The following is a 56,294-nucleotide window of genomic DNA, read 5'->3' as shown; positions in this document are numbered from 1 at the left end:
CGTCGGCCCGCGGCCGTCATTGAGTGGCTGTGACCAGTCGGCTCAATGCGGGGAGCGCACCGCGCAGGTCGTCGTCGTCCACCGTGACGGTCGCCGCCGCCCGTGCTCCTGCCGAGGCGTTGAATGCCACGCTCACGCCGACGGATGCGAACAGCGGCAGGTCGGAGCGGCTGTCTCCGACGGCTCCGCACGAGCGGGGAGCCAACCCCAGTTCACGGGCCTGTGCTAGGGCGAAATCTCGCTTGTCGTACTCGTCGAAGTGGCGGGCGACGCGTCCCGTGAACCGGTTGCCGGCGGTCTCCAGTCGGGGTCCACAGAACGCGTGGAAGCCGAAGCGGTCGGTGAGATGGCTGCCGACCGGCGACCAGGCGAGAGTTGCCAGGACGGGCACCAACCCGTTTCGCCGGCACCAGCTCACGGTTTCCGTGATGCCCGAGACCAAGGGAAGGTCGTCGAGCCGGCGAGCGACCTGTTCTTCGGGCACGCCCGCCCAGCCCTTGGCGTCCAGCTCGGAGACGTGCCGGTTGTCCAGTTCACCCGAGGCATAGGAGTCCTCGGCCTTGACCAGGCCGTCCCGATGGCCAAGGAACCCAGCCAGAAAGACCGACGAACTCGTGCCTGGAACGAGAGTGCCATCGACATCGAAGAACACGGCGCCCACATGATCGGAGGAGAACACGGGCCAAGGATGTCACCGGATCGGGAGACACGGGATCGGGGGCTCACGTGATCCCGATACGCGCACCGGCGGCTTTCCGCCACCTCAGGTGAAGAGAGCGCCGTTCAGCGGTTGCCGAAGGCGGAGGGCGGCGATGACAGCGTCCCGGTGGCTCGCCGACGCTCCACATCGTCGAGCCACCGCTCACTTACAGGACGGTCAGCCCGCCTGCCGCTGTTCGCTTGCGGCACGCCGGGTGAGGGGCTCGCGCAGGCTGAGGTGCTCGCGCAGCGTCGTGCCGGTGTACTCGGTGCGATAGACGCCGCGTTCTTGGAGCTCCGGGATGAGCAGGTCGACGATGTCGTCGAGGCCGTTCGGGATCAGGTACGGGGTGACGTTGAAGCCGTCGACGGCGCCGTGCCGGACGAAGCGAGTGAACTTGTCGGCCAGGCCGGACGGCGTGCCGACGTGGCCGCGCTGCGGACCGAGATGGATGACGGCCTCGCGCAGCGACCAACCGTTGGCCTCGGCCTTGGCGCGCCATTCGGCCACGACCGCCCGTGGATCGGCGATCCGCCGGGAGCCGAAGGAGCCGTCGTTCTCGTTGACGACCGGGTCCTCCTTGGGCAGTGGTCCGTCGGCATCGCGGTCGGACAGGTCGATGCCCCAGAGCGCTCCGACGATGCCCAACGCCGTTGCCGGAGTGACCTGTTGCCGTCGAATCCAGCGCTTCTTCTCCAGCGCCTCGGCTTCGGTGTCGCCGATGATGATCTCGGTGCCGGGCAGAATGCGTACGTCGTCGTCGGGCCGCCCCACGGCGCGCAGTCGGCGGCGGATGTCCTCGGCGAAGGCCAGTGCGTCGTCGAAGTCGGAGCCGTGGGCGGAGAAGATGACGTCGGCGTTGCGGGCGGCGAAGTCGCGTCCCTCACCCGAGTCGCCGGCCTGGAAGATGACGGGGTGTCCCTGGCTGCTGCGCGGCAGGGTCGGTGCGAGTTCGACGTCGAACTGCGCTCCTTGGTGGCGTACGCGGTGCACGGCGGGGGGCGCCGACCAGGCGGGTGCACCGCTGGAACCGGCGACAGCTTCGTCCTCCCAGCCGTCCCAGAGCGCGCGGGCCACGGTCAGGAACTCCTCGGCGCGCCGGTACCGGTCGGCGTGGTCGAGGTAGCCGCCGCGACGGAAGTTGGCACCGGTCCAGGCGTTGTCGGTGGTCACCACGTTCCAGCCGGCGCGGCCTTCGGAGAGCAGGTCGAGGCCGGACAGGCGGCGGGCGAGATCGGCGGGTTCGTTGAAGGTGGAGTTGGAGGTGCTCACCAGGCCGATTCGCCGGGTCACGGCGGCAAGGGCGGCGAGTTGGGTGATCGCATCCGGCCGTCCGGCCACGTCGAGGTCGTGGATGAGGCCGTCGACCTCACGCAGTCGCAGTCCCTCACCGAGGAAGAACGCGTCGAACAGGCCCCGTTCCGCGGTCTGGGCGACTTGGCGGAAGGAGGCGGGGTCGATCTGGGAGCCGCTGTCGGGCGCTGACCAGATGGTCCAGTGATTGACGCCTTGGAAGAAGACCCCGAAGTGGAGCTGGGCATCCGGGCGGGGGACGTCGAGCGGATCGGTGCGGGTCATCGGGCTTCCTCCTGGACGGCCGCGGCGGCGAAGCGGTTGGCGGGACGTTCCAGGCCCAGGGTCGAGCGCAGGGACGCACCGGGCAGGGGCCGGGTGTTGAGGCGCCGGGCGCTGAGTGCGGGCAGGACGAGCTGGGAGAGGACGGGCAGGTCCTCGTCGATCACCAGCGGGTGTAGCCGTACGCCGTCGACGACAGCGCTCAGCTCGACCAGCAGTGAAACCAGGTGATCGGCCGTCCCGGTAAGCCGCAGGCGCCCATGGTCGGTCCACGGGCCGTACCGCTCCAGATCGGCGACACGCTCTGCGCCGGTGGCGTTCGGTGTGTCGAGCGCCACCTCGACGTCGGCGAGGACAAGGGGGGTGCCGGCGGAAGCTGCGGCGCTGCCGATGGACGCGAGGTCGCGGCCGGTCACGAGCGCGACGTCGAGTTGTGCGGCGGGAACCGAGTCCGGTCGGCCGAAAACGACGAGTTGCCCCTGCGGCGGCCGTGGCACGATGGCCGGCCCTTTTACCGCGTACGACTCCCCGGTGAAGTCGATGTAATGGAGCCGCTCGCGGTCGAGGTAGCGGCTGGTGGCCACGGACCGGATGACCGCGTCGTCCTCCCATGAGTCCCACAGGGCGCGGGCGACCTCCACTCCGTCGCGGGATTCCCGGGCGCGTGCGGCCGGACCGGACACCTCCGGCCGCCCCCAGGCACGGGCCGCCTCGGGGCGGTCCTCCTCCGCCACCACCCAGCCGGCCCGGCCCACGGAGATGTGGTCCAGGGACGCCAACTGGCTGGACACGTGGAAGGGCTCGGCGTAGGTGACCGCTACGACTGGTGCGACACCGATCGTGGTCGTGGACGCCGCGACGAAGGCGGCCCGCTCCACCGCGCCGACGCGGCCCACCGGGTTGGGTGAGACCCCGGGCGGCAGAGTGGCGTCGTCCAGGGTGATCAGTGTGAACCCGGCATTCTCGGCCACGGCGGCGACGCCGGCCACACGCCGTGGGCTGAGGAGGTGATCGGGGGAGTGGGCGGCGCGGCGCCAGGCCGCGGGATGGGCGCCGTCGCCGTCGAGTTCGACGGCGAGGTGCAGGGCGGAGCCGGACATGGGTGATCCTTCCGAGTACACGTGAGCAGGCGGCCGCCAGGGCACGGCAGGGCGGCGGGGGGAGTCAGACGTGTACGGAAGGACAGACCGCGGAAGAGGTGCGGCAGTAGTCGACGTGCCGCCGGGTGATCAGACGCGTACCCGTGCGAGCACCGTGGGGCGCCGCGCAAGGTACGTGCATCGAGGGCCTCCACCCGTTCGGAACGTGCAGGCTCACCGTACGTCGTCCGCTGATACGGGTGTCAAGAGCACTGGTGGAAGGCTCGGGTGTATCCACCCCGCGGCGGCCGAGGACCCCGTGGCCAACGTGGCGAGGGCCCGGGCATACCTGGTCGAGGAGCCGCCCGCCCGGTCCGCGAACTGTGGGAGCCGGTTGTGTTCGCCGCCCGGTGATCAGTCGGCCTGGCGCAGTGACGGACGACCGCGCCCGGTCGGCGTCACACGATGTCGCGCAGATGGTCTCGTGCCCAGACCTCGAAACGCGTGAGCGGCAGACCGAGGTCACGCGCGAACTCGGGGCGTGCCGGCTGGGAATGTTCGTTGATGTGGGCCTGTCCGAAGCCCATGTCGGGCATCCCGGCAGCGGTCGCCTCCTCCGCGGTCATGTCAGGTGCCGTCAGTTCGATGCCCAGGGTTTGGGAGAGGACCGCGGCGATATCCGTCATCGTCAGGCAGTCGCCCGCGAGTTCGAGCTCGACGCGGTCGAACCGCTCGGGCGCCGCGATGGCCGCGGCGGCTGCCGTGCCGATGTCGTCGACGGCGATCAGTGACAGCCGGGTCGCGGGTTTCAGCAGACTCACCAGACCGCCCTCGACCCCGCGAGGGAACATGATCTGCGCCGAGGGGCGGAAGTTCTCCATGAAGAAGCCAGGTTTGATGAGTGTCCACTGTGCGAAACCCGCTTCACGGACCCGGTCCTGGATCCCGGCCTTGGCCGTGTAGTACGGCTCCATCCAGGCCCAAGGCCCCTTGACCCAGCTGACGTGCTGCCCCGCGCCGGACACGGAGGTGTGCACGAACTGCGGGACACCCGCGTCCCGCGCACCCGTGATCAGGTTGACCGCCTGTGCGACCTCGCCCTCGAACCCGCGGCCGCCCATGTCGGGCATCTGGACGGAGAACACGGAACGCACTCCCGTCGCCGCCCGGCTCACCGACGCGCGATCGTCGAGGTCGCCGGTGAACAGTTCGGCGCCGAGTGCCTCGACGGCCTTTGCCCGGGCTGTCGAGGGGTTGCGGACCAACGCCCGGACGGGAATGCCGGCCGCGAGGAGCGCGCGGGCGGTGGCTCCGCCCTGCTGGCCAGTGGCACCGACGACCAGGGCGGGGGCGGACTCTGTGGTCATGCTGCTCCTCGGGGTGTTCGTCGCGGGGGTGATCTTCGTGCGCCTGGGCGTGAGCCGGACGGGCCGGCTGCGGCATCCGAGCGAAACGACGGGGCCCGCCGTTTCTGGCCATGTGTACGATACGGAGGGCCCCGCCACTTAGCAAGCTCGGAGGTAACGCCATGTCGGTCCGGCGCGCAGATGCCCGGCGCAACTACGCCCGGATCCTTGCCGTGGCCGAGGAAGAGGTCGCCACGCATGGTGCCGATGCCTCCCTGGAGCAGATCGCCCGCACGGCCGGAGTCGGATCGGCCACTGTGCGCCGCCATTTCCCGAGCCGGCGAGCCCTGCTGGAGGCGGTGTTCAGCGAGCGGATCCAGGCCCTGTGCACCCGGGCCGAGGACCTGTCCGGTGCCGACGACGCCCGAGCGGCACTGCTCGACTGGCTGAACGCGCTCACCGCGTACGCCACCTCGGCGCGCGGCATGGCCGACGCGCTGCTCCAGGACGGGACGGCAGACGCGGACCACGTGAATGCCTGCTCGGCGCGGCTCGGTGGCGCGGTCGACCCTCTCCTGCATCGAGCCGCCCAGGCCGGCGCTGTGGCGCCCGACGTCACCACCGCCGACCTGATCTCCCTGGTCACAGGCATCGCCCTCGCCACGGAACGCCATCCGGATCCTGCCGCCGAGGCGAGTCGGCTACTGGCCTTGACGGTGCGGGGAGTCAGTCCTCAGACGTGAGGGAGCCGGGGCGCGGCGAGCCCGGCATGCGAGACGGTCCACGCCCCGTAGCCGGCTACGGCTTGGAGGCGGCAGTGGCGCGGCTGGCCGAGGGTGGACGACGGTCGTGGCGTACTGGGGCTCAGACGTTCGCAGGCCGGTGGTCGCACGATCCCGCGTCCTCCACCGGTGGGTGGCTTGGGTGAGTCGTGCCCGGGAGATGTCCGGCCGGATTTCACCGTGACCGGACCGAGGAGACCTCCTCGGCCGCGGCGTCAGGATCGGCCGTACGCACGTGCCCGTCGCGCCGCCCTCCCAAGATGAGGCACCACCCCAGGAATGCGCCCACGACGTACCAGAACAGATCGGGTGCGTTGAAAGTCGAACCGAAGAGCGGGTGCAGAGCGGTCGGGATCCCTGCGATCTGCCACAGCTCCACGGCCCAGCTGAACCCCAGCGCCGCGCCGGCCGCGACAGCCGGCCGCAGGCGAGGTGCCACCAAGACCACGACGGCGCACACCGGCACCGTGTAGAGAGCGTCTCCCGCGCACTTCGCGAAAGCCCCGCCCGTCTGCGACCTGATGCCGAGACCCGCCACGACGGTCGCCACCGCTAGACCGACAGCCCGCCATCGCCTGCTCATCACCGGCACCTCCCAGATTCGGCCCAAGTCCGCAAAGGTAGCGGAACCAGGTCGCGATCCGGTGCCTCACCGGATTCGCTCGACCCAAGTGCGTTTGCCGGAGCTGACGTTCGCGGGAGGGAGAAGCTCACCAGCTGCCCTCGGTCACGTCGTGTGTCGGGCCGTTGCGTACGGGTCGCGGCCCGTTGCCGCGATGAGGCGGACCAGGGGAGGGGCGTCTGCGGGGACTTCTACCGCGGTACCGAACATCCCCATGGAGCGAGCCGAATCCCCCAACTCAGCTACAGTCGGGTCCAGTTGGGCGACGACAAGTGTGAGATCCGCGTCGCCCGGGTACTGCTGTCCGGTGGCCTGTGCCAAGTCCCAGGCGTGGACCGTCATATCGAGCAACGCCATCGAGCCGACGAGCCGGGCGGGCATGTTCATCGCGCCGGTCAGGCCGTCCTCGGCGCCCGGCCGCGACCACGCCGCCGCCAGGGCACGAGCCTCGGTCGCGAAACGCTCACGCCAGTCGGGCCCCGAACCCACCCGGTCCGGCGTCTTCGTGCAGTCCGCCCCCTTCTTCGCCGTCAGCTTCTGAAACTCCACCACGACGTGGAGCAGATGGTTGAGCAGCCCCTTCACGTCGTACTGCGAACACGGGGTGGGACGGTCGAGGTCCGCGTCCGTGAGGGCGACGACCACCGGCACGGCCCGCGCCACCGCCATGTCGAGCAGCTCACCAATACTGTTGTTGTGCTTGTTCACGTCCATGCCCCGACCGTACGGACGACACGCCGGCGCCGTCTTGAACAAACGCGCCAGTCGCCACCTCGCCGGCCTCGCCCCCCCCGTACGATCCCGGCATGTCCGCCCATGACGAGCAGCCTCGGAACACCCGAGGAATCGTCGACCCCTCCGCGCTCCTCACCCGCGTACGGTTCCGCCGGCACGAGCCCGCCGCGGTCCTGCGCCCGTACGTGGAGACGTACTGGCTGATCGACTGGGACCTGCCGGTTCCGTATGCCTCGCACGTCCTCCCGCACCCATGCGTGAACCTCACCTTCCAGTGGGAGGAAGGCCAGGGGCCGCCCTACGGGGAACTGACCGGGGTCAGCGCCCCCGGCCTCTACACCCGCAAGCTGCACGGGCGCGGCCGGGTCTGTGGGGCGAAGTTCCGGCCCGGGGCCTTCCGGCCCTTCGCCCCGGACGTGCCGGTCGCCGACTGGACGGGTCAGGTGGTGGCGTACGAGGAGGCGTTCCCGGAGGCTGCCGACCCGGCCGCCATCCTCGGCCCCGCCGACGACCGCGACCGCGTTGCCGCACTGGACGCCTACCTGCTCACTCTGGCCCCGGCCGCCCCCGACCCTCGGGCCGAACTGGCCCGCCGGCTCGTCGCCCGCATCCGCGACCCGCGCCACGGCGTCCGCCGAGTCGCCGACCTCGCCCGCGAAGAGGGCCTGTCAGTGCGCTCGCTGCAGCGTCTGTTCACCGCATACGTCGGCGTCAGCCCCAAATGGTGCGTGCTGCGCTACCGCATCCACGAGGCCATGGAGACGGCCGGCCGCCGGGACGACGTCGACTGGCCCGCCCTCGCCGCCGACCTGGGCTACGCCGACCAGGCCCATCTCGTCAGGGACTTCCACGCAACCGTAGGGGTCCCCCCGACGGCGTACCCGAGCGGACCGGAGCGCTTCTAGGCATCACGGGCGAGCGTAACTCCACGAGCATCAAGTGGAGTCGGGCGGCGTCGTTGCTCACCGGCTCCGCCTCACCCTTCCCCCCTTGCTCTCGCTGATTACGGGTACGCGGGGCTTGCCAGGCGGATCTCGTAGCGGGGTTGGGAGCCGGCTGCTCCGCCGAACGGCGGCCACCTGGCCCGGCGAGTCCGCTGCCCACGCCCATGTCGTGGTCCAGGCTCGCCACGTAGACCCCGCAGCCCGGCCCCGCGCGCAACAGCCGTACCAAGCAAGGAGAACACCATGACCGCCGAGCACGATGTCGTCGCAGTGATCCTCAAGGACCACCGTCGCATGGAAGACCTCCTCCGCCGGATGCGGAGCGTGGAATCGGACCGCGCGAAGGCGCTCGAACAGTTCTCGGCCCTGCTCATCGCCCATGGGGAGGCCGAAGAGTCTCAGGTGTACGGCGCACTGAAGCGGTTCAAGGACGTCGACAACGAGGAGGTCGAGCACGGCGCCGAGGAGCATCACGAAGGGAACGCAGCTCTGCTGGCGCTCCTGGAGGTGTCCGAGGTCGGGTCCGACACCTGGGACACCCGCCTCGAGGCCCTGGCGAAAGCGGTTTCGCACCACCTCGACGAGGAAGAACGGACCATCCTCAACGACGCCCGCGAGAACGTTCCCGACGAGCGTCGTACGGAGCTGGGCGCTGCCTTCCTTCAGGAGCGCGAGAAGCACCTGGCAGCGGACTGCGGGAGTGTCGACTCTGTGCGGGCCATCGTGCGGGGGTGACCATCCCCGGATCTGGCTGGGACGTCAGCACGCCCGGGCCGATGGCCCCCTCGCGGATGCGGCAGCGGGAGCCCCGGTTGTTCAGAGTTTTCCGGCCCGACTGCGGTAGGCGATGAAGTGGTGGGCCGGAACCAGAGCGAACCATGTCAGCATCGCGATGTTGGTGTCGTAGAAGGCGACGGCGATCGACACCGTGAAGACGACCGTGCTGGAGACGAGTTGCGCGGTGAACGCGCGGCGTGCCGCGGACGCGGGAGCGTCGGGTGACGGATGCGTCTGTCGGCGGGTGAGCAGCAGGACCGTGACGTGCACGGCGTCCACCGCCGCGATGGTGCCGGCGTAGAGCGCGATGGTCTGCGGGTGTGACGCGTATTCGGCAAGCAGCGTGGTGGGGTAGGGCAGTACGGCGGCCAGGCCGAGCCCGAGAAGGGTGAGCCGCGTGACCAGAGGAGAGACGGCGGACAGCGGCGCGAGGATGCGTCGCTGGTCGCGCCAGAATCCGGCGAGTACGGCGAAGCTCAGGGCGGCAGAACCGAGGTTGGGCCACGTCGAACGCAGCGCCTCCTGGAACGCTTCGCCATCGAGGTGTTGAGGGATGCGCAGATCAAGGACGAGCAAGGTCATGGCGATGGCGTAGATGCCGTCGGACAGCGTCACCAACCGCTCCGTGTCGACCTGGGACGTTGCCTCTGCGCTCGCATCCGTCATGGGCTCACGGTACGACCAGGACGGATCGTTCCCGCCGCGCCGCTCCCGGAGGGAGCGGAGCCCACCCCAGCGCAGTTGGGCGGGACGGCGTCGAGCGCGGGTCGTCTGCCGGGTGCGGTGGGCGCCCGTGTTCGGACGCCGGATGCGGCCTGCCTGTGCCCTGGGTGGTGGGGGTGATCGATGTCTGGCCGGGTGGTTGGTGATGCGCCGTGTATTCGTCAGGCGGTGGCTCGGCGGTGGCTCGGCGGTGGCGCTGGTAGTGGCGGGCGGAACGGGCGCGGTTGCCGCAGCCCGCAGAGCACCACTCCCTGCGGGGATGGTTCTTGAGGAAGTACAGGACGCATCCTGGACCCAGGCAGGCGCGTAGCTGGTGCCGGGTGTCCTGACTGAAGAGGGTGATCGCTTCGTCGGCGATGGCGGAGATGGCTGCTGCCGCCGCCTCCCCCTCGGCCCGGAGGTGCCGGGAGGGCTGCCGGCCCGACGTCCAGGAGAGGGCGGACCAGTGGGGTGTGTCGCCGGCGGTTCGGTTGAGCTGAGCGACTGCTCCCTGCAAATCGCCGGCGCCAGTGGTGGCTGCCGTGCGTGTGTCCTCGGTGGCTTCCGCGGCCAGTCGACGCAGAGCGTCACGAAGATCGGTCAGCCGGCCGCCGAGTTGCTCAAGAGCGGACGACGGGAGCGCGGCGACATCGTCCGGCGTCATCAGATCCGTTCGGGGGGCGACGGCCTGCAGCCACGCTCTGGTGCCGGCGGCATCGATCAGCGCGTCGTACACCCCGTCCCGGTCGGCCCAGACGGTGTTCATCAACTCCACGGGGAGGGGCTCGCCCAGAAGGGGTGCGCTGGTGTCCATGGAATCGAGACTATCGCGGTTCTAATGGTTGCAGGAGGCCTCATCCGTTGACATGTCGAGGGTCGCGTGCCAGGATGGTTCTAATGGTTGGAGTGACCGACAAGCGTTAGATCGGCTCGGGGGTAAGAGCACGCTCTGAGGGGCTGGTCGGTCCTGCTTGGCGGACGTGCGCGGTCGCCGATCGAGCAGAGGTGCAGGCGCCTGCACAGTTCGTCGGCGTGAGCTGAAGCCGACTCGTCGAGACCGGTAGCCGGCGCGAGTGACGGTCCGCCGCGCACCCGTGCCCGTCTGCGGAAGGGAAGAAGGATGACCACCCCGGCGCGCAAGCCCGTGGCAAGGTTCCACGAAGGTGAACTGGCCGTGCAGCACCGGGCCGGCGTGACGCGGGACGCGTCCCGGCTCGCGGGCATGCTGGCCCCCGCACAGCTGGGCGGCGGAATTGTCCGGTTCCTGGAGGACAGGACCTTCGCGGCGATCACCGCACGCGACGAGCGCGGCACACTGTGGATCTCTCCGCTCACCGGCTCGGCCGGCTTCCTGGACGTCGCGTCGCCGACCGCTCTGGAAGTGCGAGCGCTGCCCGTCGAGGGCGATCCGCTTCGACACCTCCCGGCGCGACAGCCGGTCGGACTGATCGTGGTCGAGTTCGCCACCCGTCGGCGCCTGCGCATCAACGGGGAGCTGTCGGGCGCGGACACCGACGGACTGCGCATCGACGTGCAGCAGGCGTACGGCAACTGTCCCCAGTACATCCAGAGGCGGCACCTCCATGTCGCAGACCTCCCGGTCCACGGCGCGGAGCCCGTCCGGCACGCAAGCGCTCTGGCACCGGAGGACGCCCACCTGATCAGCCTGTCCGACACCCTCCTGGTCGGCACCACGCACCCCGCGCGCGGCAACGACGCTTCGCACCGCGGCGGGTCGCCGGGATTCGTCCGCGTCGAGGACGGGCACCTTTGGTGGCCCGACTACTCGGGCAATAACATGTTCAACACCCTCGGCAACATCGAAGCAGACCCCGAAACCGCCCTGCTCTTCTGTGACTTCGCCACCGGCCGCACCCTGCATCTGTCCGGCCGCGCCGCCGTGGAATGGACCGACCCCGGTGCTCCCGGCGACGACGACCACACCGGCCGCCGCGTCCGTTTCACCCCGCGGCACCTGGTGGCCGGGCACCTGCTCCCGGTGCAGGCGGACTCCGTCGCCGCGGCCCCCGACAATCCACCACTGACCGGCCGACCTGCCTCGCCGCGATGAACCGCTCGGTGCGGGCTCACATGCCTCCAGGGTCCTCTGCACCCAGGCGGTCAGAACAACCGCGGCTGATCGACGATCGGGGCTCGACCGCGGTCTGTGCTCCGGGCGGGCGGTGCGGCTCTCTCATCACCGAACAGCGGCGCCGTACCGCACTCATCGGGCACGGCCGGCACGGCGGCCACACCGGCGTCGTCCCGGCGTAGCGGCGCGTCCCGATCGAAGTCGTCCGGGGTCATGCGCGTCCAGTCGCGCGCGTGCTGCTCGCCCACTCGTAGCCTCCCACCGTCGTTTCCGGCATTTGCCCCCACGCCCTGTTCCCATTCCCGGCCGCCGCACGCGACTACCAAGGCCGTGGGCGTCGCGCTTCGCCTCACCGCGAGCGAGCAGTCCGCGGGCCCGCGCCGAATAGCCTGACCAACGCCGCGGAACAGATTGACCCCGGTCGGTCGCGTTCCTCGCGCATGATGGGCTCATGAGCCGAGATGCAGAGGCCGACGCCGTCGTTGAAGCAGGCTGGCAGAAAATACGTGACGACGGTCGCGTACGGGCGGAGCTGTTGGACGCGGCATACGCGGAACCCCGTCTGCGGCAGCTCTTCCCCTGGGTCAGCATGGGCGAACTGCACCTCAGCCGCTGCACCGAATCCAGATGGACGTGGGACATCCCCTACGTCATGCCCGATGCCGAGGGCTACTGGGTCTCCGGCCCCTTGCGCAACGAGACAGTGGGCCCAGCGGCGACAGCCAAAAATGCCGTCGCCATGGTGATCCAGCGTCTGCCGGCCGACTGTGGCCCCGCCTTCATCGGCACACCCGAAGAGCTCGCAGCCCACGAAGCCACCACTCAGCAGACGGGCAGAGGCTGAAGAAGAGGCTCGACGGGGGAGCACAGGCCGCATCGACGGCCCCTGGCGTACGTCGGTCATGGCACCGCCGCGCTCCCCGTCGCCCGTTCAACCAGGCATGGCGACAGCCCCTGAGCCACGTGTTACGGACGGGCATGCGGGATCTCTTCAGTCCACCCCTGCGATCCGGTTGCTCAGCGGGCAGATCCGTCCCCCTGAGCGAACTGAACCGAGGCCGCAGTCCAGAAGATGAGTACGGCAGCTCATGCCCCGGCCGTGACGAGAACCGACGATGAGGTTGACCGTCGTCGAGACCGGGAGCCCGCTCATGCTCAGCCGCGCCGCCCATGCCCTGGTACCCGCCGTCGGACGGCTGTCCGTGACCTGCGACCCCGGAGCGGAGTTCGCGCCGGGCAGCATCGTCGCCGCGAACCACAGCTCCCTCGCGGACCCCGCCATCGTGATGGCCGCCCTGCATCGCCTCGGCGTCACGCCGGTCATCATGGCCACCGCGGGGCTGTGGCACATCCCGGTCCTCGGCCGAGTTCTCACCCGCGAGGGGCACGTCCCCGTTCACCGGCGCGACCGGCGGGCTGCCGGTGCACTCGACCTCGCGGCCCAGGCCCTTCAGCGGGGCCGACTCGTCCTCATCTACGCCGAAGGCGGCCTGCCCCGCCGCAAGGACGCCGCGGAGGCGGCTCCCGGCGACTTCCGTACCGGTCTGGCGCGGCTCGCCGAGCTCACCGGCGCCCCTGTCGTGCCCGTCGGCCAGGCCGGTGCCCGCCGCGTCACGTCGGGCGGCACGATCAAGCAGATCGCCGGTCTCGTCACAGCGCCGCTGCGCCGGCCCGACCTGCATGTCCACGTCGGCGCCCCGATCGTGCTTGCCGGCGACAACAACACCGTACGCACGGCGCGGGCCCGCACCGCGGTGACCACCGCGTGGAGGACGGCGGCCGCGCACCTCGGTGATCCTGCCGCGCTGGCCGCATAGCTCAGCCCGGCATCAGACCGTGTGCCGATCGCCCGGGTCCTCGTCGCGCAGGTGGGAACATCAGCGCTTCCCAGGGCGCTGATTCCAGCAGTCGAGAAAGGCGGACATCGTGCACGGTGAGTACAAGGTTCCCGGCGGCAAGCTGGTCGTGGTGGATGTGGACGTCGACGGAGCGGCCGGCGTCCTGCAGAACACGCGAGTCGCCGGAGACTTCTTCCTCGAGCCGGACGAGGCACTCGACGCGGTGAACCACGCCCTTGACGGCGCACCCGTCGACACCGACGCGGCCGGTCTGACCGCGCGGATCGACGCGGCCCTTCCCGAGGGCACCGTCATGTACGGGCTCACTTCGGAGGGCGTCGCCATCGCGGTGCGACGAGCGCTGGCGCACGCCACCGACTGGACGGACTACGAATGGCAGCTGATCCACGAAGGGCCGCAGGCTCCCGCTCTGCACATGGCCCTGGACGAGGTCCTCACCGCCGAAGTCGCTGCGGGACGCCGGCCCCCGACACTCAGAGTGTGGGAGTGGGCGTCCCCGGCGGTGATCATCGGCAGCTTCCAGTCCCTGCGCAACGAGGTCGACTCCGAGGGTGCCCGGCGACACGGCATCGACGTGGTGCGCCGCATCTCGGGTGGCGGGGCGATGTTCGTGGAGCCGGGGAATACGATCACGTACTCGCTCTCGGTCCCGGACGCGCTCGTTCAGGGGCTGTCCTTCCAGGACAGCTACGCCTATCTCGACGACTGGGTGCTCGGAGCGCTCGGTGACATCGGCATCACTGCCTGGTACCAGCCGCTCAACGACATCGCCACCGACCAGGGCAAGATCGCGGGAGCCGCTCAGAAACGGATCGTAGGGCCGGACGGTGGCCCCGGTGCCGTACTGCACCACGTGACCATGGCCTACGACATCGACGCCGACAAGATGCTCGATGTGCTGCGCATCGGCCGGGAGAAGCTGTCCGACAAGGGCACGAAGAGCGCGAAGAAGCGCGTCGACCCGCTCCGTAGGCAGACCGGCCTTCCACGAGAGGCCGTCATCGAGCGGATGATCGACTCGTTCCGTCTCCGGAACGGACTTGCCGACGGGAAGGTGACCGACGAGGAACTGGCTCGCGCGCAGGAGCTGGCGCGTACGAAGTTCACCTCGCCTGAGTGGACCGCCCGCGTCTCCTGACGAAGGGCTGCGGTGGTGGTCGCTGCCGTGCTCCGACGCCGCCGCCGTTCTGGTCGCCGGTCAGGCTTCCGGGTCCGGAAGCGGTGTCACCTCGGTGAGTTGTTCGCGCAGGTAGTTCCAGATCACCGCGACGAGTGCCGCCGCGGGTACGGCGAGCAGGCTGCCGACCACACCCGCCAGAGCCCCGCCGAGGGTCACCGCCAGCAGCACCACCGCGGCGTGCAGGCCAAGTCCGCGGCTCTGGATCATCGGCTGGAAGACGTTCCCCTCCAGTTGCTGCACCACCAGGATGATCACCAGCATGATCAGTGCGTCGGTCAGGCCGTTCGACACCAGGGCGATGAGGACGGCGACGAAGCCGGCGAAGACCGCGCCCACGATCGGGACGAACGCGGTCACGAAAGTCAGCACAGCCAACGGAAGCACCAGCGGAACCCCGAGAATCCACAGGCCGGCGCCGATGAGCACGGCGTCCAGCAGGCCGACGAGCGCCTGGGAACGCACGAACGCGCTGAGAGTCTCCCAGCTCCGCTCAGCGACCGTCGGAATGTCCGTGGCCAGTCGCCCGGGGAGCTGACGGGTCAGCCAAGGAAGGAACCGGGGCCCGTCCTTGAGGAAGAAGAACATCAGGAACAGGGCGAGAACAGCGGTGACCAGACCGTTCAGAAGCGTGCTCACTCCCGTGACCAGTGCGGTGACAACGCTGCCCACGCTGTTCTGGATCCGGGTGATCGTGGCGTCCGAGGCCTTCGAGATCTGATCGTCACCGATGTTCAGAGGCGGACCTGCCGCCCACTCCCTCACCTTGTGAATGCCCTGCACCACTCCGTCGGTCAGCTCTCCGGTCTGCGAGGCCACTGGCACCGCGATCAGGGCGACTACCCCCAGGGCAACAATGAGGAACAGCACGGTCACGGCTGAGGCGGCAAGCGCCGGCGGCCAGCCGCGCCGACGCAGGAATCGAGCGAAGGGCCATGTCAACGTGGTGAGGAACAGCGCCACGATCAACGGCCAGACCACCGACCACATTTGCCCCACGACCCACAGAGCCACCCAAACCATCACGAGGATCAGCAGCAGCTCGACCGAAAGACGTGCGGACGTCCGCAGGGCGGCACGTGTTCTCGTGGAACTCAAGGGGGCAGTCATGACATCACCCTATGGGCGCACCGGGCACGGTCCATCAGCCCGGCCCCCGAAAGCCGTCCGGAGCGCACCTCCGCCGCTTCCCCTCGCGCGCATGACGGGCACCATGACCGCATACACCCGGACCTGAACAGTCGGCCCCATGCGCGCCGCGTTGCCGGGCCGGTGAGCAGCCAGGCCGACACCACCTGCAAGAATCGGCCCACGCAACCCATCTCACAACGCACGCTGACACTCCTGATGGATCGCGGAACCACTACGAAGGGCCATCAGCAGTGTCTGTTCGTCGAGTTGTAGTAGTCGGCGGGGGAGCCATGGGCTCCGCGGCGGCGTGGCGGCTCGCCGCACGCGGCGATGAAGTCACCCTGCTGGAGCGCTTCTGGCCCGGCCACGACCGCGGCAGTTCCTACGGCACCTCGCGCATCTTCCGCCTCGCATACGCCGACCCCTTCTATGCCGACCTCACCGTGAGGGCGCTGCCACTGTGGCAGCAGCTCGAGGAGGCCACCGGCCGCCGGATCCTCACGCTCACCGGCGCCGTCGACCACGGCCCGGCCGCCGTCATCGAGGCACTGCACGAAGGTCTGACCCGTCTGGGACGCCCGGCCGAACGGCTCGTCCCGGAACAGGTCGCCGAGCGCTGGCCCGGACTGCGCGCCGACACCAGCGCCCTGTACCACCCCGAGGCAGGGCGGCTGCACGCCGACGAATCGGTAGCGGGATTCCAACAGGCCGCGCGCGATCTCGGAGCCGACATCCGGCACGGAGCGCGCGTCAGTGAGCTGTCCGTCCAGGGTGAAGGCGTTCGAGTGCGCATCGAAGGCCAGGACGACATACGCGCGGACGCAGCGATCGTGGCCGTCGGGAGTTGGACGGCCAGCCTGCTCGCCAACGGGCCCGACGGCCCCGTTCGCAGTCTTCCGGCGCTGCGCGTCACCCAGGAGCAGCCCGCGCACTTCCCCGCCGTCGACCCGTTGTCCTGGCCCAGTTTCATCCACCATCCCGGCGCCGCACTGCCGGCAGTGGGCCCGACCGTGGACGGGGTCTACGGGCTCGGCAGCATCGACGGTGTGAAGGCCGGATTCCACGGCATCGGTCCGGTCGTCGACCCCGAGCGCCGCGACCGTACTCCCGACCCCGAGACACTGCGTGCCCTCGCCGCCTACGCGGAACGCTGGTTGCCCGGCGTGCAGCACACCGCGCCCGAACCCCTCACCTGCCTCTACACCACGACCAAGCAGCACGACTTCATCGCCGACCGGCAGGGCCCCGTCACCGTCTTGGGCGGCTGCTCCGGACACGCCTTCAAATTCGCCCCGCTTCTGGGCGAGTTGGCAGCCGCCCTCACCCACGGCCAGCCTGGCCCGGACCGCTTCACGCTCGACCGTCCCTGAACCGGCTGCCTACCGACAGCGTGCTGGAGTGTCTGTGAGCTAGGAGAGGCCTCCTCAGACCTCGGCCTGACCGTCCCCCAGCCGGCCCTCACCCGGGCGCCGCGCAGCCCTGACGTCGGTTCCACGCCCGCCAGTTGTGAGGCGCCGCACCGGCCGGGATGGGCAGGCCGCGGCGGTGCGAGGTCTTCCCGTCGCGCCCGAAGACCGGTGGACTGGCAGGACGTGACGAGCATGACCGCCATTGCGGACGGTGTTCGCCGACTGCCCGACCAAACCTCCGCGCCGACTCCTGTCCGGATTTCGACGTCGTGAAGCGTGGTGTGCCGTGACGCCGACGGACGGCCTCGGTAGGGGAGAGCCACCGCGACCGTCCGAACATGCCCGATGACCTGGTACGTCACGTCGGGCACCCTGCGACGCACCGGCGTCGCGCCACGAGGGCACGGCCTGCGCAAAGGGGGCCGAGTTCCGTCGTCACCCGGGCAAACATCGGGCGACCGTGATCATCGCATCGAGTTAATGTCGCCGACTTCTCTAGGCCCAAGGGGCATGGCGGCCTTTAGTGTTCTCACGAAATCCGGGCTCATTGCCGCCCGTATGCCGACATCAGCTCCTCGTGCTCGCCCGACCGCAATCAGGCATGGCGCCGTTCCCCGATCAAGGAGAGCTCCACCGATGACCGTTGACTCGACGCCGGAGACGCACCAGGAGGCGCCGCGCCAGACCAGCCTGGGCACGGCGGCTGCCCGCAACCTCTCGAGTACGACCAAGTCCGCGCCCCAGATGCAGGAGATCACCTCTCGCTGGCTCCTGCGAATGCTCCCCTGGGTGGAGACCACAGGTGGGACCTACCGGGTGAACCGCCGCCTGACCTACACCGTCGGCGACGGAAGAGTGGATTTCGTCCAGGACGGCTCCAGCGTACGAGTCATCCCCCGAGAGCTCGGTGAACTGGCGCTGCTGCGAGGCTTCGACGACGTCGAGGTGCTGACCGCGATCGCTGAGCGGTGTGTGCAACGGAACTTCCGGGCCGGCGAGACGCTGGTCGATCGCGAGGCTCCCGCGGATCAGCTCCACTTGATCGCCCACGGCCGTATCCGCCAGATCTCCGTCGGCGGATACGGCGACGAGGTCGCACTCGACGTACTCGCCGACGGCGACCGGTTCGGCGAGAACGCCCTGCTGGACGAAGAGGCCCGCTGGCAGCAGACAGCGGTGGCCGAGACGGCGGGCACACTGCTCACCCTGTCACGCGCCGACTTCGCCGCCGTGATGGCCGCAGCACCGGAGCTGCGGGACCACGTCGACAAGTTCCAGTCGCTCTCACGTCATCGGCAGACCCATCGTGGCGAGGCGGAGATCGCGATGTCGGCCGGCCATTCGGGCGAGCACGAGTTGCCCGGCGCGTTCGTCGACTACGAACCGAACCCGCGCGAGTACGAACTCTCGGTCGCCCAGACGATCCTGCGGGTCCACACGCGGGTCGCCGACCTCTACAACCAGCCGATGAACCAGACCAAGGAACAACTCCGGCTCACCATCGAGGCGTTGCGCGAGCGTCAGGAGCACGAACTCATCAACAACCGGGAGTTCGGCCTGCTTCACAACGCCGACTTCAAGCAGCGCATCCAGACACATTCCGGACCCCCGACGCCGGACGACATGGACGAACTGCTCTGCCGCCGCCGCGGGTCGAAGTTCTACCTCGCGCATCCCCGCACGATCGCGGCGATCGGGCGCGAGTTCAACGCGCGCGGACTCTATCCGGACCACGTCGACCTCGGCGGCCAGCAGGTGCCGGCCTGGCGCGGTGTCCCGATCCTGCCCTGCAACAAGATCCCCATCACGAAGGAGCGGACCAGCTCGATCCTCATCATGCGAACCGGCGAGGACAACCAGGGTGTCATCGGGCTGCGTCAGACGGGTCTGCCGGACGAGTACGAACCGGGACTTTCGGTCCGCTTCATGGGCGTCGACGAGAAGGCGATCACCTCCTACCTCGTCAGCACCTACTACTCCGCCGCCATTCTCCTGCCGGACGCGGTCGGCGTCCTGGAGAACGTGCAGATCTCGCGCTGGCCCAGGTAGCAGGACCGGCTCTGACACGTGGCGCGGCACCCGGCCTTCCGGGTCGCTCCCACGTGCCCGAAGGATTCCTGACAGCCGCCCACCCCCACCAAGGAGTCATCAAGGAGTCATGGATGCCATCGCCTGAGCAGACACCTCCTCAGTCAAGCCTGCCGGAAGCACTCTCCCGCTTCGGGGAGGACGTACTGGCCGGCGCCGCGGCCCGTGCCTGCGACATCAGCGCCGCAGTCGGCGGCTCACCCTCTACGCCCTCCGCGCACGCCGCACCCCCGGTGCCCGTGCCCGGCGCATCCGCCCTCGACGTCCCGGCGGCCCGAATCCCCGCCACGAGTGGCGCCCTGGAACGGATTCTGCGCGGCCCCAGCGGCATCGGTACAGCGGACCTGCGCCTGCGCCTACGCGATGAGGAGCCTTCGCGTCTCTGCGAAGGACTGCCAACTGCCCCCCAGGGGAAGCCGATTCCCGGCCTCTACCACCACCAAGTACCCGACCCCGACCCGGCGCGCGTCGAGGAGGTCAGCCGGAGGATCAAGGCTTGGGCGCTGGACGAGGTCTCCCTCTACCCCGATGACTGGGAGGAGGAGTTCGACGGCTTCTCCGTGGGCAGCTACATGGTCGGCTGCCACCCCGACGCCCCCACCATCGACCACTTGATGATCGCCACCCGGCTCATGGTGGCGGAGAACGCGGTGGACGACTGCTACTGCGAGGACCACGGGGGCTCACCCGTCGGCCTCGGCGAACGCCTGTTGCTGGCGCACACCGCTCTCGATCCCCTGCACACGACGCAGGAGTACCAGCCGGACTGGGCCACGTCACTCCACGCCGACGCGCCACGGCGTGCGTACCGCTCCGCCATGGAGTACTTCGTCCAGGCGAGCAGCGCGTCCCAGGCCGACCGGTTCCGGCACGACATGGCCCGGCTGCACATGGGCTATCTCGCCGAAGCGGCCTGGGCCCAGCTGGACCGGGTGCCGGAGGTGTGGGAGTACCTGGCGATGCGCCAGTTCAACAACTTCCGCCCCTGTCCCACCATCACCGACACCGTCGGCGGCTACGAACTGCCGGCGGACCTGCACGCCCAACCCGCCATGCAGAGGGTCATCGCCCTCGCGGGGAACGCGACAACGATCGTCAACGACCTGTACTCGTACACGAAGGAACTCGACGCTCCCGGAACGCACTTGAACCTGCCGGTCGTGGTCGCGGAACGAGAGGACCTCTCCGACCGGGACGCCTATCTGAAGTCGGTCGAGGTCCACAACGACCTCATGCACGACTTCGAGACCGAAGCCGCGGCCCTGGCCGCCGACTACCCCCTGCCGAGTGTTCAACGTTTCCTGCGCGGCGTCGCCGCGTGGGTCGACGGCAACCACCACTGGCACCAGAGCAACACCTACCGCTACAGCCTGCCCGATTTCTGGTAGAGAGAAATGGATCCATCTGTGACCAGCACCGAACTGACTGCTCCTGCCACCGGCCGCACTCCGTTCGTCCCCCACCCGGCCACGCCCTACCAGGGAGACATCGCCCGCTACTGGAACGCCGAGGCCCGGCCGGTCAACCTGCGGCTCGGCGATGTCGACGGTCTGTACCACCACCACTACGGCATCGGCGAGGTCGACCACGCCGCCATCGGCAACGTCGAGGACGCGGGAGGCGAACAGAAACTGGTCGCCGAACTCCACCGCCTGGAATCGGCGCAGGCGGACGTCCTGCTGGGGCACTTGGGCGACATCGGACGCGAAGACACTCTGGTGGACGCCGGCTGCGGCCGAGGCGGATCGATGGTGATGGCCCATCAGCGGTTCGGATGCAAGGTCGAAGGAGTCACCCTGTCGGCCAAACAGGCCGACTTCGCCAACGGACGGGCGGCCGAACTCGGCATCCAGGACCACGTCCGCGCGCGCGTCTGCAACATGCTCGACACGCCCTTCGAGACCGGTCAGGCGGCGGCCTCGTGGAACAACGAGTCGAGCATGTACGTCGACCTGCACGACCTCTTCGCCGAGCACTCCCGGATTCTCTCGGTCGGCGGTCGCTACGTGACCATCACCGGCTGCTGGAATCCGCGGTACGGCCAGCCCTCGAAGTGGGTGTCCCAGATCAACGCGCACTTCGAGTGCAACATCCACTCCCGTCGGGAGTATCTGCGCGCCATGGCCGACAACCGCCTCGTTCCCCAGGCCGTCATCGACCTCACCCCCGACACCCTGCCCTACTGGGAGCTGCGAGCCACCTCGTCCCTGGTCACGGGGATCGAGGAGGCGTTCATCAACTCGTACAGGGACGGCTCGTTCCAGTACCTCTTGATCGCGGCCGATCGCGTCTGACACCCTGCTGAACGGGAGGGCCCGGACGGACCGGGCCCTCCCCACGCACGTGCGCCCCAGTCGGTCCAAGCAGGGCGCGAGCGCAAGGCAGCGGAGCCGGCCCTCGATACCCTGGGTATTCGACGAGTGACAATTGCCGGCGACCAAGCAGGGGATCATGGGTAGCGAACGCACCTACGGGCCACCAGAACCTCCCGGGGAAACATCCGGCAGTGACCAACCTGCGACGCCCGCAGCCGAGTTGTCGGACATCTTGCTCGTCGTCGCGACGATGACAGCCACGCCGTTCCTGCAGGCGATCTCCACCTACTTCGGGAACGCTCTGGCCAAGGGGATGGGCTCGGGGACGCGCGAAATCATGCACCGGTTCATTGGTCGACAGGCACGAGCGAGCCTCGACGATCCTTCGGATGTCGTGGATCTCATCCACCTGCGTACCGAGGACGGCTGGCTGGTCGAGATGAAGGTGGCCGTCGAACCCGAGGCGCTTGCGCAGCTTCCGGAACTGTGCGCCGCGGATGCACCGCTCATCGAGTCCGATCGGCGTCCCGGCACGACCGCGACGATCCGTTGGGACCACGACGGCTACTGGATTGCCGCGACGGTACGTGAAGACGGATTTCGTGTCGCCTTCACGTGGGATCCCGAGGCGAAGCAATGGCGTGAACGTACCTACCGCCGCCCGATTCCCGTGACATGAGCGCGATCTGAGGGGCTGCGTCTCTCAGGGCGTCCGACAAGGCAACTGCCATCCACGCGGACTCGTCGGCCGACGCCTTGGGCTCATCTGGACTGCCGGGCAAGAGATGGGGTCCGGGCAGCGGTCGGCGCATCGGAGGCCCTCACCTGGGGAGCTGTCACGCTCATGATCCGCCGCCTCCCCCGGAGACCGGCACGGCGCTCAGGTCGGCCGCCGGCCGCGATGCCGGTTCGGGTCCTCCTGTACTGCGTTGGATCCCGTGATGGGGCGGATGGCGGCTGGGTGGTGACGTGCGGCAAGGGGGTGTCTGTCTGGTCAACGCACGACTGGGCGAGCAAGGAGCGCGTCTGGGCATGACTGTTGCCGGTAGCGTGATCATCTGCCGCATGGAATGTCCATGTGCCCGGCGGGTCCGTGCGAGGGATTCCGGTGGCGAGCGATGGGACCGTGATGAGCGAACTGACGAAGCCCAGAGTCGAGGTTCCGGAGGGTGACGCGCCCACCGAGCTGACGGTCCGGGACCTCGTGGTCGGGGACGGAGCCGAGGCGCAGCCGGGCAGGGTCGTCCAGGTGCACTATGTGGGGGTCACGTTCGCGTCCGGACGGGAGTTCGACTCCTCTTGGGAGCGGGAGCGGCCGTTCAAGTTCGCCGTGGGCGGTGGTAAGGCCATCAAGGGCTGGGACCGGGGAGTGAGGGGAATGAGGGTCGGCGGCCGGCGGGAGATCATCGTTCCGCCGCGTCTCGGTTACGGTAAGCAGTCGCCCTCCGCGTTGATCCCGGCGGGCTCGACGCTGATCTTCGTCGTGGACCTGCTCACGGTCGTGGGCGGGCCCGCCGGAGCGAGGCCCGGCATGAGCGGCTCGGCCTGAACCGATCTGCGCCGAAGTAGCCACCGTCCTGTGGTGCCGCTCAGTCCCGTAGCGCGAACGACCCGCGAACTCTGGTTCCCCGCGCCTGACGGCGGGGGGAGCCGGGCCGGACGTACCGGCGAGTTCGCGGGTCGGGTGACTGCGTTGGATTGGGCCGGTTGCATGCATGACACACATGCGGGTCCGGCGCCGAACCGAGTCCGACAACGGGCCTCTAGCCCGCAGCCACCTCGTCTGTCCGGATTTCCGTCATGAGCCGAACCACCTCCTCTCCTACGTGCCGTCCACTCTAGGAACACCTGAGGGGAGGCTCAACCCATTTATCGGCGCATGTCCAAAACAGGTCCCGCTGGTCGCGCCTTCAAAAGATCTTGAGTGGTGGATCATGGTTGGGTGATACGTCGCAAGGAACTGTCCGATGACGAGGGGGAGTTCGTTCGGCCGTTGCTGCGTGAGCCCTTGCGGGGGCGGAGACGGTTGGGTGACCGAACCGTGCTGAACTGGATCGTGTGGAAGTTCCGGACGGGCACGGCCTGGCGGGATGTGCCCGAGCGGTATGGCCCGTGAGTGACGTTGCACAACGGGTTCCGCCGGTGGGTTCTGGACGGCACCTTCGAACGGATGTCCCCGGCGGCCCAGGCCCGGGCTGACGCGGTCGGCGACGTCGACTGGCTGGTTCAGATCGACGCCGTCATCGGGTGGGCTTCTCTTGAGGGCCCTCATCACTCGCGGGCCACCGTCGCCTGCCACGCGCCCGGGCGCAGCCCTGTCGCCTTTTGGAAGAACACTGAGAAGTTGGACGCGTCGGGGAAGCCGAGCGTGCCGGCGCAGGCCGCCGAGGTGAGGCGGTCGTGCGCGAGGAGGCGTTTGGCTTCGAGGATGATCCGGTCGACGATGTAGGCCTTCGCGGTGCGGCCGGTGGCCTGCTGCACCGCTCGCGAGAGGGTGCGAGGCGCGTAGCCGAGAGTCCGAGCGTAGTAGCCGGCGTCGTGATGTTGCCTGAAGTGTGCTTCGACGCCGGACCGGAACAGGTGGAAAACCGGATGGGCCGACCGTGCTCCGCCGTGCGGTGGCCGGAGCCGGGCGATCAGCGCGGACAGCAGGATCTCGGGCAGTTCCGTGGAGAGGTCTCCGGGTGGGGCGGATGCCTCGAGGAGGAGATGGTTCCGCGCAGCGTCGACGAACGGCCAGTCGGCGTCGGGGATGTTCCAGTGCGCGGCCAGGTCCGGGGAAGCGACGAGTTCCCGGGTGGCGTGGGTGACCGGCGCGGTCGGCACGAACAGCACGACGTGCCCTGCCACGTGAGCGATGTCGTCCCATCTGTGCACCGCCGCGGGAGGGATCCATACCGCGGAACGCTCCCGCAGTGGGTGGCGGAGGAAGTCCACGGTGACGGATCCGGGCCCGGCGTCGACTACGGCGATGACGTGGAAGTCGGCACGCTGTGTCCCGCCGTCGTTCAACGGGCGGAGATGGTCGAACGTCAACATTTCGACGGCGGCCGCGCGGCGGTCGGCGGGCTGATAGGTCATCTGCCGGATCACGGTCACGTGTCCAGTTTCCACCATCGATCGACCGGTCACGCCGATTCCCGGGATCAGCTGGAGGGATTCAATGAACACACAGGCCGAATCGCCTCGTAGTACTGATCGAGAGAGGCACGATGAACACCACGCAGCAAGCGCTACTGCCCGCTTATGACCACAGGCAGGGGGCCGGGCCGACTCTGGTCTTCCTGCACTACTGGGGTGGCTCCGCCCGCACCTGGGACCTCGTCGTCGACCGCCTCGAGGGTCGCGACATGATCACTGTCGATTTCCGCGGGTGGAACCGCTCCAGCAACCTGGCGGGGCCCTACACCCTGCGCCAGCTCGCCGACGACACGCTCGCCGTGCTTGCCGACTCCGGCGTCACCGACTACGTACTCGTCGGACATTCCATGGGTGGCAAGGTCGCGCAGCTCGTCGCGGCGACCCGGCCCGCCGGGCTGCGCGGGATCGTCCTCGTCGGTTCCGGCCCAGCGAAACCCGCCGCGGCGGTCACTGCCGAGTACCGGCAAGCCCTGTCCCATGCCTATGACTCCGAGGAGTCCGTCGCCGGCGCACGGGATGACGTCCTGACCGCGACCGACCTGCCCGTGTCGATCAAGGCGCAGATCGTGGCCGATTCGCGGGCCGGTGCCGATGCCGCCCGCACCGAGTGGCCGCTGCGCGGCATCGCGGAGGATGTCTCCGAGCGCACGCGCACGATCAGCGTGCCCTCCCTCGTTGTCGCGGGAGGCAACGACCGCGTCGAGCCTGTCGACGTGCTCGTCAACAATCTGGTGCCCTACCTGTCCGGAGCTGAGTTCGTGGTGATCCCTCACACGGGTCACCTGATCCCACTGGAAGCTCCGACCGACCTCGCCGACGCGATCACGGCCTTCGCACCGGCAGTCTGACCACCTGGGCGGCCCCGAAGGCGCACGTTGTCCCCGATCGTCCGTCGGAGGCCGGCCCAGGTGGCACGGCCAGGTGGGGATCTGCCTGCGTTGACTCGCACCCCCACTCGTCACTGGCCGCGGTCGGCCCGGACGGCAGATTGGTCAGCTCCACCGACCGGTGGAGACACCTCAGCAGGCGGGTCAGTGCCGCACGTACATCAACAAGGAGTGGACATCATGACGGAGTTCAACGAGTTGCTGGAGCGCAACCGGAAGTTCGCTGCGAACATCGATCTCGGAAGTCTGGCCATGCCGCCCATGGACGCGATGCCTGACAGGTTGCTCCTGGTGCTGGCCTGTGTCGACCCGCGGGTCGAGCCGGCCGGCTTCCTCGGGATCGGCACGGGAGACGCGGGAGTGCTGCGCAACGCGGGCGGACGCGTTGACGACAGGGTCGCAGAGGACATCGCCTATCTCTCCACGCGCCTGGGTGTGCGGATGGATGTCGCCGTCATCCATCACACGCAATGCGGGACCGGGAAGCTGTCCGACCCCGCCTTCCGCCAGACCTTCGCTCACCACACCGGTCTGGACGAGGGCGCACTCGCAGACAAGGCGGTGACCGACCCGTCCGTGACCGTGCGCGAGGATGTCGCGAAACTGCTCGGACACCCGTTGCTGTCCAGCGACGTGCTCGCCTCGGTGTCCGGCCATGTGCTGCGGCTCGAAACCGGACTGGTCGACACGGTCGTCGAAGCGACCGCTCCGGTTCATCCCCACCGGTGACACGACCTCGCCGGCCGGCGGACCAACGAGTTGCTGCGTGACAGCGGGGGCTTCGCTGCCGCCAGGCTGTGGGCGGTGTACTCGGCGCCGAATGCGAGCGGTTCGCGCGCCGATTCAGCCAGGAGGCGCCGTGTTCAGTCGGCGCCGGCCTGGATGCGGAGGCTGATCGCTCTGCTGGAACGGACGAACGAACGGCGGGACAGGACCTCGACCGTGAGCCCCGCCGTGGGCGCCGGGCCACCTGGCCGCTCACCCCACCAGGGAGGCGCTCGCCGTCCCCTCAGGCAGACCGATCCGATCCACCTCGGACGGTTGTAGCGCCTCATACGGGTCGCTACAGTGCGTGTATGAAGCAAATCAACGTGCGAGTGGACGATGACACCGCTGCCACTATCGAGAAGCGGGCCGAGGCCGCAGGGCTGACCGTGCCCGAGTACGCCAAGCAGGTACTCGCTGATGAGGGCAACGACGTACGACACCGCTTCCTTGCCGCCGGCGCGCATTTCACGGACGCCTTTGCCGACGCCTTCGCCGAGGAATTCGGGGCCCCGAGCGCTGACCGTGGTCCGGCGGCCGCCGCGTGATCGTACGCATCGACCGCGCCTGGCTCCTCGACCTCGCGCACCGCCATCTTCCTGGAGACCCTGACGTCACCGACTTCGGAACGCTCGGAGCCGCAGCCGCCCGGCACGCTGACTCTGTCATGGGTACTCCCGTCTACACCGAGGTCCATCATCGGGCGGCCTCACTCATGCACCAGCTCATTCGCTGCCCGGCGCTGGCGCACTCCAACGAACTGTTCGGGGCGGTCGTCGCCGCCTCCTACCTGTCGGTGAGTGGCGTCATCGTGGACGTACAGCCCAAACAAGCCGCGGCTCTCGCTGCTCGCATCAGCCGCGACGCCCTGGCCGTGCGGGGTATCGCGGCCGAGATCAAGGGATGGGCCGCTCCCTGAACCCCACCCTCACGTTCTCTGACCTCGGCTACGCCCTCTTGTGCCGCAGTGGACCCAGCACCGCATCGGGATCATCCGGGACGGGATCCCGCCGAGGCCCGAGAGGCCCGCAAGCGCCGGCGTGCTGCTCCACCATCGACCTCACGCGACGGGACCCCGACGGCCGGACTCCGACCCCCGCCCGGGATCCGAATGCTGGTACGCGAGACTCCGACCGGACCGCCTCCCTCCATTCCCGACGACGAGCATCCGATGCGTCGCGCATCATCCGTCCGGTGATCGCTTCTCCGGTGAAGTCCGCCACCCACGGCTTCGGCGCCTGACCGTGCCGGTGGAGGGCTGGGGCGCCTCCGGCCATGCCATGACCGTCTGCCATGCTGCGCGGGCAATCATGCACGGACCGGCCGCGTGCAGCCGGGGGAGGCGGGGCGGACATGACGAAAATCCAGCCGGACAGAGTTCCGGGGCACGAGGAGATACGTTTCCGGCTCGGCACGTGGCAGCGCCTGGCGTCCATGCTCCCGATGGCCGTGCCGGCAGGGTTCGGCACCGTCGAGCATGTCGGCAGACCCGGGTTCGAGTCCTGGATCCAATTCCTCTTGATCATGCTGGTGTTGGGGGTGGCGGTGGTTTCACTGACTTCCCTCTTCGGGATCACGCTGACCCCGTCAGCCGCCCGGGTGCACAACCTCCGCCGCCGCACCATCCCATGGGCGTCCGTGCAGAGTGTCCGCGTCGAGCCGATCATGGGCGTTCGGGTCGTCGCGCTGTATGAAGCCGACGGCCGGCGCACTCGACTTCGGGCACCGACCACCGGATTTCTCCAGTGGGACCGCGGCTTCGAGGAAAAATTCCACGTCATCGGCCAGTGGTGGCTGGCGAATCGCGGTAGTGATTGGGTTCCCGTTCCACCGCCGGGGACCGGCATGCCGACCTGATGCTGACGATGCCGATCAGCAACCGCTGGTGCCGTGGCCGGGAAGGCTGACCGGGTCCCGGTGCCGGTCGTGTGGCCCGTGGCCTGGCCGGATGCCCGATGACATCTGCGTCCGGTGGCCCCTTGTGCCCGAGTTCGAGGCCGACTGGTTAGCGGTACACGGGCTGCCCGATGCCGCCTGGGTGCTTGGCGCAATGTACGAACGCGGGGCAACTGCGGGGGATTAGGCCAACGACGCCCGGGCCGGCGCGGGCACCCTGGGCCGGGATGGGAGCGGCTGCGCTGCGCGAGCCGGCCGCCCGTGTCGCAGACCAGGTCGTTCCGCAGGGGCCGCCGACGGCGAAGTCGAAGGCCTGGAGCGCGGGCTTCCGTCGTATCTCCAGCGCTTGTGGTCGGTGACGGTGTCCAGGGTGGTGCGCGCGATCCGGAGCCCCGAACCCGGCTGACCGGTTCTCGACCGGCCCGTCGCGCCGTCGTCAGGAGCGCGCGAGCCGGGCCGCGAGATAGGGCGCGGTCGCGCTGCGGCGGGCCCTCGCCACCTTGGCCGGCGGCCCGGCCGCGACCACCCGCCCGCCCGCGTCGCCGCCGCCCGGCCCGAGGTCGATGACCCAGTCGGCGGTGGCGATCGTGTCCAGATCGTGCTCGACCAGGACGACCGTGTTGCCCGCGTCGACGAGCCGGTGCAACTGTCGCAGCAGCAGCGCGATGTCGGAGGGGTGCAGCCCCGCCGTCGGCTCGTCGAGCAGGTAGAGCGCGTGCCCGCGGCGGGCACGCTGCAGTTCGGTGGCCAGCTTGATCCGTTGCGCCTCACCACCGCTGAGTTCCGTCGCGGGCTGGCCCAGCCGCAGGTACCCCAGTCCCACCTCGCGCAACGTCTCCAGACTGCGGGAGGCGGCCGGGACGGCGGACAGGAACTCGGCGGCGGCGTCGACGGACAGCGCCAGCACTTCCGCGATGTTCTTGCCCTGGTACGTGACTTCCAGCGTTTCGGCGTTGTACCGGGCGCCCTGGCAGGTCGGGCACGGCGCGTAGGTGCCGGGCAGGAACAACAGTTCCACCGCGACGAACCCTTCGCCCTGGCAAGTCTCGCACCGCCCCTCGGGCACGTTGAACGAGAACCGCCCGGCCGAGTAGCCGCGCGCCCTGGACTCGTCCGTCGCCGCGTACAGCTTGCGCACCGCGTCGAACATCCCCGTGTACGTGGCGAGGTTGGACCGGGGAGTTCGGCCGATGGGCCGTTGGTCGACCAGGACCAGCCGGTCGAACGACTCGACCCCCGACGCGTCCTGGACGTCGACCTCCAGCTGCGCCTCGTCCGGCTCCTCCGGTACGAGCCCGAGGTGACCGCGGACGACCTCGGCGAGCACCTGCGTCACCAGAGTGGACTTTCCGGAACCGGACACGCCCGTCACCGCCGTCAGTACGCAGAGAGGTACGTCGACGGACACGTCGTGCAGATTGTGGCGGGAGACGCCGCCCAGGCGCAGCCAGCCCTGCGGTGTGCGCGGGTGGTGATCCAGCGGCTGGGCGCGCCCGAACAGATAGTGGCTCGTGGCCGACTCCCCGACCCGCTCAAGACCGGCGACGGGGCCGCTGTACAGCACGCGTCCGCCGCCCTCACCCGCGCCGGGGCCGATGTCGACCACCCAGTCCGCCCGCCGTACGACGTCCATGTCGTGCTCCACGACGAACAGCGAGTTGCCTGCCGCCTTGAGGCGGTCCAGCACGTCCAGCAGCGGTTCCGCGTCAGCCGGGTGCAGGCCCGCGGAGGGTTCGTCGAGGACGTAGACGACGCCGAACAGCCCCGAGCGCAGCTGGGTGGCGATCCGCAGGCGCTGTGCCTCGCCGGGGGACAGGGTCGTCGAGCGGCGCCCAAGGCTGAGATATCCGAGGCCGAGGTCGAGCAGTACGTCGACCCGCGCGACCAGATCGCCGCAGATCCGGACGGCGACCTCGGTCGTCTCCCCGGATCGGGCGGTCGACGTGGTGGCGTCCGCCTTGGACCGCCCCGCGACGGGCCGCAGCAGCGTCACGACCTCGGTGAGCGGCATCGCGTTGATCTCGGCGATGGAACGTCCGGCGAAGGTCACGGCGAGCGCCTCGGGTCGCAGCCCGCTGCCGTGACACGCGGGGCAGGGCACGCTCCTGACGAACCGGAGCGCCCGCTCGCGCATCTTCTCGCTCTTGGAGTCTGCGAGGACGTGCATGACGTGCTTGCGGGCGCTCCAGAACTTGCCCTGGTAGCCGTAGTCGACGCGGTCCTCCTCCGGCTCGATGTAAACGGAGGGCTGCTCGTCCGTGTACAGCAGCCAGTCCCGGTCCTTCTTCCTGAGCCTGCGCCACGGTCGGTCGATGTCGATCCCCAGGCCGCTCACGACACTGCGCAGGTTGGCGCCCTGCCAGGCGCCCGGCCAGGCGGCGATCGCCCCCTCGCGGATGCTCAGCGAGGGGTCCGGGACGAGCAGGTCCTCGGCGACGTCGTGCACGACGCCCAGGCCGTGGCACTCCGGGCAGGCGCCGGCCGCGGTGTTGGGTGAGAACGACTCGGCTTCCAGCCGTGCCGCCCGGGGCGGATAGGTGCCGGCGCGGGAGTACAGCATGCGCAGCAGATTCGACAGGGTGGTGATGGTGCCGACCGTCGAGCGCGAGCTGGGCGACCCGCGTCGCTGCTGCAGGGCCACGGCAGGTGGCAGTCCGGTGATCTCCTGCACGTGCGGTGCGCCGACCTGGTGCAACAGCCTTCGGGCGTACGGTGCTACCGACTCGAAGTAGCGCCGCTGGGCCTCCGCGTAGAGAGTGCCGAACGCGAGCGAGGACTTGCCCGAACCGGAGACGCCGGTGAAGGCGACCATCGCGTCCCGCGGAACGTCGACGTCGATGTTCCGCAAGTTGTTCTCACTGGCGCCCCGGACATGTACGAAGGGGTCGCTCGCGTCCTTGTTCACCGTTCCTGACTACCTGATCGCGCCGGGAACCGCGCGACAGGCGCCGCCACCGGGCCCCATCTCACGCGGGCATTGCGGGTGGCTGTTCCGAAGGGGGCTCCAGGCGGAGGCCCCGGCTTCGGCGAGGGAGGGGACGGTCAGGTGGTTCCTCCGTGACCTGGTCACGTAACTCCCCGGCAGCCGGTGGCTGGGGCTCCGCGGCAGCGGAGCCCCAGCCAGAGTCCGACGTCAGATGCTCACGCAAATGCCGTCTTCGATGGTGCGGCCGTCGCGCTCCAGGCCGCCGCAGACGAGCCTGGCGCCCGCCTGCTCGTACCCGACGGCCCAGCGGTGGGAGGCGGCGGTGACCCGGCCCGACCGGAACTCACCCCAATAGGCCCGCAGCACACCGCGGTTGCCATCGCGGGTCTGGACGGTGATGTCCTGGACGAAGCGGTTGTGGTGGGCCGTCATGACACAGATGTACTGGCCGCACTGGCTGTGCACCTCGGCGCTGGCAGGCGACGCGGCGGCGAAGGCGAGGGCGAGGGCGGCGAGCAGGGTGGCGGTCTTCCGCATGACTGTTCCTTACGGCTCGGGTCGGCCGCACCTGCGTACTGGCGTGCGGCGGGCCCGACCAGTAATAGCGTCCCAGCGACGCCCGCAGGACATCCGGCGCGGCATTTCCCCTGATCAGGTGGCCTTTACTGTCTGATCATGCGACCGGTCCGGGCGCAGTGCCGTTTCTCCTCGACCGGCGCACGCCCCCGCCCGCGGTGCCGTCCAGGCCGACGCCCTGGCACGCGGGAGCGGAGAGCATCCGTGCCAGGTAGGCCGTCGAGCCGGGTTCTCCACCTGCCTCTCACCTACCGCCATGTCCAACGGCCTTGCCGGGACCTCTTAGGCCGGCAGGCGCGGCACGCTGTCGATCAGACGGCGGGTGTAGGGGTGCTCCGGAGCGCCCAGCACCTGGTGGGTGTCGCCCTGCTCGACCAGACGCCCTTGCTCCAGTACCGCCGTACGTTCGCACAGCGAGGCGACGACCGACAGGTCGTGGGAGACCATCACGAGGGTGAGCCGCCGCTCCTCCTTGAGCTCGGCGAGCAGGTCCACGACCTTGACCCGGGTCGTGACGTCGAGAGCGCTGACGGGTTCGTCGGCGAGCAGCACGCGCGGGTCGCAGACGATGGCGCGGGCGATGGCGATGCGCTGGCGCTGGCCGCCGGAGAACTCGTGCGGGTAGCGGGTGGCGGTGTCGGCGGGCAGGCCGACCCGCTCCAGCGCCGCGGCCACCCTCGGCGCGGCGGTCGCCCTGGTGTCGAGGCCGAGGGAGCGCAGCGGTTCCGCGACGATCGCGGCCACGCGCCGGCGCGGATCGAGGGAGGAGTACGGATCCTGGAACACGCACTGGACGCTGCGCCGGAACCTTCGCATCTGCTGCCGGTCGCGCGGGGACAGGGTCTCACCGTCGAAGCGGACGGTGCCGGCCGTGGGGCGGGCGAGTCCCAGCAGCAGGCGCAGCAGGGTGGTCTTGCCGGCACCCGACTCGCCGACGAGAGCCAGAGACTGGCCCTGCTCGACGGTGAGGGACACGTCCCGTACGACGTCGGAGGCGGCGCCTCGGTATCGGACGGCCACGTCCGACAGTTCCAGCACGGGTGTCATCGCGCGCTCCTCAGGTCCAGGGCGGACTCCAGCTTGCGGGCGCCCGCGACGAGCGCCTTCGTGTAGGCCGCCCGCGGTGCGCCGACGACGTCCAGGACGGGGCCCTCCTCGACGGCCCGGCCGTCCTTCATGACCAGGGCGCGGTCGGTGACCTTGGCGATGACGGCGAGGTCGTGGCTGACGAACAGTACGGCCATCTCCCGATCGCGTACGAGGGTGTCGAGGAGTTCCAGCATCTCGGCCTGCACGGACACGTCGAGCGCGGTGGTGGGCTCGTCGGCGATGAGCAGGCTCGGCTCGCAGGCGAGGGCCATGGCCAGGGCGACACGCTGGCGCTGGCCGCCGGAGATCTCGTGAGGGAAGGCGCGGGCGATGCGCGCGGGTTCGGGCAGGCGTACCCGAAGGAGCGCTTCGTCGACGGCGGCGCGCAGCTTCTTGCCCTTCAGGCCGGTGCGGCGGGCCAGGGGCTCGGCGATCTGGCGGCCCATCCGCATCAGCGGGTCGAGGGCGGTCAGGGGCTCCTGGAAGACCACGGCCGCGTCCCGTCCCCGGACCGCGATGAGCCTCTTCTCCGGGGCGCCGATGATCTGGGTACCGGCGAGTTCAACGCTGCCGGCCGCGGTCATGCCGTCGGGCAGCAGACCCAGTACGGCGAGCGTGGTCAGGGACTTTCCGGAACCGGACTCGCCGATCAGGCCGAGCCGTTCGCCACTGTCGATGGTGAAGGAGAGGTCGTCGACCAGGGTGCGCCCGTCGTCGGTGCGCACGGTCAGGCCGCGTACGTCGAGCAGGGTCATGTCTGCCTCCGGCGGGTCGCCGGGTCGAGTGTGTCGCGCAGTCCGTCGGCGATGAGGTTGACCCCGACGACGAGCAGGACCAGCAGGATGCCGGGAGCCAGCGCGCCGGCCGGGGCGGTGGTGAAGGTGGCCTGGGCCTCCTGGAGCATGCGGCCCCAGGAGGCGTTGGGCGGCGGCGCGCCCAGGCCGAGGTAGGACAGTCCGGCTTCGGCGAGCACGGCGAGACCGAACTGGAGGGCCAGGTTGACGACGAGGGTGGGCCAGATGTTCGGCAGGACGTGTCCAGCGACGGTCCGCGGCCAGGAGGTGCCCGAGGTGCGGGCGGCGGTGACGTAGTCCTGGGCCAGGACCCGCTTGGCGAGAATCCTTACCAGGCGGGCGACGATCGCGCTCTGGGCGAGGCCGATCGCGAGGACGGCGGAGCCCAGGGTGGCCGAGCGGGCGGCGACGACGAGCATCGCCAGCAGCAGGGTCGGGAACGCGATGAGGATGTCGAGGAACGCGGCGAGGGTGTCGTCGAGCCAGCCCTGCGCGAACGCGGCGAGCATGCCGAGGGTGACGCCGAGGAGCGCGGCGATCAGGACCGAGCCGAGACCGGCCTCGACGGCGATACGTGAGCCCGTCATCAGCTGGGTGAAGAGGTCCCGGCCGAGCTTGTCAGTGCCGAGCAGGTGCCCGTCGCCGGGTCCGGCGAGTCGGCCGCCGGAGGTGTCGTCGGTGCCGTAGGGCAGCCAGACGAGGGAGACGACGGCGAGCAGCGCGATGAGGGCTGTCAGCGTGCAGCCGGCCAGCAGGGTGACGGAGCGTGGGCCGCGGATCGCCGCCGGTTTGCGCAGGGCGTCCGTGTACGTCACCGGGCACCTCCTGAGAGACGGCCGCGCAGCCGCGGGTCGATGATCCGCTGGACCAGGTCGGCGGCGAAGCCGATGACGAGGACGGCGAGTGTGGACACGAACAGGACGCCCTGGATCACCGGGTAGTCGTGCTGGGCGATGCCGGTGGCGAGCAGCGAGCCGAGGCCGGGCAGCGCGTACACCGACTCCACGACGACGGCTCCGAGCAGCGTGGAGGCGAGCTCGATGCCGAGGATGGAGATCACCGGGACGGCGGCGTTGCGCAGTCCGTGCCGCCACATGGCCCGGGGGAAGGAGGCGCCCAGGGCGCGGGCGGTACGCAGGTGGTCGCTGCCCAGGACGTCGAGGGCGGCGGAGCGGACGTAGCGGATGAGCGAGGCGCTCATCACCAGGGCGATGGTGAGGGCCGGCAGGACGAGGGAGCGCAGGGCGTCCGCGGGCGCCGCCCAGCCGTCCAGCGGGAAGCCGCCGGAGGGCAGCCAGCCCGCGTTCAGCGCGAACACGGCGATGAGGATCATGCCGAGCCAGAACACCGGTATGGCGATGCCGAGTTGGGAGATCCCACTGAGCAGGGCGCCGTACCAGGTGCGACGCTTGTACGCGGCCACGAAGCCGGCGGGTACGGCGATGACGACGGCCAGCACGAACGCGGCCAGCGTCAGCGGGAGGGTGACGTTCAGGCGGGCGCTCACCTCGGGACCGACCGGCAGCGAGCTGACGAACGACGTACCGAGGTCGCCGCTCGCCAGCTGCCCGAGCCAGTGGGTGAACTGCTCGGGCAGCGGCCGGTCGGAGCCGATGGCGTGACGGGCCGCTGCGATCTGCTGCGGGCTCGCGCCCACGGAGGTGAGCGCGTTGGCCGGATCGCCCGGCAGCAGGCGCAGCAGGACGAACAGCACCACGCTCGCCAGGGCCAGCGAGACCAGCAGGAAGGCGAAGCGGCGCAGGAGATAGCGCCCCATCAGCCCTGCTTCTTGATGTCGTACGCGTAGAACTGGGAGTTGAGGCCGTTCAGCGGGTAGCCGGAGAGCTTGTTGCTCGCGACGACGATCTGCGGGTACAGGTACAGCCAGTCGCTCGCCGCGTCTTCGGCCGTCTGCCGGTTGACCTTCTTCAGCAGCTCGGTCTGCTCGGCGGTCGTGGAGGCTTCCTCGGCCTGTGCCACCCACTTGGTGACCTGCTTGTTGTCGTAGCCCCAGTAGAAGTCGGGGTTGCCGTACCAGACCAGGTCGCGGTCGTTGACGTGCTCCTGGAGCGTGGCCGTGAAGTCGTGGTTCTTGTAGACCTTCGTGTACCACTCGTCCGGCGTGATCGTGTTGATCTTGACGGTGATGCCGACCTGGGCGAGCTGCGACTTGATGAAGGTCGCGGCCGTGGGGTGCGGGTCGTAGTTCGGGGTGTCGAGGGTGAAGGAGAAGCCCTTGGCGTAACCGGCCTCGGCGAGCAGCTTCTTGGCCTTCGTGACGTCGTGGGCGTTGACCTTGGTGAGGTCCTCGTACCAGGGGTCGGTGGGCGGCACCATCGAGCCGATGAGCTTGCCGTAGCCGCCCCAGACGGACTCGAGGAGCTTCTTGTTGTCGATGGCGGCGGAGACGGCCTGGCGGACCTTGACGTCGGTGAACGGCTTGGCCTTGTCGTTGAAGGCCAGCAGCAGCTTGGTGGTCGAGTTGCCGTCGTTGACCTTGTAGTTCTGGTTGCTCTTGAACTGGTCCAGGGCGTCCGGCGACTGCTCGCTGGTGACCACGTCGACGGCGTTGGTCTGCAGCGCGTTGTTCAGCGCGGTGGCGTCCTTGTAGTAGTGGAAGACGACCTGCTTGTTGGCGGCGGCGTCGCCCCAGTAACCGGCGAAGCGGGCCAGGCTCAGCGCGGAGCCGCGGGTCCACTTGGCGAGGGTGTAGGGGCCCGTGCCGTCCTCGCTGGTCTTCAGGTCCTTCGCCTGGGAGTTGATGATCCAGACGTAGGAGAGGTTGTAGACGAAGGAGATCGACTTCTGGGACAGCGTGACCTTGACGGTGTGCGCGTCCGGTGTGGCGATGTCCTTGATGACCTCGAGGTTGCTCTTGCGGGCGGACTGCGAGTCGTCCGCGAGGACCTTCTCAAGGCTGTACTTGACGTCGGCGCTGGTGAGTTCCTTGCCACTGTGGAACTTCACGCCGCTGCGCAGGGTGAAGGTGTAGGTGAGGCCGTCCGCGTCGGCCTTGTAGTCCTGGGCGAGGAGCTTGTCGACCTTGCCGTCGTCGGTGAGACGGAACAGGCTCTCGTACACGTTGCCGTTGAGGGCCTCGGTGACGCCCTGGCCCCCGCCGGCGGTGTTGTCGAGGTTCTGCGGCTCGTACAGGGAACCGATGTTGACGGTGGCGCTCTTGTCCCAGTTGCCGGCCGCGGCACTCTTGGCACCGGAGCCGCCGCAGGCGGTGAGCGCGACGGCGAGGCCGGCGGTGGTGGCGGTGACGTAGAGGGTCGACTTGTTGAGTCTCATGATTCAGGGCGCTTTCGTGCGGGAGGAAAGGGGCGAGGTCTGCGGATCCGTCAGTGGTGACCAGCCAGGGCCGACCGGTCGTGCTGATCGGTCAGTGCTGTGCGGGGAAGCCGTCGCGGAAGACGGGGCGCTTCTCGCCGGCTTGGACCGGCAGGTGGAAGCGGTTCTGCCGCGGCGGCATCGGACAGTTGTACTGATCGGAGAATCCGCAGGGCGGCACGAAGGCCCGGTTGAAGTCGAGGACGACGCGGCCCTCGTCGTCGGTGCGCCGGACGAACAGGAAGCGGCCGGCGCCGTAGGTGGTGTCCCCGTTGGTGGGGTCGCCGAAGACGAGCAGGAGGGTGCCGTCGTCGTCGAAAGCGCTGAGGGTGTACTCGCGGCCGTCGACGGTGAGCGTGATGTCCCCCGGGACCACGAGATCGCGGGTGCCGCCGTTGTCCCGGAGGTGCTCGAAGGCGATGCGCCGGGCGCCGGGCACGGGCGAGTAGGTGGCTTCCAGAACCCAGGCCGGATCGTACGGGAACGCCTCGACGCCCTCGAAGTGGCGGATGGCGGGCGCGTCCGCGTCCCAGAAGCGCAGGCCGTGCTCGGGTGCGCCGGTGACGAGGTCGGTCCGCCGCAGCGGGGTGACGGTCACGGTGTCCGGCTGTCCTGCGCGGGCCCCGTCGACGTCGGGCTCCTCGCCGGCAGGCAGCCAGCGAGTCTCCACGAGGGCGAGGTTTCCGGTAGGCGCGGTGAGCGTGCGATGACGTTCGGCACGCCAGGCGCTCCACTCCTCGCCGGGGCCGGCGGGGGTCGGGGCGGCGGGGGACTGGGACACGGCGGACTCACTCAGCTAGAAGGGCACGGCCATCACAGACTGTAGTTCAATGGCCAAAGCAATCTCTTTATCATCCATAAGGATTCCTAATGTCAAACCTGCATCTCGGCAGGTGAGACGACCTGTCTCGCCCGCTGTGGCCAGGACCGGTCCGCCGCCTTCACGCACGGTGACCGCGTCGACCGCCCGACGCGCGGTGTCGGAGCCCGCGCCTCCGCTGCCATGGCTCCCGCTCGCGGGACGAGGGCACAGGCGGTCGATCGGCACCGAGATCCGGGCGATGCCCCGCAGGAAAGTGCGCCGATCCAGTTCCGATCCTCAACACCCTTGGCCCGTAAGCCGGACGGGGCAGCGGCAGGGCCTACGTAGGCTGGAATCCGTCGGACAGGATCGATGGCCGACGGGCGGGTCGCACTCACACCAGAGTGAGCGCGACCCACCCGCGCCTCCGCCCCCGACCCGGATGGTGTCCCGCCTGGACCTGGCGTTTCACCGATACACCCAGCGTCACGGCAATGGCCACCGCCTTGTCGTCGACGGTGATCGTCTCGGGCTGCGCTCCGGAGTAGTCCACGGCATGCTGTGGACGGCTGCGGCTGCGGCTGCGGATGCGCCGCCCTAGCAGCGGCATACCGCTCGGCCGCACCTGACCGACTGGTCTAGGGCCACTCGGCCGGGATGGCTCGCGGCGGGGTGCGGTAGAGGGGAAAAGTGGGCGGCCCGGCCCTCCGTGGGCGGGCCGGTGCGGTTCGACATCTTCGGGGGGCGACATGGTTCCCGCTCCCGCTCCCGCTCAGGGCCAGGGCATAGGACAGTCCTCGCTCACGAGACCGAGTCGGAACGGGCTGCTGACGCAGTAGCCGGCGTCGGCGACCACGTCCGGGGCCTTCAGCTGCCACCGGTCGAGTGTGTCCAGCAGGCCGAGCGCCGGACGTCATTCCTCCTGGTGGATCACGTCGTCGGGAAGTCTTGCCCTGCGACATCCCACCGCTCCGCAGTGCTGGCGGGCCCCCCGACCGACCACCTGCCGCACTTGGGAAACGACATGTCGACAAGTCCGGTCAGCCGTTTGTCGATCCGCTCCCTGGCCGCCGGCGGGTCCCGCGGCGACTGGTTCACGAACTGCTGCAGAGTCTGCATGTTGCCGGCTGGCAGCCGCTCGGTCGTCGGCTGGATCGACTTGCGCCGACCATTCAGCATCAGGCCCCGCAGATATCACTCACCCTGGGCCCGCTCATCCCGACGCGGCACCGACGTGCGGCCTTGCGCCACGAGCATGGCCAACGCCGCCCGTGATCGGTTCACTTCACTTCATGCGCATCCACACATCCCAACGTGCTTTTGATCAGCGTCAACGAAAAGACCTGACGAAGCACCACGCCCCATCCGAGACCGATGAGTGCAGACGTGCTCGCCCGTACGATCAGGGCCCGGCCGCTTCGGGCGGCCGCTGATCCGCTCGGCGCATCAACACCTCATGGATGCAACGGGCTGCCGACCAAGGGACGTGGGTTTGATCGCGACAGCCCCTCTGCCCCTGCATGTAGACGAGTTGCCGAACCGCCCGCAGCAGCGCCCTCCCAGGTGAACGCGTAGGTGGCTCCGTGGGCGGTCCCGTCGGGTGGCGGCCACCGGCCTGATCGATTACCTCGGAGCAACCCCCGGCAGCCTTCGGCATCAGACCTCTGCCGGGACTTGGCAATGCCGTGGAACAGCACAGGTGTGCGGCTCCGGGCCACACGAGAGACCTCCGGACTGCGAAGGCGGTCCCTGCGATCGTTCGGACGTGTCCGCGGAGCGGCTGTATTCCAGCGGTCGGTGCTCGCGGTCGTCGGCGGGACAAGGATGAGTGGCATTGAATATTCCGAGACTGCGGGCCCCCAGGCATCGATGGGCATGCATTCTTCGCCGCAGTCTGCCTCGGCGTCACCTGCTTCACGGTGGGCATGCTGGTTTACGACTGGCGGCAGGCGGAGCTCCTCGACAGAACAGCGATACGGGTCACGGGCGTTGTGACCCGCATCGTGCCTCACACGGGCAGAGGCGGTGGGAACGACCGCGGTGAGATCGTGTACACCGTGGCGGGCCACCGACATACCGTCCTGAAGGAACTTGGCGGCAAGCACTACGCCTCGCGGAAGGGGCAAGAGGTGTGCCTGGAGGCATCAGGCGAGCGGCCTCTGTTGACCCGGCTGTGCGGTGACCGATACCCGGACGGAGACGGAGGCTTCCCCACCGGTGTGCTGACAGCGGTGGCGGCCACGATCGCCTTCTTCTTCGTCATGGGACGCTGGGCCATCAAACTGCGACAACCGCACCCCGCCGCCTAAAGATGCCCGACCCCAGCTGATGTCACGGCCAGGTGATCGAGGGGCTGTCGAGGCTCAGAATGACGCCGCCAGAGCTGTTGAAGGCCCTGAACTTCGTGTACGCCGACAGCCTCGTGAACTTCGAGGCATCGGCGAACACGTCGGGAGACAGGGTTTCGCTGCACGACCTGGCGCTGGTGGACTGCACCAACGCACCCGTTGCGGCGTCCACGAGATAGACGCGGTAGGTGGCGCACGACGAAGGATGGGCGTCGACGAAGCTCCAACCGTCGAACGTCGTGCCCGTGCCGAGGTAGATGCAGGGGGTCACATTCCAACCGCCCGACTTGTAGGTGGTCCGGCATTGCGCCTCCTCCGTGGCCGGTCCCATCTGTCCGTGCCGGGTGCCATCGGCGGTGGGGTGGGCGGTCGCGGTCTGCGCGGCCGCGGCGGGAGCACCCAGCAAGGTGCCCGCGGTCAGCACGACGGAACCGACGGCGGCAGCGAGATGAGTCTTCATACGATCTCCAGAATGGGATGAGCCGGTTGCGGCTTCACATCCTGGGTGGGTCGGTCACCTGCGGTCCATCTCTTAAGCCATGGCTTAAAGGGGGACGGGACGGCACGCGCGCCGCCTCACCTACCTCGGCTCGAGTGGCCGGTGGCACCGGGGCTGGGCGGGCGGCACTGCGCGCACCGGTCTGACGTCGGAACCCGCGGGCCTCACGGTTCGGTGAGGCCACCGGTCTGCAGCAGGGACAGCCCGAGGGGAGTGATGAGGTGCAGCACGGACCCGCCTCGGCGGCTGGTGGTGATGAGGTCCGTGTTCCGTAGCACGGTCGCGTGCTGACTGGCCGCTGCGGCCGAGACGTTGAGGCGGCGGGCCAACTCGCTCGTCGTGCAGCCTTCCGCTGTCACATGCAGGGCGGCAGCTCGCGTGCGGCCGAGCAGAGACTCCAGGTTCCGCACGGCTGAGCCGTCCGCTTCTGCCGGGCCGGTGCCGGTCAGCGGCCGGCGGAGAGCCGGCACGGTCAGTTGGGGTGGCTGGGCGGTATCGAGGGGGTCCCACAGAAGGCTCACCGGGTGCTTCGAGAAGATCGTGGGCGTGATGAGCAGTCCTCTTCCCTGGAGATGTACCTCGACTCGGCGCGGGTAGGGAGCTTCGAGCACCGGCGGACGCCAGCGGACCAGCGGCGCGCAGATCGAACGCAGCAGCAGATCGATTCCTGCCCGAGGCAGGTGTGTTGTGTGGAAGTGGAGACCTTCGAACTCGCGTCGCAGTCGGGACACCGGGGCGTGCAGCTGGTTGTCCACGGCATGATCCAGAGAGGACACGTCGCCCATCAGAGCCAGCAGATCAAGCCCGGGGCCCCGCATCGGGACCAGGGACGTATGGGGGCGCGTGTCGGCTTCTTCCGGCCCGCGACCGCCGACCGCCACGTGCGGAAGTGTGGAAGCTCCCGGTTCTCCCTCAGGAGTTCCAGGCTGTAGTAGACGTCCGCTGCCACGCCGATCGTTGCGGCCACTCGTGTCCGGGCGAGGTCTTCCGCCGTGAAGTGAATGCGTAACACCGACCTGCCTCCTGTCACCGAAGTAGAGCGCGCGAGCGCCCCCAGCATGCCCCAACGGGGCTTGCCTGAAGGGGGCATTCGCCATCAAGACACTCCGCCAGCACGGTCGGGCTGACGGGACGTCTTGTTCCGGCCACATCCAGGTGAGATCGAAAAGCAGGCGCACGGTGGCCAGGCAGTGGGTGACGATAATGTGCACCATCCACGTATGGTCCAAAGGCGCAGGAGCTCGCGGTATGTATCACTCGCCCAACCAGGGTCAGGATTTGATGAAGTTCCGGACGACCGATGTGGACAAGGCTCGGCAGGTCATCCAAGAACGCTTCTACGCCAACTTCATCGACGTTCCTGACGGCAGCACCACTGAGTTCATGGCGCGGTACGACATCGCCGCAACTGGCCCGTTCACCCTCGGACGACTCTCGTTCGGCGCGGAGGTACGCATACGGTTCGGGGAACTCGGCGCCTACCACGTGGACGTCCCTCTGGACGGCCACCTGGCCTGGCATCAAGGAACGCACACCAGCGCGGTGGCGACCACGGCGAACGCCGCCGTGTTCCAGCCGCACGGCAACACGGTCCTGGATCGAGTGAGCACCGACTGCTCGATGCTGGCCGTGAAGATCGACTCAAAGGCCCTCAACGATCAACTCGAACGCCTTCTCGGCCGACCGCTGCGCGCCCCCGTCGTCCTCGCGCCCGAACTCGACGTCGCACGCGGCGCGGGCCTGAGCTGGGTACGTATGATCCGCGCAGTGTTCGACGAGATGCAGGCCGGCGGGCTGTTCGCCCGGCCGATGGTCGCCCGCCCGCTCCAGGAGGCCCTGCTGACCGGGCTCCTCCTCGCCACCGGCCACCGCTACCGCGACGAGCTCGACCAACCAAAACCCGTCCTGCGCCCCGGCCCCGTCAAACGCGCTGTCGAGGCCATGCACTGCATGCCGCAACACCACTTCACAGTCGGGGAATTGGCCATTCTGGCCGGAGTGAGCGTGCGGCGGCTCCAAGAGGCCTTCCAGCAGTACGTCGGCATGAGCCCGCTGACCTACCTCACCGACGTCCGCCTCGCCCGCGCCCACGAAGAGCTGCGCCGCAGCGCGCCGGACGAAGTGACCGTGAGCGAGGTCGCCCATCGTTGGAGCTTCGACCACCTGGGCCGCTTCGCGTCCCGCTACCGAGCGCGCTTCGGCGAGTTCCCTTCGCAGACACTGCGTTCCGGCTGACCACGTCCCACGCCATCGCTCCGCGCTCTGCGGACAACGACCGCGCTCAGTGGATCGTGCGCGGCAGCCATCACGCCCTAGATTCGTGGTGTTCGCGCGTCCGCCTCTACGGTCCGCCGCGCGGACATCGGCCGGCCCGTCCCCACCCCTTCGGGCCGGCCGCTGCCCGCCGCGCCCCAACCGTCGCGGGCAGGTCGGGAGCGCCGCTGCGGCCTGAACTCCGCCACGGTGTACCGCCCGACACCGGTTGAGGTTCGGGCCAGGGTCGGCGCCGGCCCGGACCTCAACCGTATGCGCGGCACACCGCGACAAGGCTCCCGGTGGCCAGCACCACGTCGGGGCGGGAGCCCTTGACTCACCGCATGGTTTCCGAAGGATTCTCAGGTCAGCTGCTCGGGGACGGCTCCGCCTCGGCGATCTCGTTCTTCGTGAGCTTCACATCCTCGGGCTTCAGCTCGGCCGGGTCGCGGATCTCGTCCGCCCAGTGCATCGCGTGGAGCACGATCACGTTGTCCCGCACCCGCAGCAGGCCCAGGCGCTCCCGGCCGGACCATGCGTACTTCGCGATGGCCACCTTCGATGACCGCTCCAGGGCCTTGCGCAGCAGTGTGTTGGGCTTGGCCGCGACCTGGCCGTCGGGCTGGAGGTAGTGGCCGTCGCCGATCTGGATCGGGTCGATCGACTCCAGCGGGACGAAGGCCTCGTTCTCGATCGCCTCGCTGTCGGCAGCAGCATCTCCCGCAACTCCTCGTCGAGGACCGGGAGCCGCTTTCGTACGGACAGCCATGGCAGACGAAGCCCCCAGCCTGAACTGACGGGTGAGGGCGGAGCGGCTGCGGGCGTATGCCGCCGCTGCGCCGCGGGCCAGTTGCGCCAGGTCCGACGGCGTAGGAGAAGATGACCGGTAGGCATAGCCTTCGGTTGTGGCCATGTGGACTCGACACCTGCATGGTCACGAGCCCGTGCCTGCCTCTGTATGTGGTTTCGCAACAAGCCAGTATGACGGGCCGTCACCGGGTGATCTCGCTCAAGTTGCGGCCACATCAATGCCCTGCGCCAGGCAACCAGTCAGCCAGCCTGCAACAGCAGGTCGGCGAGTGCGCCCGGCACGGTGACCATGCAGTCATGGCCGCTCCGCAGCTCCCACACCTGCGACGCGGCGACGCCTGGCTGCACCGACCGAACGGGGCGGCCCGTCACGTCTCCCGGCGTACTGCCGACACAGTGGATGTGCGTCCGGGAAATCGCGTCCACGGCCGGGTTGTCCAGCCGGACCGGCTGCAGGAAGCAGCGCACCGACTCGTCCGACAGCATGGTGCGCAGCCACGCCGTGTCCGCAGGGTCAGTCACCCCGAACAGACCTATGGGCGCGGGCATTTCCGGCACGGGCGGGATGCGCCAGGGGACGTCGGAGGCGGCGGCCGCGTCGATCAGTCGTTGGGTGTTCTCCCGCATGACGTCCAGCGTGCTCTCACCGTCAGCTGGGATCATCGCATCGACGAAGACCAGGTGCGCGATCCGGTCCGGGACCTCGTTGGCCACGCCGGATATGACCATCCCGGCGTAACTGTGCCCGGCGAGGACCACGTTGGTGAGATCCCACTTGTTGAGGAGAGCGACGATGTCGCCGACGTGGGTGTCCAGGTCGACGTCTGGAGTGAGCAGGTGTTCCTTCTCGCCGTGGCCGGTCAGCGAAGGGGCGTACACCTGATGCCCGGCTCGGCTCAGCAAGGGAACCACCCGGTCCCAGACGCGCCCGCTGTGCCAGGCACCATGGACAAGAACATAGGTTTTCGTGTGTGACGTACTCATGTAGAAATACGCTACTGAGCCGATAGGTACCTCCTGGTAACCTTCGGATATGCGCGATTCAGCCGGAAGCGTCTTCCTCGCCGACTGCCCCGCCCGGCTCGCCACCGAGATCATCACCAACAAGTGGGCGGTCGTTGTCGTGTTCGCCCTCAGTCGCGGGCCCCGTCGGCATGGTGAACTCGTCGACCTCGTTGGGGGCGTCTCCCGGAAGGTACTCACCCAAACACTGCGCAGACTTCAGAGCTACGGCCTCATCGAAAGACGTGCCTATGCCGAGGCACCCCCACGGGTCGAGTACAGCCTGAGCGACCTCGGCCTAACCCTCACCGAACCCATCGCGGCCCTGACCGACTGGGCGAAGAGGTACGCCGCCGCCGTCGCCAACTTCCAGGAAGCGGCGCAGCAAGACTCGACCACTTCCGACACCTAACCCGTGGCCGCCGCCGGACAGGTGATCGAGAAGGGCACTGCTTGAGCGGTCTGTGAGTCGGGCAGACAGTCTGGCTCGCATGATTTCTTTTGCTGCCCATGCCTGTTTGAAGTCCCTGACGATGGCGGCGCCTTGCATTGCTGGAGCCGGGGACGCCGGTGAAGCCCGGATGCGGCGGCGCGCTGGAGAGGCCAGTTGTCGGCACTTGTGGACTGCTCGACCCGACCGGCAGGGCCGCAAGAGGTGGACCATGCGCTGGAAGGCACCCCTCAACGCGTTCCAGATCGCCTTCGAGGGCCGGCTCACCCCGGCCAACAACTGAACCCCAACAACCAAGATCAGCCGTCAAATTGACACACCCCTGGGACCACGTACGGCTGATGGGGTGGTGCGCCCGCGAGCGCTTCCATCAGGTCGCCGGGTGATCCTGCCGCGGCTCGATGCCGCCGGACAGACCTTCGGGCGCGCCGGTCAGACCCTCGGCCGCGCCCTTTGCGCCGCCACGCGGGTGTCAGCAGGTCGAGCCGGCCGGCACTCCTCGGGACCGCGGCGCGCGCAGCGGCGGCCGCGCTGCCCGTACGGGCAGCGCGGACACGGCCCTGCAGATCCTCAGGGAGGCGCACGGTGCGCTGGACGCCGGCCTCAGGCCGTTCGCGGCCTTCCTGGACGCCTCCGGCATGTGGGCCTCCGCGGCGTTCACCGCCGCCGAGGCCCATATGCCTTTGCCACGTAGGAGTTCGCAGCCCTGGCCGAACAGGCCGCGGCCCGCCGTGTCCGTGGCCGCGGGCAAGGAGCTGTCGCCGGCGCAGTGCGTGTTGTACGCGGGCGTTGCCGGGTCCTGCGCTAGAAGGTCAGGTTCCAGGCGTCGATCTTGCCTGTGTCGGAGGCGGCGTTGTCGTTCACGCGCAGTTTCCAGGTGCCGTTCGCGACCTCCGAGGAGGCGTTTACGGTGTAGGTCTGGGCGATGTTGTCGGCGCTGCCGCCGGCGTGGTTGTGCAGCGTGTAGACGGTGCCGTCCGGCGCCACCAGGTCGACCTTCAGGTCACCGATGTAGGTGTGCTTGATGTCCACACCCACCTTGAGGGTGGCCGGGGCGTTGCCGGTCACACCGGTTACGGCGATCGGGCTCTCCACGGTCGCGTTGTCGTTGATGGCGAAGTCCGCGAGGTTCTCGAAGTACTTGCCGGGTGGTGGGGTGGTCCCGACGGCCTTGAGGGCGTCGACCTGTCCTTCGCCGAAGAACGAGTTGTTGGCCGTCGTGCCCGTGCAGCGGCTGTCCGAGGGGCAGGCGATGTCGTTCGCCTGGGCGGCCAGCTTGGCGCGGATCTGCGCCGGGGTGATGCCCGGGTTGGCGCCGGCGATGAGCGCCGCCACGCCGACCACGTGCGGGGTGGCCATCGAGGTGCCGCTCTTGCTGCCGTAGCCGCCGCCGGGGACGGTGGAGTACACGTTGCTGCCCGGCGCCGCGACGTCGATGACGCTCTGCCCGTAGTTGGAGAACGAGGCCTTGGTGACGCCCGTGCCGTTGGCCGCGACCGTGACCACGCCCGGCAGCTCGGTCGGGATGTCGAGGCAGGCGTTGGTGATGGTGCGGGTGACCGGCGTCGAGTCGTTCGGGCTCGCGGAGTCGGTCGTCTTGTGGGCGAGGTCGTAGTTCTCGTTGCCCGCGGCGGCGATCTGGAGGGAGCCCTTGCCCTCGGCGTACTCCTGGGCGCGCTTGACGCCCTCGATGATGGCGGCCTGGTCGATGTTGTCCGGGCAGTTGAACTGCCACGGGTCCGTGTAGTAGCTGTTATTGGTGACCTTGAAGCCGTGGTCACCGGCCCAGACGAAACCGCAGATGGTGTTCTCGGCGAAGAAGAAGGAGTTGCCCGGCTCGGCGACCCGGACCGCGGAGATCTTCACCCCGGGGGCCACGCCGACGACGCCCTTGCCGTTCTTGGCCGCGGCGATGGTGCCCGCTACGTGGGTGCCGTGCGTGTCGACGTCCCGCCAGGCGCCGGCACGGGTGTCGGGCTTGCCGTAGGCGCAGGAGACCGAGTCGGCCGCGTTGAAGTTGGGCGCCAGGTCCTGGTGCTGGTCGTCCACACCGGTGTCCAGGATGCCGACGGTGACGGAGGCGGAGCCTGGGTTCACGGCCCAGGCCTGGTCGGCCTTGATCTGGCTCATGTCGGCCCGGATCGGTTCTCCGGCCGGGGTCGAGGCCTGGGCCGGATTGGCCGGGAGCGCCGGGTTGTAGGCGTCGGCCGGGACGTCCGAGGTGCGCGTGGCGCCGACCTGCTGCACGCCGGCGACGCCACGCATGGTGGCGGCGAATTCGCTGGACGCCGAGTGGGCGACGATCACGCCGATGGCGTCGAAGTTAGAGAAGACGGTGCCGCCGTTGGCTGCGATCGCGGAGCGGACCGCCGAACTGTCACCGGGGGCGGTGATCACGAGGTAGGCACGCGTGCCGGCCACCCAGGTCGCACTCTGGGAAGCCGGCACGGCGGCCGGAGCGTGGGCCTTGGCGGCTGGCACGGGGGAGGGGGCGATGGGGAGCGTGCCCGCGAGGGCGCCCGGGGCGCCGAACGCGAGGGCGGTGCCGAGCGTGGCCGCCAGGACCAGCGTGCGTCTAGTCCGGCTGGATATGTGGGGTATCAATGCGTCCTCCGGAGACAGCCCGGCCGTGCTGAGGGCGCCGGCGGGGCCGTACGAAACGAGTGGTGGATGCAAGATGTCAGGCGCGTGCTCCCGTGCGGAAGTACCTTTCCGTGCAGGGGCGTTATAGGGGAGTGGCTGAAAAGAGACGTGCTCCGGGCGTCGGAGGATCAGGATTCACCGGGAGCTCGGCGACGTCGACCGCGCCCTGGCGTACGCAGCCGACCTAGTGCCGAGGGGGTGGACCGGCTGCCGGCGTGGTGGCTGACCGAGGTGCGCCCGCAGCCGCTCCGCTCGCTTTGGAGCGGCCGCGGCCGGCGTGGGGGTACTTCGACTGCCGGTGCTCGACGGACGGCATGACCTCGCGGTGGGCGCGCCGTAGGAGCGAAGCTTGTCGGTGACGAGAACCTTCGGCACTGTGCCGGTCTTCTTCAGGCGTTTGCGAAGGAATCGCCTGGCCGCGGCCTTGTCCCGGCGGTTCTGGACAAGGATGTCGCGCACATTGCCGTCCTGGTCGACGGCCCGCCACAGGTACTTCTGCTCACCGTTGATCTTGATGAAGACCTCGTTCAGATGCCACTTGTCGCCGGTCGGGCCCGTCGACAGCGCAGCGCGTGGGCGTAGGCCTGCCCGAACTTCAAGCACCATCGGCGGACGGTCTCATGCGAGACGATCACGCCGCGCTGGAGCATCAGCTCCTCCACCTCGCGGATGCTGAGCGGGAATCGGAAGTACAGCCACACGTAGTGGGAGATGACCTCAACCGGATACCGATGACCTCGGTACGACGGCGGCGCGCTCTCCACGGACGAGCCCCCCTCCCGGCATGATCAACCTCCGGCATGATCAACCCGAAGATCATCCCCCAGTCAGCCAACGTGACAACGCCCTCAGGGGAGCTCAGCCGCCCGGCAGAACGCGCCGGAGTGACTCGTTCAGATCCTTGGCCAGTTCGCTGTCGCTCGGTGGGTCGTCGGTGAAGAGCTTGCCGAGTTCCGTGGTGAAGGTCTGGGTGAACGCGCCGTAGAGCGGGGTACGCGGGCGCGACACGGCTTCGGTGAGCGCCGGCAGAAGGACGTCGCGGGCGTAGCGGGGTCGTCCGTGGTCGTCGCGTGGCATCCGGTCGGTGCTCTCGCCGGACGACGAGGGGGACGCGGTGGCGCTCGCGGCTGCGGAGGGCCTCTCGGACCGGCAGATGACGTCATTGTTCTGGTAGGCGGACTTCCGTGTGGCGGCGAACCCCGCGTCGAGCAGACAGCGCTCGCTCTCCACGCCGGTCAGGAACTTGATCAAGTCACGTGCCCCGGCTTCCTGTCCGGACGACCGGGTGAGCGCGAGGTTCTGCCCGCCGAGTACCGCCTTCCCGGGCAGCGGCGCCACGCCCAACTGCGTGCTGCGCAGGGACTGGTGCAGAGTGCGGTAGGCGTACGGCCAGTGACGCAGGAACGCCGTCCGGCCGTCCGCGAAGTCGGTGAGCGACTCGCCCTCGTCAGAGTGGAGGGCGTCCTTGAGGAGGTACGGGCCCTGGGTACGGTCGCGCAGTTCCGCGAGGCCGTTCTCCAGATCCTGCACCGAGGCGGTGTAGCGGCCGTCGCCGTCGGTGAGGGTGACGGCGTCCTGGGCGGACGCGAACGCTTCCACACCGTTGACCGTGCGGCCCTCATAAGCGCCGAACTGCGCGGTCCAGCCCTTCTCGTAGCCCTTCGGTCTGTCTTTGCCCCTCGTCTCGTCGAGGGTGCCGATCAGCTCCTTCAGCCTTGCCCAGTCCAGGCCCTTGCTCAGATCGGTGTTCTGGACGCCCGCCCTCTTCAGGTAGTCGCTGCGGTAGTAGAGCAACCCGACATCGCTGTTGAACGGCGCCGCGTAGACCTTCCCGTTCCACCGGGCGGTACCGGCCACGGAGGGGATGACGTCCGCGTCCACCATGCCTGGCAGCGGGCGGATCAGTCCCACCTCGGCGAACTCAGGCACCCATGTGACGTCGAGGTTGACCACGTCGTACTGCGCGCTGTCGGACTGGAGCGCTCCGAGGAGCTGGCTGCGTTGTTGGTCCGCCGAGCCCGGGAGTTCCACCAGGCGGGCGTGGCGGCCCGTGTGCAGCCGGGCCTGCCGGGCGTTCCACGTGTCGATGAGCTGCTGGCGGATGCCACCCTTGCCCGTGACGTCCCGCCCGCTGGCTACGACGATGTCCCCGGAGCGGTCAGGAACGGCCGTGGTACCGGACTCCGCGGGGGCGCTGCCGCCGGTGCAGGCCGTGCAGGCCGTGAGGAGCGTGGCCAGCACCCACCGCAGGGCCGGTGTCCGCGATCGCATCACTCGTCTCCCGTTCCGGTGCGGGCGACCTCGTCGCGCAGGCCGGCGACGAGGTCGCCCTTGGTGTCCAGGCAGCGGCCGCCGCTCGCTTCGGAGATGCGCGCGTCCGGCTTGCCCTGGTCGCAACCGCCGCTGTCGAGGGTTGCCATCATCACCGGAATCCCCTTGTCCCGCACCGAGTTGAGGAGAGCGTCCAGTCTTCCGCCCGTGAGGTGATTGTTGTCCTCGTCGTCGGTGACGTACAGGATCAGTTGGGGGTGCTCGTCGTCCTTGCCCCGCCCGGCCATGAACTCCAAGGCCGCCCTGAGCGCGCCGTCCGGATCGGACTCGGCGTCACGGACCGCTGCCCTGCGGTCGATCGTTTCCTCGGCGTCCGCCCGCCGGTGGCGGGCGAAGGGCAGCAGCACGTCCGACGGTCGGCCGCCGCGTGAGGCCACGGACCAGACGCCGTACTCGTCCCGGTCGCCGAGACCTCCGAGCGACTGTTCGAGGATGCCGGGGGCACCGCCCGGCCCCTCCCAAAGGTCACCCATCGAACCGGAACTGTCGAGCAGGAACAGAACCTGGCCAGGGCCGTTGGCGTTCCGGTAGTGCTGCAGAGCTGTGGCCATCGCGTCGGCATCGGCGGGGGCGGGCAGGCGTCCGGGGTGGGCGAGGGTCCCGGCGTCCGTGTCGGGCGCGGTGAGGAAGTCGTGAGCGCCGGAGACGTCGCGGAAGCCGTCTTCGCCGAAGACGTCCAGACCCCCGGCGGGCTTGCCGGCCGTGCCGCCGCCGTGAGTGAGCCAGGTCCGGAAGCGCCTGACGGCCTCGTCGCGAGCCGACCTGTCGCGGTCGGCGCCCTGCCAGCGCACGCGGACGAAGGTGGGGTCCAGGGCCGGCACGTCTGTGGGGTACTCGGCCATCCGCGGGCTGCGTGTCGTCCGGTCGCAGTTGACACCGCTGACCATCAGGAACTCGGGAACGAGCGCGGCGGTGCGGTCGTCGGTCTTGCCGTCGTCCGGCAGCGTGCACAGCAGATCGGAGCCCGTGAGCGAGGGCGGTCCCGACTGCGCCACGCCTGCTTCGGCTTCACTCACTCCGGCCGCGCCGGTGCCGTACAGGCCCATGGTCGCCAGCAGCGCGGAATCCGTGTACTCGGGGTCCGTGCGCCGCACGTCGGCGTCCTTCTGCCGTCGGGTGAGGTTCCCCCTGAGTGTGGTGAGCGGATTCTCCGTCCGGTCGCCCACCGAGGCCTCGCCCATGTTCCGAGGCACGGACAGCACCATCGGTGAGTAGGCGAACGGGCCGTCAGGTTCCAGCGTCAGGTACTTGCGAGGCGGCTCCACCGGTTGTGCCCGGGCCACGCTCGCGGATGATGCCGGAATCCAGATGTCCGGCTGCGGACCGATGTCGCGTTGGGGGTCGAGGTCGTCGCTGACGGGGCGCTGCCAGGGATCCGACTGGTCGTGGAAGCCCGCCGCGGCGTCTGCCGAGCCCGCGCTGTACACCGTGATTCCGCTGCGCCGACAGCCACCGGGTGTCGTGTTCGCCGTGGAGGTCAGGTAGGCGTCCGCGGCCTTGCGGATGGTGGATTCGATGTCCGGGTCGGTGAGCAGTCGCAGTTCGAGGGGCGGGCCGCAGGATGACTGGTCGAGGCCGGTGCCGGCCAAGGCCAGGTAGCCGCCGATGCCCGTGGCCGTGAGGACGGCCGCGGCGACCGCCGCGCGGCGGGCCCTGCGTCGCAGCCACAGCAGCACCCGTCCGGCGGCCGTCGGCATGGCCAGGGTCCAGGCGCGAAGCCGGGTGAACAGGTCTTGCCACCACGGCAGTCCACCGGTGCCTCTGGTTGCCTCCGCCGGCTGCCCCTGCCGCGGTGAGCGGGACTGCCGTTCCCGCTCACCGCCGGACTCGGTTGCCCTTTTCGAGGCCTTCCGCTGCGGGGTCACGGAAGGCGGCGGAATTCCCGGGATGGTTGCCGGGGGTGTGGTCGGTATCCCGCTGGAAGGACTGGAGGGGCTGGAAGGGTTGGAGATCAGGAGGTCCGTGTCGCCCCAACGCTGCGGCTCCCACGGCTCGTTGCGCAGGGTCCGGTGGTGGGTGCCCATGTGCGCTGTGAGCACCTCCGAGAGATCCCGGAACGACACGCCGGTGGCCCGCCTGTCGATACCCTCTTCGAGCAGCCGCGCAAGCCGCGCAGTGAACGGGGTGGGCGTCGCGTCGTCCCCCGCGTCGATCCGATTGTTGGCCTGCACGCTCATTAGCACGGAGAAGCGACGCCGGTCGGCGAGCGCCTCGCACACCTGGGCGGCGTTGCCCGCGTTGCAGCAATCGAGGACGACGACCACGACCCTGGCCCGGCTCGTGGCGAGTACGGTCAGCACGCTGGAAAAGGGATCGGCGCCCGGGAACACGGCCCGACTGCCCGGCACGACACGTGCGTTGCGCATCTGCAGCCAGAGTTCGTCGCCCGCGCTGGGCACGGCCCCGTGACCCGCGAAGTAGAAGAGGAGCAGCCCCTCGGCCTCGTCGGCGGCGGTGCGCAGCGACTCGCTGAACGCGTCCAGGTACGGCGACCCGGAGACGACGATCTCTCCCTTGCGGAAGACGCCGCTGTGCAGCAACGCCTCTTCCAGGACAGGGAGGTTGTGGGCCACGGCGGCGAGGTCGCCGGGGACGCCATGCGGGTCGTTCGGCCGCGTGGAGTCGTACGCGGACACGCCGATCAGTAGCGCCCGGTTCACCTCTCCACTCGGGTCGAAGCGGAGCACCGGTCTACCTCTCGTCGAGGTTCACCGGGTCGACGTCGTAGTCGGGCGGATCGCCGCTCTCCACGGAACGGCGGTTTTCGTACCAGGCTTTGACGCCTCTTCCCACCTGCCTCAGCACAGTGTCGAAGACAGTCTGCGCGGCCGCCCCGGAGAACAGCATGAGGATCTCGATGCCGGCGCCCATGGGCGTGCCGTGTTCGTCCGTCCCCTGTTCGTCGGTCCCGGCGGACTCCTGGATCCGCAGATCACCGTTTCTGACCAGGTCCTCCAGCGGTTTCTCCCGCTCCAGCCATTTCTTCAGAGCGCCGATGTCGCTTTGATTCGCGGTTCCGTCCAGCCGAACCCGGATCGCACGGGTAGCCACATCCTCCCCCTCAGTCATAACTCATCATCATGGCACGGCTGTTGGCGCCGTGGGAGGGGTGCGCGGCGAGCGTGCCGGTCTCGAGTGTGGGCTTCGGCTCGCAGGCTTCAGTCGCACTGCGGCGCCTCACGTGGCGTCTTACTGAACGGCTTGGAGCCAGGCCGGCCTTGTCCGGCCGGCCGGCGTGGCGTCTTCCTTCGGGTCGAAGTGTCTGAAGTCGTGGACGACGACGGCCCCTTTACCGCCGGAGTCCGCACGGGCGACGGCACGGCTCGCGTGGGGCCGGCCGGGAAGGGGGTCGTCGACACCTACGGAACGCGCGGTGGCCTAACTTGATCTTTAACTTGTGCGGCGTGGTCGTGGGGTAGTTGCTTTCTTCTTTCGCCGCTTGGGTGACTGTCTCTTGCCGGATGTGTGCACGTCGGAGCGTGGTGCGGGCCAGGTGTTCTTCTGGCCTGGTGGCCGCCCGGTGCCCGGGCGGGAGGGTTTTGGTGCCTGGGCCGAGCAAGCTGCCTGTGGGCGGATGTGCCGAAAGTCGCGGCGGACGCGAGCTGGAGTGAGCCTGTCCGGGGATCTCGGTTTCTCCCAGGGGTGGCGGCGGTCGGCAGCCAGGGTGCGGGCCAGTCGCAACTGGGGGTAGGCAACGAGGACGAGCCAGGTCCAGCGGTCGGCTGCCTCAGGAGTGCGGATCTCGGGGCAGGTCCAGCCGAGGGTCTGTTTGAACAGGCAGAAGGTCTGCTCGATGTCGAAGCGTCGCAGGTAGACCTGCCAGAGGCGGTCGGTGTCGGTGGGGGCGGCGTCGGTGCCCGACCACCAGAGCCAGACTGGCTTTGGAGTGGCTCCACTTGGCAGGTGGTCGATGTCCAGTCGGATCACCGTGCCTTCGACGATCGGGAGGGTTCCGTCGGCTGCTGCCCAGGACGAGCGATGGGTCAGTTTCGGGTGCAGACGGTCCCAGGAGCGGGCGAAAGCGGTGCCGTAAAGGCGGGTGGGGTTGAGAGTTTCGACGTCCGGTGTGCCCCAGGTGTCGGGTCGGCCGAAGACGAACTCGGCGCCGTGCCGGGGTGGCCGCGGCCCGTGGTGTGCGGTTGCCGGTGCGGGGCGGACCTGCGAATGACGCGGTCGGACCGTATCCGGGCCAGGACTTGGACAGGCAGGTCCTTCAGCAGGAAGGCCAGATGGGGTGCGTCGTAGCCGGCATCCGCGACGATGAGGATGTCCGGGTCGTCGGCCTGCCACTGGTCGACAGCGATGAGTCGCTCAACCAGGTCACGCAGTTGCCGTGCGGTGACGGTCGCGGCGTCGTCGCCGGGTGCCAGACGCCGCGCGTCCAGGGGCGCGGTCCAGGAGCTGCGGCCCGGCTCCACCGCGCAAACGATGGAGTAGGGCCAGCCCGGGACGGAAATGTGCTGGTCTTTGCCTCGCCCGTAGGTGTGGCAGAGGATCCGCTCCGGTGAGGTGTGGGCAGCGGGCCGTCTGGTGCGCCAACCCGAGGGACTGTTACGCCTGTTCAGCAACGATGTGACGTGTCGCTTCGAGGACTTGGCGGAGTGCCTTTATCGGGTACTGGATCTCCCTGCTCTCCTCCTGGATCTTGAGGTAGAAGTCCGTCAGCACTGCGGCGAGCGGTGCATGGCGGGAGAGGATTGCCCTGGCCTGTGGCGGCCCGTCCGGTGGTTTCTCTCCATCGGCGCATGCGTGAATGAGTGCCACGCGTTCGTTCCTCTCGTATCCGTAGAGAGCAGTGATCAGCCAGTTCACCAGCCAGCTGACCGTGTAACAGTGGTCGTAGGTCTGGTGCAGTAGGAAGAAGCGTGTCTCGGACGGTGACAGATCGAATCGAGAGGAGAGGGCGAGGCCGAAGTCCGTGAAGTAGAGACGCTGGCCGTCCGTCAGGATGTTCTCAAAATGGGCGTCGAAGTGCAGGAGCCCACGAGCGTTCATGAAGGCCGTGCCGGCTCTCAGCTCGCGCTCCACCAGGGAGAGAGCCCGGTCGGCAGATTCTGCATCAGCCTGCACCTGCTCGGTGAGCCACTCGTGAAGCGTCGTAGGGATGTACTCCAGGAACAGTACGAGGCTGGCAGAGGACTGTTGAAGCGCCTTGATACGGCGGCGTACCTCCGAGCGGCCTCCCCAATAGGCCACGGCCCGCTCCACGTCCGCGAGCTCTTCGGGAAGCGAGGCTGTGTCCGGCAGTACACGCCAGTGATACATCATCGGAAACCCTCGGTACTGGCCTTCGAGCACCCAGTTCGTCGTCATGATGTGAACAGCCAGCTCCCGCCACGCACCGAATCCGGGCCCGCCGACGCCGTACTGGCAGTAGGTGGGAAGACCGAACAGGTTGGCCGTGGACCGTACGTGCTTCGGCGACCGTTCCATGTCCGTAAGCGGCACCCGTTTCACGAAGACCGATTTTCCGTCGACCTCCATCAGGGCGGACTTCCCGCCGATACTGGAGCCGACCGGCACGGCGGCGTCCACGAGTTCGGCCAGCCGGTGATCACTTCGCAGGGCGAGTGATGTGGAAACGGTGCTGTAGGCAGCCAAGCGCGCTTCTTCCGACATGTCGGGAGGCTCAACTACCACCTGCATCGACGCGTCGACCTCGTCTCCATCATGTCCGTGAGTGTTCATCAGCTACCTCTGGACTGTAGGTGCAGGTCATGAGGAGCTGAGCGGAATCGGTGGACCGGGTCGGGCTGTCAAAGATCAGCGCCTGCACCCGCGTTCCGCTCCCCTACAGGGGCGCCGCCTCGAACGTGCCAGGAATACGGCAGCCGCGGAACAAGTGCTCTGCACCGGTACAGGTCTGGTCAGCTTCAGCGCCTGCTCGTAGGTGGCTGCCGCAGCCTGTCGTAAGGGCCACGCTCTGTGGCCAGTTCGTCTCCTCATACGTCGACGCCTCGGCGTGGAACGAGGTGATCGCCGCTTACAGCAGATAGCACCCTGGGCGGCCGCCGCGCAGCTTTGGATGACGGCATCGAGTTCGGGGTGTGGGGCGGTATGGCCGAGCGGGAGCGCAGATCTCTTCTGCGGCGAAGGCCGAATGTTGTCTCCTGGCCTTCTGTGCTTGAAGCGGGCCGGGTGAGCATGTCGACGCGGGTCGGCTGACGAGGAGAAGGCTCGCTCGCCTGAACAACGGCCCTGGATCGACCGCGCTGTTGGCCGCGTGGTCAGGTGGCGGGGTTGGGGTCCTGGGCCTGGCGGGTTGGGGTGTCGGTTTCAGGTGGTGGTGCTGCTGTTGCTGTCCCCGCCGTCGTTGCGGTTGTTGTTGTGGAGTTGTTCGATTTCGGTGTAGGTGGTTTTGCCGCGTTGGGGGGTGAGGTTGAGGGTGGTGAGGATGGGTGGGTGGATGATGTTG

Annotated in this window: 50 protein-coding genes and 4 pseudogenes; 23 read left to right on the top strand and 31 right to left on the bottom strand. The window is 68.9% G+C overall.

Features of this window, described 5'->3' with window-relative positions; genetic code table 11:
• Positions 1–16: 16 nt before the first annotated feature.
• The 4 genes from ACIRQH_RS37285 to ACIRQH_RS37270 form a co-directional block, all read right to left on the bottom strand.
• The gene (locus ACIRQH_RS37285) at positions 17–679 is read right to left on the bottom strand and encodes an HAD family hydrolase (RefSeq protein ID WP_404229563.1); all 663 of its coding nucleotides are present in this window, start codon (positions 677–679) and stop codon (positions 17–19) included.
• A 198-nt stretch (positions 680–877) separates the two neighbouring features.
• The gene (locus ACIRQH_RS37280) at positions 878–2,278 is read right to left on the bottom strand and encodes an NtaA/DmoA family FMN-dependent monooxygenase (RefSeq protein ID WP_404229560.1); all 1,401 of its coding nucleotides are present in this window, start codon (positions 2,276–2,278) and stop codon (positions 878–880) included.
• A complete protein-coding gene (locus tag ACIRQH_RS37275) occupies positions 2,275–3,375 on the bottom strand; it encodes an LLM class flavin-dependent oxidoreductase (protein ID WP_404229557.1) in 1,101 nt (366 codons plus the stop codon). The genes ACIRQH_RS37280 and ACIRQH_RS37275 overlap by 4 nt, the downstream gene beginning before the upstream one ends.
• 437 nt (positions 3,376–3,812) lie before the next feature.
• Entirely contained in the window at positions 3,813–4,721 is a 909-nt protein-coding gene (locus ACIRQH_RS37270) for an NmrA family NAD(P)-binding protein (RefSeq protein ID WP_404229555.1), read from the bottom strand.
• A 161-nt stretch (positions 4,722–4,882) separates the two neighbouring features.
• Here ACIRQH_RS37270 and ACIRQH_RS37265 point away from each other — a divergent pair, with 161 nt between their 5' ends.
• A complete protein-coding gene (locus ACIRQH_RS37265) occupies positions 4,883–5,443 on the top strand; it encodes a helix-turn-helix domain-containing protein (RefSeq protein ID WP_358817711.1) in 561 nt (186 codons plus the stop codon).
• 214 nt (positions 5,444–5,657) lie between these two features.
• Here the strand turns inward: ACIRQH_RS37265 and ACIRQH_RS37260 are convergent, their stop codons facing one another.
• Entirely contained in the window at positions 5,658–6,065 is a 408-nt protein-coding gene (locus tag ACIRQH_RS37260; RefSeq protein ID WP_404229552.1) for a DUF2809 domain-containing protein, read from the bottom strand.
• A gap of 144 nt (positions 6,066–6,209) precedes the next feature.
• Positions 6,210–6,818 carry a TIGR03086 family metal-binding protein gene (locus tag ACIRQH_RS37255; protein WP_404229549.1) on the bottom strand — a complete coding sequence of 203 codons (609 nt, stop codon included), beginning with the start codon at positions 6,816–6,818 and terminating at the stop codon, positions 6,210–6,212.
• A 92-nt stretch (positions 6,819–6,910) separates the two neighbouring features.
• On the opposite strand from ACIRQH_RS37255, the gene ACIRQH_RS37250 reads away from it, so the two are divergent.
• Entirely contained in the window at positions 6,911–7,744 is an 834-nt protein-coding gene (locus ACIRQH_RS37250; protein WP_404229546.1) for a DUF6597 domain-containing transcriptional factor, read from the top strand.
• Positions 7,745–8,026: 282 nt separating this feature from the next.
• Entirely contained in the window at positions 8,027–8,518 is a 492-nt protein-coding gene (locus ACIRQH_RS37245; protein WP_388935016.1) for a hemerythrin domain-containing protein, read from the top strand.
• Positions 8,519–8,599: 81 nt separating this feature from the next.
• Here the strand turns inward: ACIRQH_RS37245 and ACIRQH_RS37240 are convergent, their stop codons facing one another.
• Together ACIRQH_RS37240 and ACIRQH_RS37235 are read right to left on the bottom strand one after the other, a co-directional pair.
• The gene (locus ACIRQH_RS37240) at positions 8,600–9,226 is read right to left on the bottom strand and encodes a TMEM175 family protein (RefSeq protein ID WP_388935014.1); all 627 of its coding nucleotides are present in this window, start codon (positions 9,224–9,226) and stop codon (positions 8,600–8,602) included.
• Between the two features lie 4 nt (positions 9,227–9,230).
• Positions 9,231–10,076: a CGNR zinc finger domain-containing protein gene (locus ACIRQH_RS37235; RefSeq protein WP_404229542.1), complete on the bottom strand. Its 846-nt coding sequence runs from the start codon at positions 10,074–10,076 to the stop codon at positions 9,231–9,233.
• Positions 10,077–10,382: 306 nt separating this feature from the next.
• Between ACIRQH_RS37235 and ACIRQH_RS37230 the strand changes: the two genes are divergently transcribed.
• Positions 10,383–11,333 (top strand): pyridoxamine 5'-phosphate oxidase family protein, encoded by a 951-nt coding sequence (locus tag ACIRQH_RS37230; protein WP_404229539.1) that lies wholly within the window; start codon positions 10,383–10,385, stop codon positions 11,331–11,333.
• 50 nt (positions 11,334–11,383) lie between these two features.
• Here ACIRQH_RS37230 and ACIRQH_RS37225 read toward each other — a convergent pair whose 3' ends face one another.
• Positions 11,384–11,602 carry a hypothetical protein gene (locus tag ACIRQH_RS37225; protein ID WP_404229537.1) on the bottom strand — a complete coding sequence of 73 codons (219 nt, stop codon included), beginning with the start codon at positions 11,600–11,602 and terminating at the stop codon, positions 11,384–11,386.
• A 203-nt stretch (positions 11,603–11,805) separates the two neighbouring features.
• On the opposite strand from ACIRQH_RS37225, the gene ACIRQH_RS37220 reads away from it, so the two are divergent.
• The 3 genes from ACIRQH_RS37220 to ACIRQH_RS37210 all read left to right on the top strand — a co-directional run bounded on the left by ACIRQH_RS37220 (position 11,806) and on the right by ACIRQH_RS37210 (position 14,351).
• Positions 11,806–12,198, top strand: a complete 393-nt coding sequence (locus ACIRQH_RS37220) for a DUF6193 family natural product biosynthesis protein (protein WP_404229534.1) — start codon at positions 11,806–11,808, stop codon at positions 12,196–12,198.
• Positions 12,199–12,505: 307 nt separating this feature from the next.
• Positions 12,506–13,171, top strand: coding sequence for a lysophospholipid acyltransferase family protein (locus tag ACIRQH_RS37215; protein WP_404229714.1), 666 nt, complete (start codon positions 12,506–12,508; stop codon positions 13,169–13,171).
• Between the two features lie 109 nt (positions 13,172–13,280).
• The gene (locus ACIRQH_RS37210) at positions 13,281–14,351 is read left to right on the top strand and encodes a biotin/lipoate A/B protein ligase family protein (protein WP_404229532.1); all 1,071 of its coding nucleotides are present in this window, start codon (positions 13,281–13,283) and stop codon (positions 14,349–14,351) included.
• A 60-nt stretch (positions 14,352–14,411) separates the two neighbouring features.
• Here ACIRQH_RS37210 and ACIRQH_RS37205 read toward each other — a convergent pair whose 3' ends face one another.
• Entirely contained in the window at positions 14,412–15,500 is a 1,089-nt protein-coding gene (locus ACIRQH_RS37205; RefSeq protein ID WP_404229529.1) for an AI-2E family transporter, read from the bottom strand.
• 272 nt (positions 15,501–15,772) lie between these two features.
• On the opposite strand from ACIRQH_RS37205, the gene ACIRQH_RS37200 reads away from it, so the two are divergent.
• The 7 genes from ACIRQH_RS37200 to ACIRQH_RS37170 all read left to right on the top strand — a co-directional run bounded on the left by ACIRQH_RS37200 (position 15,773) and on the right by ACIRQH_RS37170 (position 23,449).
• Positions 15,773–16,891 (top strand): FAD-dependent oxidoreductase, encoded by a 1,119-nt coding sequence (locus ACIRQH_RS37200; protein WP_404229527.1) that lies wholly within the window; start codon positions 15,773–15,775, stop codon positions 16,889–16,891.
• A 675-nt stretch (positions 16,892–17,566) separates the two neighbouring features.
• Entirely contained in the window at positions 17,567–18,979 is a 1,413-nt protein-coding gene (locus ACIRQH_RS37195) for a family 2B encapsulin nanocompartment shell protein (RefSeq protein ID WP_388934991.1), read from the top strand.
• A gap of 113 nt (positions 18,980–19,092) precedes the next feature.
• Entirely contained in the window at positions 19,093–20,406 is a 1,314-nt protein-coding gene (locus tag ACIRQH_RS37190; protein ID WP_404229522.1) for a family 2 encapsulin nanocompartment cargo protein terpene cyclase, read from the top strand.
• 18 nt (positions 20,407–20,424) lie between these two features.
• Positions 20,425–21,312 carry a geranyl diphosphate 2-C-methyltransferase gene (locus tag ACIRQH_RS37185; RefSeq protein WP_388878575.1) on the top strand — a complete coding sequence of 296 codons (888 nt, stop codon included), beginning with the start codon at positions 20,425–20,427 and terminating at the stop codon, positions 21,310–21,312.
• Between the two features lie 157 nt (positions 21,313–21,469).
• Positions 21,470–22,012 (top strand): hypothetical protein, encoded by a 543-nt coding sequence (locus ACIRQH_RS37180; protein ID WP_404229518.1) that lies wholly within the window; start codon positions 21,470–21,472, stop codon positions 22,010–22,012.
• Between the two features lie 450 nt (positions 22,013–22,462).
• On the top strand, positions 22,463–22,882 hold the full coding sequence (locus ACIRQH_RS37175; RefSeq protein ID WP_358817727.1) for an FKBP-type peptidyl-prolyl cis-trans isomerase: 420 nt from the start codon (positions 22,463–22,465) through the stop codon (positions 22,880–22,882).
• A gap of 375 nt (positions 22,883–23,257) precedes the next feature.
• A complete protein-coding gene (locus tag ACIRQH_RS37170) occupies positions 23,258–23,449 on the top strand; it encodes a transposase (protein ID WP_388878569.1) in 192 nt (63 codons plus the stop codon).
• A 155-nt stretch (positions 23,450–23,604) separates the two neighbouring features.
• On the opposite strand, the gene ACIRQH_RS37165 is transcribed toward ACIRQH_RS37170, so the two are convergent.
• On the bottom strand, positions 23,605–24,432 hold the full coding sequence (locus ACIRQH_RS37165) for a helix-turn-helix domain-containing protein (RefSeq protein ID WP_404229514.1): 828 nt from the start codon (positions 24,430–24,432) through the stop codon (positions 23,605–23,607).
• Positions 24,433–24,545: 113 nt separating this feature from the next.
• Here ACIRQH_RS37165 and ACIRQH_RS37160 point away from each other — a divergent pair, with 113 nt between their 5' ends.
• The 5 genes from ACIRQH_RS37160 (at position 24,546) to ACIRQH_RS37140 (ending at position 27,983) form a co-directional block, all read left to right on the top strand.
• A complete protein-coding gene (locus tag ACIRQH_RS37160; protein WP_404229511.1) occupies positions 24,546–25,322 on the top strand; it encodes an alpha/beta fold hydrolase in 777 nt (258 codons plus the stop codon).
• Between the two features lie 219 nt (positions 25,323–25,541).
• Positions 25,542–26,090: a carbonic anhydrase gene (locus ACIRQH_RS37155; RefSeq protein WP_404229508.1), complete on the top strand. Its 549-nt coding sequence runs from the start codon at positions 25,542–25,544 to the stop codon at positions 26,088–26,090.
• 347 nt (positions 26,091–26,437) lie between these two features.
• Positions 26,438–26,674, top strand: coding sequence for a plasmid mobilization protein (locus ACIRQH_RS37150; protein ID WP_358822364.1), 237 nt, complete (start codon positions 26,438–26,440; stop codon positions 26,672–26,674).
• Positions 26,671–27,045 carry a fic family toxin-antitoxin system, toxin component gene (locus ACIRQH_RS37145; RefSeq protein ID WP_388934978.1) on the top strand — a complete coding sequence of 125 codons (375 nt, stop codon included), beginning with the start codon at positions 26,671–26,673 and terminating at the stop codon, positions 27,043–27,045. The genes ACIRQH_RS37150 and ACIRQH_RS37145 overlap by 4 nt, the downstream gene beginning before the upstream one ends.
• A 434-nt stretch (positions 27,046–27,479) precedes the next feature.
• A complete protein-coding gene (locus tag ACIRQH_RS37140; RefSeq protein ID WP_404229506.1) occupies positions 27,480–27,983 on the top strand; it encodes a hypothetical protein in 504 nt (167 codons plus the stop codon).
• Positions 27,984–28,458: 475 nt separating this feature from the next.
• Here ACIRQH_RS37140 and uvrA read toward each other — a convergent pair whose 3' ends face one another.
• The 9 genes from uvrA to ACIRQH_RS37095 all read right to left on the bottom strand — a co-directional run bounded on the left by uvrA (position 28,459) and on the right by ACIRQH_RS37095 (position 38,721).
• A complete protein-coding gene (uvrA, locus tag ACIRQH_RS37135) occupies positions 28,459–30,927 on the bottom strand; it encodes an excinuclease ABC subunit UvrA (RefSeq protein ID WP_388878553.1) in 2,469 nt (822 codons plus the stop codon).
• A 228-nt stretch (positions 30,928–31,155) separates the two neighbouring features.
• On the bottom strand, positions 31,156–31,485 hold the full coding sequence (locus tag ACIRQH_RS37130; protein WP_358822360.1) for a hypothetical protein: 330 nt from the start codon (positions 31,483–31,485) through the stop codon (positions 31,156–31,158).
• A 321-nt stretch (positions 31,486–31,806) separates the two neighbouring features.
• Positions 31,807–32,571 carry an ABC transporter ATP-binding protein gene (locus tag ACIRQH_RS37125; RefSeq protein ID WP_404229502.1) on the bottom strand — a complete coding sequence of 255 codons (765 nt, stop codon included), beginning with the start codon at positions 32,569–32,571 and terminating at the stop codon, positions 31,807–31,809.
• Positions 32,568–33,368, bottom strand: coding sequence for an ATP-binding cassette domain-containing protein (locus ACIRQH_RS37120; RefSeq protein ID WP_404229500.1), 801 nt, complete (start codon positions 33,366–33,368; stop codon positions 32,568–32,570). Before ACIRQH_RS37120 ends, ACIRQH_RS37125 begins: the two co-directional genes overlap by 4 nt.
• Entirely contained in the window at positions 33,365–34,222 is an 858-nt protein-coding gene (locus tag ACIRQH_RS37115) for an ABC transporter permease (RefSeq protein ID WP_358822357.1), read from the bottom strand. The genes ACIRQH_RS37120 and ACIRQH_RS37115 overlap by 4 nt, the downstream gene beginning before the upstream one ends.
• Positions 34,219–35,184: an ABC transporter permease gene (locus tag ACIRQH_RS37110; RefSeq protein ID WP_404229497.1), complete on the bottom strand. Its 966-nt coding sequence runs from the start codon at positions 35,182–35,184 to the stop codon at positions 34,219–34,221. Before ACIRQH_RS37110 ends, ACIRQH_RS37115 begins: the two co-directional genes overlap by 4 nt.
• The gene (locus ACIRQH_RS37105; protein ID WP_404229495.1) at positions 35,184–36,701 is read right to left on the bottom strand and encodes an ABC transporter substrate-binding protein; all 1,518 of its coding nucleotides are present in this window, start codon (positions 36,699–36,701) and stop codon (positions 35,184–35,186) included. The genes ACIRQH_RS37110 and ACIRQH_RS37105 overlap by 1 nt, the downstream gene beginning before the upstream one ends.
• A 91-nt stretch (positions 36,702–36,792) precedes the next feature.
• A complete protein-coding gene (locus ACIRQH_RS37100; RefSeq protein WP_404229711.1) occupies positions 36,793–37,536 on the bottom strand; it encodes a DUF1684 domain-containing protein in 744 nt (247 codons plus the stop codon).
• Positions 37,537–38,472: 936 nt separating this feature from the next.
• Positions 38,473–38,721, bottom strand: coding sequence for a transposase (locus ACIRQH_RS37095; RefSeq protein WP_404229492.1), 249 nt, complete (start codon positions 38,719–38,721; stop codon positions 38,473–38,475).
• 878 nt (positions 38,722–39,599) lie between these two features.
• Here ACIRQH_RS37095 and ACIRQH_RS37090 point away from each other — a divergent pair.
• Positions 39,600–39,851: a hypothetical protein gene (locus ACIRQH_RS37090; RefSeq protein WP_404229490.1), complete on the top strand. Its 252-nt coding sequence runs from the start codon at positions 39,600–39,602 to the stop codon at positions 39,849–39,851.
• Positions 39,852–39,873: 22 nt separating this feature from the next.
• On the opposite strand, the gene ACIRQH_RS37085 is transcribed toward ACIRQH_RS37090, so the two are convergent.
• Complete coding sequence (locus ACIRQH_RS37085) at positions 39,874–40,350, bottom strand: hypothetical protein (RefSeq protein ID WP_404229488.1); 477 nt, start codon at positions 40,348–40,350, stop codon at positions 39,874–39,876.
• A gap of 203 nt (positions 40,351–40,553) precedes the next feature.
• Positions 40,554–41,174: an ArsR/SmtB family transcription factor gene (locus ACIRQH_RS37080; RefSeq protein WP_404229486.1), complete on the bottom strand. Its 621-nt coding sequence runs from the start codon at positions 41,172–41,174 to the stop codon at positions 40,554–40,556.
• Positions 41,175–41,637: 463 nt separating this feature from the next.
• On the opposite strand from ACIRQH_RS37080, the gene ACIRQH_RS37075 reads away from it, so the two are divergent.
• The gene (locus tag ACIRQH_RS37075; RefSeq protein ID WP_404229483.1) at positions 41,638–42,624 is read left to right on the top strand and encodes an AraC family transcriptional regulator; all 987 of its coding nucleotides are present in this window, start codon (positions 41,638–41,640) and stop codon (positions 42,622–42,624) included.
• 406 nt (positions 42,625–43,030) lie between these two features.
• On the opposite strand, the pseudogene ACIRQH_RS37070 reads toward ACIRQH_RS37075, so the two are convergent.
• Positions 43,031–43,389: pseudogene (locus tag ACIRQH_RS37070) on the bottom strand (Ku protein); the annotation flags it as partial.
• A 303-nt stretch (positions 43,390–43,692) separates the two neighbouring features.
• Positions 43,693–44,436: an alpha/beta hydrolase gene (locus ACIRQH_RS37065; RefSeq protein WP_404229480.1), complete on the bottom strand. Its 744-nt coding sequence runs from the start codon at positions 44,434–44,436 to the stop codon at positions 43,693–43,695.
• 49 nt (positions 44,437–44,485) lie between these two features.
• On the opposite strand from ACIRQH_RS37065, the gene ACIRQH_RS37060 reads away from it, so the two are divergent.
• Positions 44,486–44,866, top strand: coding sequence for a winged helix-turn-helix transcriptional regulator (locus ACIRQH_RS37060; RefSeq protein WP_404229477.1), 381 nt, complete (start codon positions 44,486–44,488; stop codon positions 44,864–44,866).
• 843 nt (positions 44,867–45,709) lie between these two features.
• Here the strand turns inward: ACIRQH_RS37060 and ACIRQH_RS37055 are convergent.
• The 7 genes and pseudogenes from ACIRQH_RS37055 to ACIRQH_RS37025 form a co-directional block, all read right to left on the bottom strand.
• Positions 45,710–47,509 (bottom strand): S8 family peptidase, encoded by a 1,800-nt coding sequence (locus ACIRQH_RS37055; protein ID WP_404229475.1) that lies wholly within the window; start codon positions 47,507–47,509, stop codon positions 45,710–45,712.
• Between the two features lie 325 nt (positions 47,510–47,834).
• A pseudogene (locus ACIRQH_RS37050) lies at positions 47,835–48,312 on the bottom strand (IS6 family transposase); the annotation flags it as partial.
• A gap of 94 nt (positions 48,313–48,406) precedes the next feature.
• The gene (locus tag ACIRQH_RS37045) at positions 48,407–49,819 is read right to left on the bottom strand and encodes an extracellular solute-binding protein (protein ID WP_404229472.1); all 1,413 of its coding nucleotides are present in this window, start codon (positions 49,817–49,819) and stop codon (positions 48,407–48,409) included.
• Positions 49,819–52,566: a VWA domain-containing protein gene (locus ACIRQH_RS37040; protein ID WP_404229469.1), complete on the bottom strand. Its 2,748-nt coding sequence runs from the start codon at positions 52,564–52,566 to the stop codon at positions 49,819–49,821. Before ACIRQH_RS37040 ends, ACIRQH_RS37045 begins: the two co-directional genes overlap by 1 nt.
• A 4-nt stretch (positions 52,567–52,570) precedes the next feature.
• Positions 52,571–52,948 (bottom strand): hypothetical protein, encoded by a 378-nt coding sequence (locus ACIRQH_RS37035; RefSeq protein ID WP_404229466.1) that lies wholly within the window; start codon positions 52,946–52,948, stop codon positions 52,571–52,573.
• Positions 52,949–53,269: 321 nt separating this feature from the next.
• Positions 53,270–54,405: pseudogene (locus ACIRQH_RS37030) on the bottom strand (transposase); the annotation flags it as partial.
• Positions 54,406–54,430: 25 nt separating this feature from the next.
• The gene (locus ACIRQH_RS37025; protein ID WP_404229709.1) at positions 54,431–55,498 is read right to left on the bottom strand and encodes a protein kinase family protein; all 1,068 of its coding nucleotides are present in this window, start codon (positions 55,496–55,498) and stop codon (positions 54,431–54,433) included.
• 399 nt (positions 55,499–55,897) lie between these two features.
• Between ACIRQH_RS37025 and ACIRQH_RS37020 the strand changes: the two are divergent.
• Positions 55,898–56,044 (top strand): annotated as a pseudogene (locus tag ACIRQH_RS37020) (WhiB family transcriptional regulator); the annotation flags it as partial.
• Positions 56,045–56,294 lie beyond the last annotated feature (250 nt).

The sequence above is a fragment of the Streptomyces sp. NPDC102279 genome, assembly GCF_044766365.1.
GTDB lineage: Bacteria > Actinomycetota > Actinomycetes > Streptomycetales > Streptomycetaceae > Streptomyces.
Note: the sequence above shows the minus strand (reverse complement) of the source record. Positions and strands in the feature narration are given on the sequence as shown.

Bases quoted from the DNA above. Each gene is read 5' to 3' on its own strand.
- ACIRQH_RS37130 (WP_358822360.1), bottom strand. From the start codon at position 31,485: ATGCGGAAGACCGCCACCCTGCTCGCCGCCCTCGCCCTCGCCTTCGCC.
- ACIRQH_RS37120 (WP_404229500.1), bottom strand. From the start codon at position 33,368: ATGACCCTGCTCGACGTACGCGGCCTGACCGTGCGCACCGACGACGGG.
- ACIRQH_RS37075 (WP_404229483.1), top strand. From the start codon at position 41,638: ATGTATCACTCGCCCAACCAGGGTCAGGATTTGATGAAGTTCCGGACG.
- ACIRQH_RS37195 (WP_388934991.1), top strand. From the start codon at position 17,567: ATGACCGTTGACTCGACGCCGGAGACGCACCAGGAGGCGCCGCGCCAG.
- ACIRQH_RS37215 (WP_404229714.1), top strand. From the start codon at position 12,506: ATGCTCAGCCGCGCCGCCCATGCCCTGGTACCCGCCGTCGGACGGCTG.
- ACIRQH_RS37255 (WP_404229549.1), bottom strand. From the start codon at position 6,818: ATGGACGTGAACAAGCACAACAACAGTATTGGTGAGCTGCTCGACATG.
- ACIRQH_RS37175 (WP_358817727.1), top strand. From the start codon at position 22,463: ATGAGCGAACTGACGAAGCCCAGAGTCGAGGTTCCGGAGGGTGACGCG.
- ACIRQH_RS37190 (WP_404229522.1), top strand. From the start codon at position 19,093: ATGCCATCGCCTGAGCAGACACCTCCTCAGTCAAGCCTGCCGGAAGCA.
- ACIRQH_RS37265 (WP_358817711.1), top strand. From the start codon at position 4,883: ATGTCGGTCCGGCGCGCAGATGCCCGGCGCAACTACGCCCGGATCCTT.
- ACIRQH_RS37230 (WP_404229539.1), top strand. From the start codon at position 10,383: ATGACCACCCCGGCGCGCAAGCCCGTGGCAAGGTTCCACGAAGGTGAA.
- ACIRQH_RS37245 (WP_388935016.1), top strand. From the start codon at position 8,027: ATGACCGCCGAGCACGATGTCGTCGCAGTGATCCTCAAGGACCACCGT.
- ACIRQH_RS37220 (WP_404229534.1), top strand. From the start codon at position 11,806: ATGAGCCGAGATGCAGAGGCCGACGCCGTCGTTGAAGCAGGCTGGCAG.
- ACIRQH_RS37095 (WP_404229492.1), bottom strand. From the start codon at position 38,721: ATGCTGAATGGTCGGCGCAAGTCGATCCAGCCGACGACCGAGCGGCTG.
- ACIRQH_RS37080 (WP_404229486.1), bottom strand. From the start codon at position 41,174: ATGGGCGACGTGTCCTCTCTGGATCATGCCGTGGACAACCAGCTGCAC.
- ACIRQH_RS37250 (WP_404229546.1), top strand. From the start codon at position 6,911: ATGTCCGCCCATGACGAGCAGCCTCGGAACACCCGAGGAATCGTCGAC.
- ACIRQH_RS37110 (WP_404229497.1), bottom strand. From the start codon at position 35,184: ATGGGGCGCTATCTCCTGCGCCGCTTCGCCTTCCTGCTGGTCTCGCTG.
- ACIRQH_RS37150 (WP_358822364.1), top strand. From the start codon at position 26,438: ATGAAGCAAATCAACGTGCGAGTGGACGATGACACCGCTGCCACTATC.
- ACIRQH_RS37085 (WP_404229488.1), bottom strand. From the start codon at position 40,350: ATGAAGACTCATCTCGCTGCCGCCGTCGGTTCCGTCGTGCTGACCGCG.
- ACIRQH_RS37260 (WP_404229552.1), bottom strand. From the start codon at position 6,065: ATGAGCAGGCGATGGCGGGCTGTCGGTCTAGCGGTGGCGACCGTCGTG.
- ACIRQH_RS37065 (WP_404229480.1), bottom strand. From the start codon at position 44,436: ATGAGTACGTCACACACGAAAACCTATGTTCTTGTCCATGGTGCCTGG.
- ACIRQH_RS37060 (WP_404229477.1), top strand. From the start codon at position 44,486: ATGCGCGATTCAGCCGGAAGCGTCTTCCTCGCCGACTGCCCCGCCCGG.
- ACIRQH_RS37035 (WP_404229466.1), bottom strand. From the start codon at position 52,948: ATGACTGAGGGGGAGGATGTGGCTACCCGTGCGATCCGGGTTCGGCTG.
- ACIRQH_RS37125 (WP_404229502.1), bottom strand. From the start codon at position 32,571: ATGACACCCGTGCTGGAACTGTCGGACGTGGCCGTCCGATACCGAGGC.
- ACIRQH_RS37105 (WP_404229495.1), bottom strand. From the start codon at position 36,701: ATGAGACTCAACAAGTCGACCCTCTACGTCACCGCCACCACCGCCGGC.
- ACIRQH_RS37280 (WP_404229560.1), bottom strand. From the start codon at position 2,278: ATGACCCGCACCGATCCGCTCGACGTCCCCCGCCCGGATGCCCAGCTC.
- ACIRQH_RS37275 (WP_404229557.1), bottom strand. From the start codon at position 3,375: ATGTCCGGCTCCGCCCTGCACCTCGCCGTCGAACTCGACGGCGACGGC.
- ACIRQH_RS37025 (WP_404229709.1), bottom strand. From the start codon at position 55,498: ATGTCGGAAGAAGCGCGCTTGGCTGCCTACAGCACCGTTTCCACATCA.
- ACIRQH_RS37180 (WP_404229518.1), top strand. From the start codon at position 21,470: ATGGGTAGCGAACGCACCTACGGGCCACCAGAACCTCCCGGGGAAACA.
- ACIRQH_RS37155 (WP_404229508.1), top strand. From the start codon at position 25,542: ATGACGGAGTTCAACGAGTTGCTGGAGCGCAACCGGAAGTTCGCTGCG.
- ACIRQH_RS37240 (WP_388935014.1), bottom strand. From the start codon at position 9,226: ATGACGGATGCGAGCGCAGAGGCAACGTCCCAGGTCGACACGGAGCGG.
- ACIRQH_RS37270 (WP_404229555.1), bottom strand. From the start codon at position 4,721: ATGACCACAGAGTCCGCCCCCGCCCTGGTCGTCGGTGCCACTGGCCAG.
- ACIRQH_RS37205 (WP_404229529.1), bottom strand. From the start codon at position 15,500: ATGACTGCCCCCTTGAGTTCCACGAGAACACGTGCCGCCCTGCGGACG.
- ACIRQH_RS37045 (WP_404229472.1), bottom strand. From the start codon at position 49,819: ATGCGATCGCGGACACCGGCCCTGCGGTGGGTGCTGGCCACGCTCCTC.
- ACIRQH_RS37160 (WP_404229511.1), top strand. From the start codon at position 24,546: ATGAACACCACGCAGCAAGCGCTACTGCCCGCTTATGACCACAGGCAG.
- ACIRQH_RS37235 (WP_404229542.1), bottom strand. From the start codon at position 10,076: ATGGACACCAGCGCACCCCTTCTGGGCGAGCCCCTCCCCGTGGAGTTG.
- ACIRQH_RS37140 (WP_404229506.1), top strand. From the start codon at position 27,480: ATGACGAAAATCCAGCCGGACAGAGTTCCGGGGCACGAGGAGATACGT.